Annotated in this window: 61 protein-coding genes (1 of these 61 only partly in view); 31 read left to right on the plus strand and 30 right to left on the minus strand. The window is 69.5% G+C overall.

All coding sequences use genetic code 11. The features are described 5' to 3' along the window. Positions 1–5 precede the first annotated feature (5 nt). From AB0I94_RS29660 to AB0I94_RS29670, 3 genes are all read right to left on the minus strand, one after another. Entirely contained in the window at positions 6–248 is a 243-nt protein-coding gene (locus AB0I94_RS29660) for a DUF397 domain-containing protein (RefSeq protein WP_363312766.1), read from the minus strand. Between the two features lie 74 nt (positions 249–322). Further along, positions 323–517, minus strand: coding sequence for a DUF397 domain-containing protein (locus tag AB0I94_RS29665; protein ID WP_363312767.1), 195 nt, complete (start codon positions 515–517; stop codon positions 323–325). A gap of 11 nt (positions 518–528) precedes the next feature. Beyond that, on the minus strand, positions 529–1,380 hold the full coding sequence (locus tag AB0I94_RS29670; protein WP_363312768.1) for a helix-turn-helix transcriptional regulator: 852 nt from the start codon (positions 1,378–1,380) through the stop codon (positions 529–531). Between the two features lie 197 nt (positions 1,381–1,577). Here AB0I94_RS29670 and AB0I94_RS29675 point away from each other — a divergent pair, with 197 nt between their 5' ends. The 3 genes from AB0I94_RS29675 to AB0I94_RS29685 all read left to right on the plus strand — a co-directional run bounded on the left by AB0I94_RS29675 (position 1,578) and on the right by AB0I94_RS29685 (position 4,035). Further along, entirely contained in the window at positions 1,578–2,036 is a 459-nt protein-coding gene (locus AB0I94_RS29675) for an ATP-binding protein (protein ID WP_363312769.1), read from the plus strand. 38 nt (positions 2,037–2,074) lie between these two features. Continuing rightward, the gene (locus tag AB0I94_RS29680; protein WP_363312770.1) at positions 2,075–3,085 is read left to right on the plus strand and encodes a bifunctional lytic transglycosylase/C40 family peptidase; all 1,011 of its coding nucleotides are present in this window, start codon (positions 2,075–2,077) and stop codon (positions 3,083–3,085) included. A 245-nt stretch (positions 3,086–3,330) separates the two neighbouring features. Continuing rightward, positions 3,331–4,035, plus strand: a complete 705-nt coding sequence (locus tag AB0I94_RS29685) for a phosphatase PAP2 family protein (protein ID WP_363312771.1) — start codon at positions 3,331–3,333, stop codon at positions 4,033–4,035. 323 nt (positions 4,036–4,358) lie between these two features. On the opposite strand, the gene AB0I94_RS29690 is transcribed toward AB0I94_RS29685, so the two are convergent. Both AB0I94_RS29690 and AB0I94_RS29695 read right to left on the minus strand, forming a co-directional pair. Beyond that, positions 4,359–5,948 (minus strand): FAD-binding oxidoreductase, encoded by a 1,590-nt coding sequence (locus AB0I94_RS29690; RefSeq protein ID WP_363312772.1) that lies wholly within the window; start codon positions 5,946–5,948, stop codon positions 4,359–4,361. Positions 5,949–6,044: 96 nt separating this feature from the next. Further along, the gene (locus tag AB0I94_RS29695; protein WP_363312773.1) at positions 6,045–6,200 is read right to left on the minus strand and encodes a hypothetical protein; all 156 of its coding nucleotides are present in this window, start codon (positions 6,198–6,200) and stop codon (positions 6,045–6,047) included. A gap of 121 nt (positions 6,201–6,321) precedes the next feature. Between AB0I94_RS29695 and AB0I94_RS29700 the strand changes: the two genes are divergently transcribed. After that, on the plus strand, positions 6,322–7,143 hold the full coding sequence (locus AB0I94_RS29700; protein ID WP_363312774.1) for a hypothetical protein: 822 nt from the start codon (positions 6,322–6,324) through the stop codon (positions 7,141–7,143). 120 nt (positions 7,144–7,263) lie between these two features. Further along, a complete protein-coding gene (locus AB0I94_RS29705) occupies positions 7,264–7,446 on the plus strand; it encodes a hypothetical protein (RefSeq protein ID WP_363312775.1) in 183 nt (60 codons plus the stop codon). A 112-nt stretch (positions 7,447–7,558) separates the two neighbouring features. Here the strand turns inward: AB0I94_RS29705 and AB0I94_RS29710 are convergent, their stop codons facing one another. Then, on the minus strand, positions 7,559–7,915 hold the full coding sequence (locus tag AB0I94_RS29710) for a metal-sensitive transcriptional regulator (protein WP_363312776.1): 357 nt from the start codon (positions 7,913–7,915) through the stop codon (positions 7,559–7,561). 222 nt (positions 7,916–8,137) lie between these two features. Here AB0I94_RS29710 and AB0I94_RS29715 point away from each other — a divergent pair, with 222 nt between their 5' ends. After that, positions 8,138–8,758, plus strand: a complete 621-nt coding sequence (locus AB0I94_RS29715; RefSeq protein ID WP_363312777.1) for a DUF47 family protein — start codon at positions 8,138–8,140, stop codon at positions 8,756–8,758. A gap of 9 nt (positions 8,759–8,767) precedes the next feature. Continuing rightward, on the plus strand, positions 8,768–9,766 hold the full coding sequence (locus tag AB0I94_RS29720) for an inorganic phosphate transporter (RefSeq protein WP_363312778.1): 999 nt from the start codon (positions 8,768–8,770) through the stop codon (positions 9,764–9,766). A 122-nt stretch (positions 9,767–9,888) separates the two neighbouring features. On the opposite strand, the gene pstB is transcribed toward AB0I94_RS29720, so the two are convergent. The 10 genes from pstB to AB0I94_RS29770 all read right to left on the minus strand — a co-directional run bounded on the left by pstB (position 9,889) and on the right by AB0I94_RS29770 (position 20,546). Continuing rightward, positions 9,889–10,665 (minus strand): phosphate ABC transporter ATP-binding protein PstB, encoded by a 777-nt coding sequence (gene pstB / locus AB0I94_RS29725; RefSeq protein WP_363312779.1) that lies wholly within the window; start codon positions 10,663–10,665, stop codon positions 9,889–9,891. 53 nt (positions 10,666–10,718) lie between these two features. Continuing rightward, positions 10,719–11,768: a phosphate ABC transporter permease PstA gene (gene pstA, locus AB0I94_RS29730; RefSeq protein WP_363312780.1), complete on the minus strand. Its 1,050-nt coding sequence runs from the start codon at positions 11,766–11,768 to the stop codon at positions 10,719–10,721. Beyond that, the gene (gene pstC, locus AB0I94_RS29735; RefSeq protein ID WP_363312781.1) at positions 11,765–12,787 is read right to left on the minus strand and encodes a phosphate ABC transporter permease subunit PstC; all 1,023 of its coding nucleotides are present in this window, start codon (positions 12,785–12,787) and stop codon (positions 11,765–11,767) included. The genes pstA and pstC overlap by 4 nt, the downstream gene beginning before the upstream one ends. A 118-nt stretch (positions 12,788–12,905) precedes the next feature. After that, a complete protein-coding gene (gene pstS, locus AB0I94_RS29740; RefSeq protein WP_363312782.1) occupies positions 12,906–14,036 on the minus strand; it encodes a phosphate ABC transporter substrate-binding protein PstS in 1,131 nt (376 codons plus the stop codon). A 233-nt stretch (positions 14,037–14,269) separates the two neighbouring features. Then, positions 14,270–14,692, minus strand: a complete 423-nt coding sequence (locus tag AB0I94_RS29745) for an NUDIX hydrolase (RefSeq protein ID WP_363312783.1) — start codon at positions 14,690–14,692, stop codon at positions 14,270–14,272. Continuing rightward, positions 14,689–15,816, minus strand: coding sequence for a CHAD domain-containing protein (locus tag AB0I94_RS29750; RefSeq protein ID WP_363312784.1), 1,128 nt, complete (start codon positions 15,814–15,816; stop codon positions 14,689–14,691). Before AB0I94_RS29750 ends, AB0I94_RS29745 begins: the two co-directional genes overlap by 4 nt. After that, entirely contained in the window at positions 15,797–18,043 is a 2,247-nt protein-coding gene (locus AB0I94_RS29755; RefSeq protein ID WP_363312785.1) for an RNA degradosome polyphosphate kinase, read from the minus strand. Before AB0I94_RS29755 ends, AB0I94_RS29750 begins: the two co-directional genes overlap by 20 nt. Before the next feature lie 213 nt (positions 18,044–18,256). Beyond that, positions 18,257–19,228, minus strand: coding sequence for an ABC transporter permease (locus AB0I94_RS29760; protein WP_363312786.1), 972 nt, complete (start codon positions 19,226–19,228; stop codon positions 18,257–18,259). Continuing rightward, positions 19,225–20,127, minus strand: coding sequence for an ABC transporter ATP-binding protein (locus AB0I94_RS29765; protein ID WP_363312787.1), 903 nt, complete (start codon positions 20,125–20,127; stop codon positions 19,225–19,227). The genes AB0I94_RS29760 and AB0I94_RS29765 overlap by 4 nt, the downstream gene beginning before the upstream one ends. Beyond that, positions 20,124–20,546: a GntR family transcriptional regulator gene (locus AB0I94_RS29770; RefSeq protein WP_363312788.1), complete on the minus strand. Its 423-nt coding sequence runs from the start codon at positions 20,544–20,546 to the stop codon at positions 20,124–20,126. Before AB0I94_RS29770 ends, AB0I94_RS29765 begins: the two co-directional genes overlap by 4 nt. Positions 20,547–20,688: 142 nt before the next feature. Between AB0I94_RS29770 and AB0I94_RS29775 the strand changes: the two genes are divergently transcribed. Then, a complete protein-coding gene (locus tag AB0I94_RS29775; protein ID WP_363312789.1) occupies positions 20,689–21,057 on the plus strand; it encodes a hypothetical protein in 369 nt (122 codons plus the stop codon). A gap of 64 nt (positions 21,058–21,121) precedes the next feature. Here the strand turns inward: AB0I94_RS29775 and mshD are convergent, their stop codons facing one another. Then, the gene (mshD, locus tag AB0I94_RS29780; RefSeq protein ID WP_363312790.1) at positions 21,122–22,045 is read right to left on the minus strand and encodes a mycothiol synthase; all 924 of its coding nucleotides are present in this window, start codon (positions 22,043–22,045) and stop codon (positions 21,122–21,124) included. 285 nt (positions 22,046–22,330) lie between these two features. On the opposite strand from mshD, the gene AB0I94_RS29785 reads away from it, so the two are divergent. Continuing rightward, complete coding sequence (locus AB0I94_RS29785; RefSeq protein ID WP_363312791.1) at positions 22,331–24,151, plus strand: bifunctional metallophosphatase/5'-nucleotidase; 1,821 nt, start codon at positions 22,331–22,333, stop codon at positions 24,149–24,151. 109 nt (positions 24,152–24,260) lie between these two features. Continuing rightward, positions 24,261–25,592 carry a DUF2993 domain-containing protein gene (locus AB0I94_RS29790; protein ID WP_363312792.1) on the plus strand — a complete coding sequence of 444 codons (1,332 nt, stop codon included), beginning with the start codon at positions 24,261–24,263 and terminating at the stop codon, positions 25,590–25,592. Positions 25,593–25,599: 7 nt separating this feature from the next. Here AB0I94_RS29790 and AB0I94_RS29795 read toward each other — a convergent pair whose 3' ends face one another. From AB0I94_RS29795 to AB0I94_RS29820, 6 genes are all read right to left on the minus strand, one after another. Further along, entirely contained in the window at positions 25,600–27,015 is a 1,416-nt protein-coding gene (locus tag AB0I94_RS29795; protein WP_363312793.1) for a HAMP domain-containing sensor histidine kinase, read from the minus strand. Further along, positions 27,012–27,752 carry a response regulator transcription factor gene (locus AB0I94_RS29800; protein WP_363312794.1) on the minus strand — a complete coding sequence of 247 codons (741 nt, stop codon included), beginning with the start codon at positions 27,750–27,752 and terminating at the stop codon, positions 27,012–27,014. Before AB0I94_RS29800 ends, AB0I94_RS29795 begins: the two co-directional genes overlap by 4 nt. 45 nt (positions 27,753–27,797) lie before the next feature. Beyond that, entirely contained in the window at positions 27,798–28,019 is a 222-nt protein-coding gene (locus AB0I94_RS29805) for a hypothetical protein (RefSeq protein WP_363312795.1), read from the minus strand. A gap of 37 nt (positions 28,020–28,056) precedes the next feature. After that, positions 28,057–29,079, minus strand: coding sequence for a trypsin-like peptidase domain-containing protein (locus tag AB0I94_RS29810; RefSeq protein ID WP_363312796.1), 1,023 nt, complete (start codon positions 29,077–29,079; stop codon positions 28,057–28,059). Between the two features lie 240 nt (positions 29,080–29,319). Further along, positions 29,320–30,342, minus strand: a complete 1,023-nt coding sequence (locus AB0I94_RS29815; RefSeq protein ID WP_363312797.1) for a LacI family DNA-binding transcriptional regulator — start codon at positions 30,340–30,342, stop codon at positions 29,320–29,322. Between the two features lie 23 nt (positions 30,343–30,365). Then, entirely contained in the window at positions 30,366–31,178 is an 813-nt protein-coding gene (locus AB0I94_RS29820) for a response regulator transcription factor (RefSeq protein WP_363312798.1), read from the minus strand. A gap of 272 nt (positions 31,179–31,450) precedes the next feature. On the opposite strand from AB0I94_RS29820, the gene AB0I94_RS29825 reads away from it, so the two are divergent. The 8 genes from AB0I94_RS29825 (at position 31,451) to AB0I94_RS29860 (ending at position 36,702) form a co-directional block, all read left to right on the plus strand. Further along, the gene (locus tag AB0I94_RS29825; RefSeq protein ID WP_363312799.1) at positions 31,451–32,332 is read left to right on the plus strand and encodes an alpha/beta fold hydrolase; all 882 of its coding nucleotides are present in this window, start codon (positions 31,451–31,453) and stop codon (positions 32,330–32,332) included. Further along, complete coding sequence (locus AB0I94_RS29830; RefSeq protein WP_160505846.1) at positions 32,326–32,580, plus strand: MoaD/ThiS family protein; 255 nt, start codon at positions 32,326–32,328, stop codon at positions 32,578–32,580. Before AB0I94_RS29825 ends, AB0I94_RS29830 begins: the two co-directional genes overlap by 7 nt. An 8-nt stretch (positions 32,581–32,588) precedes the next feature. Further along, positions 32,589–33,806 (plus strand): hypothetical protein, encoded by a 1,218-nt coding sequence (locus AB0I94_RS29835; protein ID WP_363312800.1) that lies wholly within the window; start codon positions 32,589–32,591, stop codon positions 33,804–33,806. Between the two features lie 140 nt (positions 33,807–33,946). Beyond that, positions 33,947–34,696 carry a DUF2993 domain-containing protein gene (locus AB0I94_RS29840; RefSeq protein ID WP_363312801.1) on the plus strand — a complete coding sequence of 250 codons (750 nt, stop codon included), beginning with the start codon at positions 33,947–33,949 and terminating at the stop codon, positions 34,694–34,696. Between the two features lie 222 nt (positions 34,697–34,918). Next, entirely contained in the window at positions 34,919–34,999 is an 81-nt protein-coding gene (locus tag AB0I94_RS29845) for a putative leader peptide (protein ID WP_351007875.1), read from the plus strand. 164 nt (positions 35,000–35,163) lie between these two features. Further along, positions 35,164–36,009 carry a sulfurtransferase gene (locus AB0I94_RS29850; RefSeq protein WP_363312802.1) on the plus strand — a complete coding sequence of 282 codons (846 nt, stop codon included), beginning with the start codon at positions 35,164–35,166 and terminating at the stop codon, positions 36,007–36,009. 43 nt (positions 36,010–36,052) lie between these two features. Beyond that, positions 36,053–36,340, plus strand: a complete 288-nt coding sequence (locus tag AB0I94_RS29855) for a DUF1416 domain-containing protein (RefSeq protein WP_160505842.1) — start codon at positions 36,053–36,055, stop codon at positions 36,338–36,340. Between the two features lie 98 nt (positions 36,341–36,438). Further along, positions 36,439–36,702, plus strand: a complete 264-nt coding sequence (locus AB0I94_RS29860) for a DUF3099 domain-containing protein (RefSeq protein ID WP_363312803.1) — start codon at positions 36,439–36,441, stop codon at positions 36,700–36,702. Positions 36,703–36,733: 31 nt separating this feature from the next. Here AB0I94_RS29860 and AB0I94_RS29865 read toward each other — a convergent pair whose 3' ends face one another. Then, positions 36,734–37,096, minus strand: coding sequence for a DsrE family protein (locus tag AB0I94_RS29865; RefSeq protein WP_363312804.1), 363 nt, complete (start codon positions 37,094–37,096; stop codon positions 36,734–36,736). 283 nt (positions 37,097–37,379) lie between these two features. Here AB0I94_RS29865 and AB0I94_RS29870 point away from each other — a divergent pair, with 283 nt between their 5' ends. The 3 genes from AB0I94_RS29870 to AB0I94_RS29880 all read left to right on the plus strand — a co-directional run bounded on the left by AB0I94_RS29870 (position 37,380) and on the right by AB0I94_RS29880 (position 39,496). Then, positions 37,380–37,952, plus strand: a complete 573-nt coding sequence (locus AB0I94_RS29870; RefSeq protein ID WP_363213162.1) for an FABP family protein — start codon at positions 37,380–37,382, stop codon at positions 37,950–37,952. Between the two features lie 73 nt (positions 37,953–38,025). Further along, complete coding sequence (locus AB0I94_RS29875) at positions 38,026–38,496, plus strand: transcriptional repressor (RefSeq protein ID WP_363312805.1); 471 nt, start codon at positions 38,026–38,028, stop codon at positions 38,494–38,496. A 34-nt stretch (positions 38,497–38,530) separates the two neighbouring features. Next, complete coding sequence (locus AB0I94_RS29880) at positions 38,531–39,496, plus strand: folate-binding protein (protein WP_363312806.1); 966 nt, start codon at positions 38,531–38,533, stop codon at positions 39,494–39,496. 66 nt (positions 39,497–39,562) lie between these two features. Here AB0I94_RS29880 and dtd read toward each other — a convergent pair whose 3' ends face one another. Beyond that, positions 39,563–40,000: a D-aminoacyl-tRNA deacylase gene (gene dtd / locus AB0I94_RS29885; RefSeq protein ID WP_363312807.1), complete on the minus strand. Its 438-nt coding sequence runs from the start codon at positions 39,998–40,000 to the stop codon at positions 39,563–39,565. 191 nt (positions 40,001–40,191) lie between these two features. On the opposite strand from dtd, the gene AB0I94_RS29890 reads away from it, so the two are divergent. The 3 genes from AB0I94_RS29890 to AB0I94_RS29900 all read left to right on the plus strand — a co-directional run bounded on the left by AB0I94_RS29890 (position 40,192) and on the right by AB0I94_RS29900 (position 43,182). Continuing rightward, entirely contained in the window at positions 40,192–40,812 is a 621-nt protein-coding gene (locus AB0I94_RS29890; RefSeq protein ID WP_363312808.1) for an ABC transporter substrate-binding protein, read from the plus strand. Positions 40,813–40,872: 60 nt separating this feature from the next. Further along, complete coding sequence (locus AB0I94_RS29895) at positions 40,873–41,850, plus strand: asparaginase (RefSeq protein WP_363312809.1); 978 nt, start codon at positions 40,873–40,875, stop codon at positions 41,848–41,850. An 81-nt stretch (positions 41,851–41,931) separates the two neighbouring features. Then, positions 41,932–43,182, plus strand: coding sequence for a GNAT family N-acetyltransferase (locus tag AB0I94_RS29900; RefSeq protein ID WP_363312810.1), 1,251 nt, complete (start codon positions 41,932–41,934; stop codon positions 43,180–43,182). 114 nt (positions 43,183–43,296) lie between these two features. Here the strand turns inward: AB0I94_RS29900 and AB0I94_RS29905 are convergent, their stop codons facing one another. After that, positions 43,297–43,482 (minus strand): hypothetical protein, encoded by a 186-nt coding sequence (locus AB0I94_RS29905; protein WP_363312811.1) that lies wholly within the window; start codon positions 43,480–43,482, stop codon positions 43,297–43,299. 243 nt (positions 43,483–43,725) lie between these two features. On the opposite strand from AB0I94_RS29905, the gene AB0I94_RS29910 reads away from it, so the two are divergent. Beyond that, positions 43,726–44,601: a GntR family transcriptional regulator gene (locus AB0I94_RS29910; protein WP_363312812.1), complete on the plus strand. Its 876-nt coding sequence runs from the start codon at positions 43,726–43,728 to the stop codon at positions 44,599–44,601. A 9-nt stretch (positions 44,602–44,610) separates the two neighbouring features. On the opposite strand, the gene AB0I94_RS29915 is transcribed toward AB0I94_RS29910, so the two are convergent. After that, positions 44,611–44,799, minus strand: a complete 189-nt coding sequence (locus tag AB0I94_RS29915; RefSeq protein WP_363312813.1) for a hypothetical protein — start codon at positions 44,797–44,799, stop codon at positions 44,611–44,613. Between the two features lie 125 nt (positions 44,800–44,924). On the opposite strand from AB0I94_RS29915, the gene AB0I94_RS29920 reads away from it, so the two are divergent. The 5 genes from AB0I94_RS29920 (at position 44,925) to AB0I94_RS29940 (ending at position 50,781) form a co-directional block, all read left to right on the plus strand. Beyond that, complete coding sequence (locus AB0I94_RS29920) at positions 44,925–45,818, plus strand: winged helix-turn-helix domain-containing protein (RefSeq protein ID WP_363312918.1); 894 nt, start codon at positions 44,925–44,927, stop codon at positions 45,816–45,818. Beyond that, positions 45,767–46,555: an HAD-IA family hydrolase gene (locus AB0I94_RS29925; protein ID WP_363312814.1), complete on the plus strand. Its 789-nt coding sequence runs from the start codon at positions 45,767–45,769 to the stop codon at positions 46,553–46,555. The genes AB0I94_RS29920 and AB0I94_RS29925 overlap by 52 nt, the downstream gene beginning before the upstream one ends. A 127-nt stretch (positions 46,556–46,682) precedes the next feature. Next, entirely contained in the window at positions 46,683–47,495 is an 813-nt protein-coding gene (locus tag AB0I94_RS29930) for a winged helix-turn-helix domain-containing protein (RefSeq protein WP_363312815.1), read from the plus strand. Positions 47,496–47,757: 262 nt separating this feature from the next. Then, on the plus strand, positions 47,758–49,878 hold the full coding sequence (locus AB0I94_RS29935; protein WP_363312919.1) for an aminoglycoside phosphotransferase family protein: 2,121 nt from the start codon (positions 47,758–47,760) through the stop codon (positions 49,876–49,878). A 135-nt stretch (positions 49,879–50,013) separates the two neighbouring features. Beyond that, positions 50,014–50,781 carry a hypothetical protein gene (locus AB0I94_RS29940; protein ID WP_363312816.1) on the plus strand — a complete coding sequence of 256 codons (768 nt, stop codon included), beginning with the start codon at positions 50,014–50,016 and terminating at the stop codon, positions 50,779–50,781. Between the two features lie 21 nt (positions 50,782–50,802). Here AB0I94_RS29940 and AB0I94_RS29945 read toward each other — a convergent pair whose 3' ends face one another. After that, on the minus strand, positions 50,803–51,549 hold the full coding sequence (locus tag AB0I94_RS29945) for an ABC transporter permease (protein ID WP_363312817.1): 747 nt from the start codon (positions 51,547–51,549) through the stop codon (positions 50,803–50,805). Further along, on the minus strand, positions 51,542–52,537 hold the full coding sequence (locus AB0I94_RS29950) for an ATP-binding cassette domain-containing protein (protein ID WP_363312818.1): 996 nt from the start codon (positions 52,535–52,537) through the stop codon (positions 51,542–51,544). Before AB0I94_RS29950 ends, AB0I94_RS29945 begins: the two co-directional genes overlap by 8 nt. Before the next feature lie 164 nt (positions 52,538–52,701). On the opposite strand from AB0I94_RS29950, the gene AB0I94_RS29955 reads away from it, so the two are divergent. Further along, positions 52,702–53,472, plus strand: coding sequence for a TetR/AcrR family transcriptional regulator C-terminal domain-containing protein (locus AB0I94_RS29955; protein WP_363312920.1), 771 nt, complete (start codon positions 52,702–52,704; stop codon positions 53,470–53,472). Positions 53,473–53,572: 100 nt separating this feature from the next. Here AB0I94_RS29955 and AB0I94_RS29960 read toward each other — a convergent pair whose 3' ends face one another. Continuing rightward, positions 53,573–53,673, minus strand: partial view of a helix-turn-helix domain-containing protein gene (locus AB0I94_RS29960; protein WP_363312921.1) — the end only. Its footprint extends 541 nt past the window's final position; 101 of the gene's 642 nt are visible here — the last part of the coding sequence; the start codon falls outside the window, past its right edge; the stop codon is at positions 53,573–53,575.

The following is a 53,673-nucleotide window of genomic DNA, read 5'->3' on the forward strand; positions in this document are numbered from 1 at the left end:
GCTCCTCAGACGCCGGAGGGGCTGAGGGTGCGCAGCAGGGCTGCGAAGGCTGCGGGTGGTGCGGTGAGTATCGCTCCGGTGGGGTCGGCGCTTTCGGTTAGTTGGATCGCCGGTCCGGTGGGGTTTGTGGTTGCGGCGACGTGTACGCAGGAGTCGCCCTGGCCGCAGTACGAGGACTTCTGCCAGGCGGGGGCGGCGCGGATCCAGTCGAGGTTCGGGGGGATCTTGGGGGGCGGGGTTTTGGTCATGGTGGAGGTCCTTCGTGGGATTTCTGTGCGGTGGGGTGGGGGACTGGGGGCTCCGCCCCCCAGGCCCCCGCTCCTCAGACGCCGGAGGGGCTGAGGGTGCGCAGCAGGGCTGCGAAGGCTGCGGGTGGTGCGGTGAGTATCGCTCCGGTGGGGTCGGCGCTTTCTGTTAGTTGGATCGCCGGTCCGGTGGGGCTTGCGGTTGCGGCGAGGTGTACGCAGGCGTCACCTTCCTGGCAGTAGGACGACTTCTGCCAGCTGGGCGTGGGCATGTGAGTTCCTTTCACAGGTCATGCGTCAGGTTGCTGATGAGGTCTCGTGATTTCGCGGGGGCGAGGGTCAGGGCCTCGACTCGGTCCAGGAGTACGCGGTACATCTCCAACTGGGCCTCGGCGTCCAGGAACGCCGGGCCGTGCGACTGGTCGAGGTGCACGGTGTCCAGTTGGGGGACGGGGCCGCTGGAGTAGAAGAGCGACTGGCCGGACCCCGGGAAGGACCCGGCGGCGAACGGGAGGACCCTGAGCGTGATGTGATCCCGCTCGCTCATGTCCAGGAGGTGCCGCAACTGCCCCTTGGTGACGTCCGGGCCGCCGAACTGCATCCGCAGAGCGGCCTCGTGGATGAGTGCCAGGTAGGGGGTCGGGGAGTCGCCGTAGAGGACGGCTTGCCTCTTGAGGCGGAACGACACCCGGTGCTCCACGTCGGGCGGCGGGAACTCGGGGACGACCTGCCGGATCAGTTCTCGTGCGTGGTCGGCGGTCTGGAGCAACCCGGGGATGTGCACGGTGATGGCGGTGCGCAGACGCGTGGCGTGGTGCTCGACCTCGGCGAGGTTCAGCAGTCCGGCAGGCAGGATCTCGCGGTACTCCTCCCACCAACCGCGCTTGCGCTCACCGGTCATGTCGGCGATGGCCTCGATGAGGGCCTTGTCCGAGCATTGGTAGTGGCAGGCCAGGGTCCGTACCCGTTCGGCGCTCACTCCGACTCGGCCGGTTTCCATGTTGCTGACCTGGGCCTGTCTCATCCCCATCAGCTGAGCCGCTGCCGTTGACGTCAGACCCGCGCGCTCACGCAGCTTGCGCAGCTCGGCGCCGAGCCGGAGTTGACGACCCGTCGGGTTGTTTCTCACGGCCATGCCTGCTGCTCCTGTGCTGTCACGTCACCCACACGGGTGGTTGCATTTAGCCTCACCCGGAATCGGGTGAAGAATATATCCGGCAGCGCTACTTTTGGTTGGGCGCCCCACCCCGGAAGCACCCCGCTCGACGGAGCGACAACGTCACCGGGCACACGCACGGTCCCGACAACTCCCCACCGCGAACGGAGACTTCCATGCCGCCCACAACCGTATCCCCGCCCTGGAGCTACACCCTCCAACTCCCGCACGACCCCCGCGCCCCCGGCATCGCCCGCGTCACCCTCCGCGCCGTCCTCGCCACGTACGGCCTCGCCGAACTCGTACCCACCGCGGAGCTCCTCGCCGCCGAGATGCTCAACAACGCCCACTGTCATACCGACGGCCCTTACGCCCTCCGCCTGCGCCACACCTCCCCGAAGGGCATCCGCGTCGCCGTGTGGGATTCCGACCCGCAGATCCCGCCCGGATTCGGGCGACCCGGCATCCCGCCCGCCCCGCCGGCGGACGCCGAGAGTGGACGCGGGCTGCATCTCGTCCAGGCGTGCGCCGACTCCTGGGGTGCTTATCCCCTCCGCGCCGCGCGGGACGGCAAACTGCTCTGGGCGGAGCTTGGCGGTGGTCCCCCGAAGGTACGGGTGCCGCATCTAGACTGACGAGCGGCGGACTCCCGGGCGGTGAGGGGTGGTTGACGGTGCGTAAGGCGTGGCTGGTCGCGGCCGTCGGCATCGGTGGGGCGATGAGCTTCATCGCCCTGCTCGTCGTGGGGACGTACATGGCGGCGGGAAGCATCGCGGGTGGTGCCGGGCAGGGGAACGTGGGCCTCGCGAAGGGCGCCGTGCCCGCCACCTATCAGCCCCTCGTGCAGAAGTGGGGCAACCTCTGCAAGGCGATCAACCCCGCCCTGCTCGCCGCTCAGCTGTATCAGGAGAGCGGGTTCAACCCGAAGGCGCAGAGCCCGGCCGCCGCCCAGGGGATAGCGCAATTCATCCCGGGAACCTGGGCCACGCACGGGCTCGACGGTGACGGTGACGGCGATCGTGATGTGTGGGACCCGCAGGACGCCATCCCGTCCGCCGCTTCGTACGACTGCAAACTCGCCGGCTATGTGAAAGACGCCCCAGGAGACCCGACGAAGAACATGCTCGCCGCGTACAACGCGGGCGCGTACGCCGTCATCAAGTACGGCGGCGTACCCCCGTACCGCGAGACCCAGAATTACGTGAAGACCATCACGGACCTGGAGAAGAGCTTCGCCCGGCCCACCGGCAGGGTGCAGCCGTCGCAGCAGGCGGCCGGAGCCATCTACTACGCGCAGAAGAAGCTCGGCACGCTGTATCTGTGGGGCGGAAACGGAACTGCCGAACAGAACGGCAGGTTCGACTGTTCCGGCCTTACGCTCGCCGCCTATCGCAGCGTGGACATCGATCTGCCACGTGTGGCGAACGACCAGTACAACGCGGGGCCACATCCGAAACGTGACGAACTGCTCCCGGGCGACCTGGTGTTCTTCTCGGACGACCTCACCAATTCCCGGGCCATCCGGCATGTCGGGATCTATGTGGGCGGGGGCTACATGATCAACGCCCCGCGGCCCGGCGCGGTGATCCGCTTCGATCCGATCGATACGCCGGATTATTTTGGCGCGACTCGCGTCACCGAGGACGGCGCGAACGCCGTGCCGGACAAGCTGTCCAAGGCCTGAGGGGTTTCGAGAAGGGCCCCTTTTCGGAGGGGTGCGCGGCGCGTGATGTGGCTTGAACTCTCCGTCAGTACACTTCTCTGAGCTGCGGTGATGAGTCTCTCTTCGGTAACGTCTGCGTGATCATTCGGTGGAGAGTGGAACGTAGTGGAGGGGGCCACGCGTTCCCTGGACTGTAGCCACGGGGGTTGACGGAAGGACGCACGGCAAGGTGCGTCCGAGGCGAGGAGACAAGGGGCCGCAGCACCATGGCTGGACTCGACACCACAGGGTCGAACCCCGACGTCAGCCTGCTCTACGACATCAATGGCCTTGCCGAGGATTCACCGGCCTGGCTGGCGAAGTCGATCGCATTCGTCGGTGAGTACGGACTGCTGCTCGCGCTTGTTCTGCTGGTCGTCTGGTGCTGGTGGGGGCAGCGAAAGCGCGGGACGCTGGATGACGCCGCTTCCTCTGTCGCCGCTGTTGTCTGGGCGCCCTTGGCGGCCGGGATCGCCGTCCTGGTGAATGTGCCGATCCGGGGATTCGTCGAACGGCGCCGGCCTTTCAAGGACCACGACGGCCTTGAGCTCCTCGTGCACGGAAAGACCGACTTCTCCTTCGTGAGTGATCACGCGACACTCGCGATGGCTCTCGGCGTCGGGCTTTTCGTGGCCAACCGGAAGTTCGGACTTGTCGGCATCGCCCTCGCTTTGACCGAAGGCTTCTGCCGGGTCTTCATGGGCGTGCACTATCCGACGGACGTCGTCGGCGGATTCGCGCTCGGAACGGCTGTCGCGCTGCTGCTCTCACCGCCGGCGATGGCCCTGCTCACGCCTGTGATCAAGGCCGTCGGGCGGACGGGGCGGGGTGCTCGGCTGGTGTGGGCGATGCCCCGGGACGAGGCTGTGGCCGAGCTCCCTCGGCGGACGGCCTCCGAGCCCGAGCCGGATGAGCGGGGTCTCGCGGCGTAGCCGTCGGCTCTTCGCCCTCGCGGCGGCGCTTCAGGAGCCACCAGCCGGTGCCGGCCGCCGCCACGGTCACTCCCGCGGAGATGGCGGTGAGCGGGCCGGCGGTCGAGTGCTGGGCTTCCGCCGTGGCGGCGTGGGCCGCCGGGGCCGTCAGGGCGAGCAGGGCGGCCGTGGACGCTGCGGCTGTGGCTATTCGCGGGTTCATATCCCCAGAGCAGCCCCGTCCCGGGAAGTGGGCCACCTGAGGGCGTGTCGGATGGGCCGTTCGGGTTATGGGAACGGCCGTGCCGGGGGGACTTCGCTCCTTCGCCGGACGCCGGACGGCGTCACAACGCCTGCGGGAAGTCGAAGAACCGCTTCGGGTCGTACTGCTTCTTCAGCGTCTTCAGACGCGGTGCCGCCGAACCGTAGTAAGCCTCGCGCCAGTTGGTCAGCGTAGGGTCCGCGTAGTTCTGGTACGCCGCCCCGGACGCGTACCGGGCCATCGCCCCATGAGCCGTTTTCAGCCATGCCCGGGCCGGTTTGCCGGACGTGGCCGGGCGCCATGCCGCGATGTACTGCGCCAGCATCCGGGAGCGGCGGTGCACGAAGGCCGTGGCCGTCGGGTCGACCCGGTTGATCGCGCCGCCGAGGGCGGTCAGCGCGATGCTGCCCGCGCTCGCGCCCGTCACGTTCTCCACCTGGCTGAGGAGTGTGCGGATTCCCGCCGCCGACAGCGAACGGTCGAAGAAGTCCGAACTCGCCGCGTACGTCTCGCGGTTCAGGGCGCCCTGCGGACTCCGTCCCGGTGTCGCGCCGGGCAGGTGGCACTGGGCGTCCGCCGGAAACGACGAGCAGCCCGCGTACACCTCCATCGCCTCCTCGTACGAGCGCCGCTTCAGCGAGACACTCCGGGCCGGGGCGCCGATCTTGTCGGCCAGGCGGTCCACCGCGTTCTGGAGTTCGCCGTACGTGCCCAGGGAGAAGCACGCGACCGACACCGTGGGCGTGCCGCCCGGCGTGTTCGCCAGGTGCGCCGACGACCAGATCTCGTCCGGCTGGCCGGGCCCCCACTCCTGCCACGCCTTGATGACCGCGGCCGCCTTCGACCAGGGCCAGCTCATGTACGCCGAGACGCCCTGCGGAGCCGCGTGCGTGCGGAACCGGAGCTCCGTCACCACGCCGAAGTTGCCGTTCCCCGCGCCCCGCAGCGCCCAGAACAGGTCCTTGTTCTCGCTCCCGCTCGCCGTCAGCTGCTTGCCGTCCGCCGTGATCAGCGTCGCCGACGTCAGGCTGTCGCAGGTCAGGCCGTACGCCCGCGACACCACCCCGTGGCCGCCGCCGAGCGTCAGGCCGGAGACACCGACGGTCGGGCAGGAACCCGCCGGGATCGTCACGCCCTTCGCGGCCAGCGTGCGGTAGACGTCGATGAGCTTCGCGCCCGCGCCGACCGTCGCCGTCGAACCACTGGCCCGCACCGTGTTCAGCTTCGACACGTCGACGATCAGGCGTCCCGTGCCGGACGACCAACCGCCGTAGGAGTGGCCGCCGTTGCGGATGGAGACCGGGACGTCGTGCGCGCGGGCGTAGGCCAGGGTCGTGCGTATGTCGTCCTGGTTCGCCACGTACGCGACCGCCGTCGGCCGCAGGCTGTCGTAGCGCGTGTTGTAGAGCTGCCGGGCCGCCGCCCACTTCGCCTCGCCGGGCTTGACCAGGGTGCCGTCCAGGTCCTTGGCGAGGGCGGTGAGGTTCGCCGCCGCCGTCGCCGCGGCGCTCGACGTGCGAATGGGGGTGCTGGAACGGGGGCCGCTCGCACCGCGCGACGTCGCGCCCCCGCTGCCGCTGCCGCCGGCGCCTCCGCCGGAACCGGTGCAGCCCGCCGCCGCGAAGGCCACCGTCGCCGCCGCCGTCGCGCTGATGAACGTACGCCGTTCCATGTCGCCCCTCCCGTTGCTTCCCGGAGTACGAGACGGAGTACGGGACCCACGGGTTCCGCCGAGCGGAAGGGCGAGTCGGGCGCGGCGCGCGGGGGCCTACCGGTCCGACATGTGGGACTCCGCGTCCGTCCGGGCCTTGCTGCGCGCTCTGCGGGCCGGGCCGCGCCAGCCGCAACTGCACCTGGCAGTGCAGAAGCGGCCCTGCTCGACCGTTGTCGTGCGGTGGGGTTCGTCCTGTTGCTCCTCGGCCACGGCCCCACCGTACCCACGCCGGGTTGACTCCCTTACGCGTGACCGGGTCAACGTGCCTGTCGTTACACGGAACGACAGGGGGCTACAGCACCTCGCGGGAAGGCTTGGGGGTAGTCGGGCCATGGGTCAGCAGCACAGGCGCACAGGCGGAGCGGCCGTCGCGGCCGCGGCGGTGGGTCTCATGGCCGTCGCCACGGGCTGTTCGGGCGGCGGAGCCGCCGCCGACGACGGGCGCGCCGCCTCCCGGAACGCCGTCGACGCGGTGCGGGACTCCGCCGACGCCCTTGTCCGCGCGCGGAGTTCCAAGGCGCGTACGTCCATGGAGATGGCCAGCGGCGGGACCCGTGTGACCATCCGCGGGCAGGGCTCGTACGACTTCAGGCGGCAGGTGGGGCGGTTCGTGGTGGTGCTGCCGAAGGACCCCGCGGGGGCCGAGGAGCACCGGCCCATCACCGAGCTGATGGCGAGCGGCGCGCTCTACATGAAGAACCGGGGGGCCGGCGTGCCCGCCGACAAGTGGGTGCGGATCGACACGGCGTCGCTCTCGGACGGCAACCTGGTCACGGGCGGTGCCACCGATCCGCTCGCCGCGGCCGAGCTGCTGCGGGGCGTGCGCAAGGTGTCGTACGTCGGCGAGACGGCGGTGGCGGGCGTGAAGGTGCGGCACTACCGCGGGACGGCGAACCTGCCGGACGCCGCGAAGGCCGCGTCCGAGGGGCAGCGCCGGGCCCTTGGCGCGGCGGCGAAAGGGTTCAGCAAGGACGGGGTGCCGTTCGAGGCGTACCTCGACGAGCAGGGGCGGCTGCGGAAGCTGCGGCAGCACTTCAGTGTCGCGAACGCGGAGGTGGCTTCGACCACCCTGCTGTTCGACTTCGGGGTGCCGGTGGACGTGCGGCTTCCGGCGAGCGAGGACATCTTCGCGGGGAAGATCGCCGAGAAGTAGGGTGCACGGCTAGTCGCGCCCGGGGGTGTGGAAATGGTCCGTCCGTGCCATGCGCGGTGTGTAGGCCGATCCCTACTCTAGGAAGTCGGTACCGGCAGGAAGCAAGGTCAGGAAGAGGTGATGAACGTGGCTCTGGTGCGCGGTACGACTGTTCAGGACCACGTTGCCCTCGCCGAGATCGAGCTGTGCGGCGAACTCATCATCGCGGCGTCCGCCGCCGAGGATCGGTTGAGTGCCGACCGCATTGACGAGGTCCTGAACGTCTCCATCGAAGTGGAGCACTTGGGCAACAGCCGGGATTAGTCCCGGACCCCGGTTTCCCGGGGTGTGGAGCGCGGCCCAGCCCCTGCCGCGTCCCCTCGGCCAAAAAACGCGGGGCCTCGCCGCCGCAGGTGCCACGCCGGGCCTCGCAGCCTCAGGTGCGCATCATGCGGGCGATGGCCTTGGTGGCCTCCTCGACCTTCGCGTCGATCTCGTCCCCGCCCTTGACCGCCGCGTCCGCCACGCAGTGCCGCAGGTGCTCCTCCAGGAGCTGGAGGGCGAAGGACTGCAGGGCCTTCGTGCCGGCCGAGACCTGGGTGAGTATGTCGATGCAGTAGGTGTCTTCCTCGACCATCCGCTGCAGGCCCCGGACCTGGCCCTCGATGCGTCGCAGCCGCTTGAGGTGCTCGTCCTTCTGCTTGTGGTAGCCGTGGACACCCTGGTCGTGGCCGCCGGGCTCGGAGGGCGCTTCGGTGTTCATGGCCACACCGGCCGGCTCGGTGGTCGTCATCGCGTCCTCCTGCTTGGACAGTCACTCTGCTGGGCAGACATACAAGAGCCGCTGGCTCTACTGGCTCCAGATACCCCTGGCGGGTATAGGATACTCGATTGCTCGGGGGGTGTGCTGATCACTGTGCCTGATGGGCGACACTGGGGTCTGGCCGGTTAGCCGTGGCCGGATGATGCGCCTAGCATCAGCCTGACCGAATCCAGAGCACCCCGAGGACCCCACGTGCGCTTTCGTCTGACCCCCAGGGAGACGAGCTTCTACGACATGTTCGCCGCGTCCGCGGACAACATTGTCACGGGCTCGAAGCTCCTGATGGAACTGCTCGGGGCTGACGCCTCCGCCCGAGCCGAGATCGCAGAGCGTATGCGGGCCGCGGAGCACGCTGGAGATGACGCCACCCATGCGATCTTCCACCAGCTGAACTCCTCCTTCATCACGCCGTTCGACCGCGAGGACATCTACAAGCTGGCCTCGTCCCTCGACGACATCATGGACTTCATGGAGGAGGCCGTCGACCTGGTCGTCCTTTACCAGGTCGAGGAACTCCCCAAGGGAGTCGAGCAGCAGATCGAGGTCCTTTCGCGGGCCGCCGAGCTCACGGCCGAGGCGATGCCGAATCTGCGGACGATGTCGAACCTCACCGAGTACTGGATCGAGGTCAACCGTCTGGAGAACCAGGCCGACCAGATCCACCGGAAGCTGCTCGCCCAGCTCTTCAACGGCAAGTACGACGCCATAGAGGTGCTGAAGCTGAAGCAGATCGTCGACGTGCTCGAAGAGGCGGCCGACGCGTTCGAGCACGTCGCGAACACGGTGGAGACCATTGCGGTCAAGGAGTCCTGAGGCCTCTCCATGGACACCTTTGCTTTGGTCGTGACCATTGGCGTCGCGCTCGGATTTACGTATACGAATGGCTTTCACGACTCTGCGAATGCCATCGCCACTTCCGTCTCCACGCGTGCGCTGACGCCTCGCGCGGCGCTCGCGATGGCCGCCGTCATGAACCTCGCCGGTGCCTTCATGGGCAGCGGGGTCGCCAAGACGGTCAGCAAGGGCCTGATCGAGACGCCCGAGGGCAACAAGGGCATGTGGATCCTCTTTGCCGCCCTGGTGGGCGCCATCGTATGGAACCTCATCACCTGGTACTTCGGGCTGCCTTCCTCCTCGTCCCACGCCCTTTTCGGTGGAATGGTCGGAGCCGCGCTCGCCGGTGGTATCGGGGTGATCTGGTCCGGAGTGCTCGACAAGGTCGTCATTCCGATGTTCATCTCGCCCTTTGTCGGTCTCGTCGCCGGTTATCTGGTGATGTGCGCGATCATGTGGATGTTCCGGAATTCCAATCCGCACAAGGTCAAGCGGGGATTCCGCATCGCGCAGACGGTGTCGGCGGCCGGAATGGCGCTCGGACACGGTCTGCAGGACGCGCAGAAGACCATGGGCATCGTGGTGATGGCCCTGGTCATCTCCGATGTGCAGAGCGCCGACGCGCCCATTCCGATCTGGGTGAAGGTCGCCTGTGCGCTGATGCTCTCGGCCGGTACGTACGCGGGTGGCTGGCGCATCATGCGGACCCTCGGGCGCAAGATCATCGAATTGGACCCGCCGCAGGGATTCGCCGCCGAGACCACCGGCGCGGGCATCATGTTCACCACCGCGTTCATGTTCCACGCGCCGATCTCCACCACGCACGTCATCACTTCCGCGATCATGGGTGTGGGCGCGACCAAGCGCGTCAAGGCTGTGCGCTGGGGTGTCGCCAAGAACATCATCCTGGGCTGGTTCATCACGATGCCCGCGGCAGCGCTCGTCGCCGCCGTCAGTTTCTGGATCGTGAATCTCGCGTTCTTGTAGCAACGCGGTAGAGCGAGACGAGGAAAGGCCCGCCCCCCGGGAGCCAGGGGGCGGGCCTTTCTTGTTGCCCCTGCGGTGGCACCGCCATGCAGCACCGCGGGGAGTAAAGGTCGGGCCGGGATTTATCCGAAGCGGCCCGAGATGTAGTCCTCGGTCGCCTGCACGGACGGGTTGGAGAAGATCCGCGCCGTCTCGTCGATCTCGACGAGCTTGCCGGGCTGGCCGACCGCCGCGAGGTTGAAGAAGGCCGTACGGTCCGAGACGCGGGCCGCCTGCTGCATGTTGTGCGTCACGATGACGATCGTGAAGCGCTCCTTCAGCTCGCCGATCAGGTCCTCGATCGCGAGCGTCGAGATCGGGTCCAGGGCCGAGCAGGGCTCGTCCATCAGCAGAACCTGGGGCTCCACCGCGATCGCCCGCGCGATGCACAGACGCTGCTGCTGACCGCCGGAGAGGCCGGAGCCGGGCTTGTTCAGGCGGTCCTTGACCTCGTTCCAGAGGTTGGCGCCCTTGAGGGACTTCTCGACGATGGCGTTCAGCTCGCTCTTCTTGTACGAGCCGTTGAGCCGCAGGCCCGCCGCCACGTTGTCGAAGATCGACATGGTGGGGAACGGGTTGGGGCGCTGGAACACCATGCCGATGGTGCGGCGCACGGCGACCGGGTCGACACCGGGACCGTAGAGGTCCTCGTCGTCCAGGAGCACCTTGCCCTCGACGCGGCCACCGGTGGTGACCTCGTGCATGCGGTTGAGGGTGCGCAGGAAGGTGGACTTGCCGCAGCCGGAGGGGCCGATGAAGGCCGTCACGGAGCGGGGCTCCACGGTCATCGAGATGTCTTCGATGGCCTTGTGGGAGCTGTAGTAAGCGGTCAGGCCCGATACGTCGATTCGCTTGGCCATGGGGATCACTGCCTTAAGGGGGGTACGTACGAGAGGGTCGCTGAGTGGCCGCCTCAGCGGCCCGTCTTGGGGGCCTTCCAGCGGGCTACGCCGCGGGCCGCCAGGTTGAGGATCATGATGAAGCCGATGAGGGCGAGCGCAGCGGCCCAGGCGCGGTCGTAACCTGCCTGGTTGCCGGCCCCGTACTGCTGGTAGATGTACAGCGGCAAGGAGGCCTGCGAGCCCTCGAACGGATTCGTGTTGATCATGGGGTTGACCCAGACCAGGAGAAGCACCGGCGCGGTCTCGCCCGCGATACGGGCGACCGCGAGCATGACGCCCGTGGTGATGCCGCCGATCGCGGTGGGCAGGACCACCTTCAGGATGGTCCGCCACTTCGGGATGCCGAGGGCGAGCGACGCCTCCCGCAGCTCGTTCGGGACGAGCTTGAGCATCTCCTCGGTGGAGCGCACGATCACCGGCATCATCAGGATGGCGAGCGCCATGGCGCCGGCCCAGCCGGAGAAGTCGAAGCCCAGGATCAGGATCCAGAAGCTGAGGACGAACAGGCCCGCGACGATCGACGGGATGCCGGTCATGACGTCCACGAAGAACGTGACGACCTTGGAGAGCTTCCCGCGTCCGTACTCGACGAGGTAGATCGCGGTGAGCAGGCCGATCGGCACGGCGATCGCGGAGGCCAGGAGCACCTGCTCCAGGGTGCCGATGATCGCGTGGTAGATGCCGCCGCCGGGCTCGTCGTCCGCGACCACGCCCATGGAGTGGGTCAGGAAGTAGCCGTTGAAGACGGTCGAGCCGCGCTCGACGGTCTCGTAGACCAGCGAGGCCAGCGGGACGACGGCCAGCAGGAACATGACCCACACCAGCGAGGTGGCGAGGCGGTCCTTGGCCTGACGGCCGCCCTCGACCGCGACCGCGGCCGCGTACGAGACGACGATGAAGAGGACGGCGGCGATCAGACCCCACTGGATGCGGCTGTCGAGACCGGCCCCCACGCCGATGCCGATGCCGACGGCGGCGGAGCCGAGCGCGACGACCAGCGGTGTCCAGCGCGGGAGGCGGGCGCCCCGCAGACTCGTGGGCTTGATGGCGGTGGTGCTCATGCGTTGGCCCCCGAGTACTCCTTGCGGCGCGCGATGATCATGCGGGCCGCGCCGTTGACCAGCAGGGTGATGACGAAGAGGACGAGGCCGGAGGCGATGAGCGCGTCACGGCCGTACTCGCTGGCTTCGTTGAACTTGCTGGCGATGTTCTGCGCGAAGGTGCCGCCGCCGGGGTCGAGCACGGACGCGCTGATGAGGAAGGTCGGGGAGAGGACGGTGGCGACGGCGATCGTCTCGCCGAGCGCGCGGCCCAGGCCCAGCATCGAGGCGGAGATGACGCCCGAGCGTGCGAAGGGGAGCACCGAGATGCGGATGGTCTCCCAGCGCGTGGCGCCGAGCGCGAGCGCGGCCTCCTCGTGCATCTTCGGGACCTGGAGGAAGACCTCACGGCTGACGTTCGTGATGATCGGCAGGATCATGATGGCGAGCAGGATGCCGACCGTCATCAGGGAGCGCGGGGCGCCGCCCTGGTACTCGAAGATCCCGGTCCAGCCGAAGTAGTCGTCGAGCCAGCTGTAGAGGCCCGTCAGGTTGGGTGCGACCACGAGGGCGCCCCAGAGGCCGTAGACGATCGACGGCACGGCGGCGAGGAGGTCGATCACAAAGGCGATCGGGGTCGCCAGCTTGCGCGGCGCGTAGTGCGAGATGAACAGCGCGATGCCGATGGCCACGGGGACGGCGACCACCAGGGCGATCACCGAGCTCACCACGGTGCCGAAGACCAGGACCGCGATGCCGAAGAACGGCTTGCCGCCGGTGGTGGCGCCGGCCGGGTCCCACTCGAAGGTGGTGAGGAAGTTGCCCGTGTTGTCCGCGAGGGCCAGTGTCGCGCGGTAGGTCAGGAAGGCCGCGATGGCGGCCATGATCACCAGCAGCGTGATGCCGGAGCCGCGCGAGAGACCGAGGAAGATCCGGTCACCGGGGCGGGTCGCGCTGCGGCGGGGGCGCTTGGGCGTGATGCCCGAGGGCTGTACGTCGTTGAGGGGTGGAGGTGCTGTCGTACTGCTTGGTATATCCATGGGATTCTCCGGTCTGCGGAGCGTGACCACCGCTTCCTCAGCGGGAGTTGCTCCTGGCGGCGGTGCACCGGACGGTGCGGCCGGCCCTGAAAAGCGGGGCCGGCCGCACTCGGTTCAGCTAGCTCAGGCCCGCGACGGTCTTGCGGACCTTGGTGATGATCTCGGCCGGGATCGGCGCGTAGTCGTTCTCCTTGAGGACGTTCTGGCCGTCCTCGCTGGCGATGTAGGTCAGGAAGGACTTGGTCGCGGCGAGGGTCTCGGGCTTGTTGCCCTTCTCGCACAGGACCTCGTACGTCACCAGGGTGATCGGGTACGCGCCCTCGGCCTCGGGCTTGTAGTTCAGCTCCAGGGCGAGGTCGTTGCCCTTGCCGACGACCTTGGCCTCGGAGATGGCCTCGGAGGCGTTGTCGACGGTGGCCTTCACCGGCTCCTTGGCGTCGGTCTTCAGGTCGACCGTGTTGATGCCGTCGGAGGCGTAGGAGAGCTCGAAGTACGAGATGGCGCCGACGGTCTGCTTGACCTGGCCCGCGACACCGGAGGAGCCGTTGGCGGACTGGCCGCCCTTGGCCTCCCAGGACTTGCCGGGCTCGTACGACCAGGCGTCGGGAGCGGCGCCCTTGAGGTACTTGGTGAAGTTGTCCGTGGTGCCGGACTCGTCCGAGCGGTGGAACGCCTGGATCTTGGTGCCGGGGAGCTTGGCGTCCGGGTTCAGCTTCTGGATGGCCTTGTCGTCCCAGGTCTTGATCTTGTCGTCGAAGATCTTGGCGAGGGTCTCGGCGTCCAGGACGAGGTTGTCCACGCCGGGCACGTTGTAGCCGACGGCGATCGGGCCGCCGACCATCGGCAGGTCGATGGCCTGGCTGTTCTTGCAGACCTTCTTCGACGCCGCGATCTCCTCGGGCTTCAGCGCCGAGTCGGAGCCCGCGAAGGCGGTCTGGCCCTGCATGAACGCGGTGATGCCGGCGCCGGAACCCGTGGGGTTGTAGTTCAGCTGAACGTCCTTGCAGGCGGTCGAGTAGACCTTGCGCCAGGCGTCGATCGCGTTCTTCTGTGCGGACGAGCCGGAGGCCGCGAGCTGGCCCTTGGCGTCATCGCACTTGATGTTGGCGTTGGCGGCGGTCTCCTTGCCGCTGCCACCACTGCCGCCGCTCGTGTCGTCGGAGCCGCACGCCGTGAGGGCCAGGGCGCCGGAGACGGCGATGGCGCCGAGCGAGAGGGCGCGGAGCCGGTTCTTGCGCTGAAGCTTCACTTTCGGGTCTTCCTTCCGGGAGCCGCCGGCCCATTGGTGGCGGCGTGCGAGGTCTTCGTCGTGCGGTGCTGCGGTTCTGCGGTGATGCGGTTCTTGGTTCTGCGGTCTTACGTTGTGTTGTAAGGCTGAAATTAGGCAGGCCAGATGAAGCGGCCGATGGGCATGAGTGAACGGCGGGTGAACCTCGGCGGTCGGCCTGGTTAGGCAGGGTGCCACGGAACGTAGCGAAGTGGCTACGCAGCGTGGAGGAGGTTGAGCAGCGCGTCGACGAGTTGCTGGTCGCGGGGGTGTGTGAGGCGGTTGTGAGCCGCGGTCGGCGAGAGCCAGAGGATGCGGTCGACCTCGCTGTTGGGCGCGAAGTGGCCGCCCGTCGCCTCGGCCGCCCAGTAGTCGACCTCTTTGCGGCGGCCCTGGGCCAGATAGCGGACCGTGGGGAGCCGGGCGCCGGGGGAGCAGCGGTGGCCGGTCTCCTCCTCGACCTCCCGCAGGGCGCCGGCCAGGGGGGTCTCGGCTCGCTTCAGCTTGCCCTTGGGATGCGACCAATCGTCGTACTTCGGCCGGTGGACCAGGCATATCTCCAGGCGGCCGTCATGAGGGGAGTGGCGCCACAGGACGCAGCCCGCGGCGCGGACGACCTCGCCCTCGGGGCGCGTCACCGGGTACTCGCCGCCTCTGTCTCCCGGAGCCAGGCCTGGTGGAACGCGAAGCGGGCCGCTTCCACCTCGTGGCGCTGGTCGGCGTGCAGGACGCCGAGGGCGTACGCCGTCGCCGGGGCGATGCGAGGGGTGCGGGCGGCGGTCGCCGCTGCCGAAGCGGCGTCGGCGGCCTCGCGGTGGCGGTCAAGGGCGTCGCCCGCGTCCGCCAGGCGCAGGTCCTCGCCGGGGCCGCCGCTGAGCACTTCCTGGGCGTACCTGTGCAGGCGCAGGAGGGCGCGGGCCCTCAGCCAGGGGGCGTCCTGGGCCTCAGGGGCGGGGTCGGCGGAGAGGCCGTGCGTCAGCGCTTCCGCGTTGTACGGGTGGCCGGCCTGGCCCAGCGGGAGGGCGGCGACGGCGTCGGCGAGGTCTTCCCCGGCTTTCGCGGCCAGCGGCTTCAGGTCGTCGATGCCGCTGTTCCGGAGCGGGACCTCGCTTGCCAGTACGGCGACGTTGTCCGCCACCGCGTGGAAGCGGGAGGAGCCGAACGCCTGGAGGGCGGTGGAGTGGGCCCGCGTGCGGGCGAGGGTGAGCTGGCGCTCCAGGAGCGCCGCGGCCTTGGCCGCGCCCACCGTCAGGCCCCTGGGCGCACCGCCCTGTTCGTTCGCACCCGGCGGCGCACCCGGCGTCGCGGGCTGCGCCCACCCTCCGCCGCTCTCGGCCGCGCTCGACCGGGGGGACCCCCAGCGCCGTGCGGAACGCCTGCCCGCGGCCGGGACGGTGGCCACATCGGCGGGCGCCGGCACCCCCGGCGCCCCCGACAAGCGGTGCAAGGCGTCCAGCAGGCGCTCCAGGCGGGTCCCGTACGCGTGCTCCCGCGCCAACGTGCCCGAAAGCCACGCCAGTTCGGGACGCAGCCCCGCCGCCCACTCCTGGTCCAGGAGCGGGCGGAAGGTGTGCAGGGTGCCGCCGATGCGGCGCGCCGCGCGGCGCAGGGCGCGGGCCGCCTCCAGCGACTCCTCCGCCCCCTGCGCGTCCGTCGAGGACTCGCGGTGCAGCCGCAGCGAGCGCAGGAACTCCGTGGCCTGGTTCTGCAGATAGGCCGACAGGACATCGCCTGTCGTCGTCTCATGGTTTAGCTGTGCCACGCCGGCGCCTCCGGGCGTCTATGAGCATCTCCTGTACGTTCCGCAGGGGCTGGCCCTCCGAATCCAGCGCGTGCCGGGTCCAGTTGCCGTCCGCGCCCAGGTGCCAGGAGGCGGTGGTGTCCGACATGCCGGTCTCCAGGAGCCGGCTGAGCGCTGCCCGGTGTGCCGGGTCGGTGACCCTGACCAGCGCCTCGATACGTCGGTCGAGGTTGCGGTGCATCATGTCGGCGCTGCCGATCCACACCTCGGGCTCGCCCGCGTTGCCGAAGGCGAAGACGCGGGAGTGCTCCAGGAAGCGGCCGAGCACCGAACGCACCCGGATCGTCTCCGAGAGCCCCGTGACCCCCGGCCGCACCGCACAGATCCCGCGCACCCACACGTCCACCGGCACGCCTGCCTGCGACGCGCGGTAGAGGGAGTCCACGATCGCCTCGTCGACCATCGAGTTGACCTTGATGCGTACGTACGCGGGGCGGCCCGCGCGGTGGTGCTGGATCTCCTTGTCGATGCGCGCGATGAGCCCGTCGCGCAGGGACTTGGGGGCGACCAGGAGACGGCGGTAGGTCTCGCGGCGCGAGTACCCCGAGAGCCGGTTGAAGAGGTCGGACAGGTCCGCGCCGACCTCCTGCTTGGCGGTGAGCAGCCCCAGGTCCTCGTAGAGCCGGGCCGTCTTGGGGTGGTAGTTGCCCGTGCCCACGTGGGAGTAGCGGACCAGGGTCTCGCCCTCCTGGCGTACGACGAGCGACAGCTTGCAGTGCGTCTTCAGGCCGACCAGGCCGTAGACGACGTGGCAGCCCGCCTCCTCCAGCTTCCGCGCCCACTTGATGTTCGCCTGCTCGTCGAAGCGCGCCTTGATCTCGACCAGGACGAGCACCTGCTTGCCCGACTCGGCGGCGTCGATCAGGGCGTCGACTATGGGGGAGTCGCCCGAGGTCCGGTACAGCGTCTGCTTGATCGCCAGCACGTCCGGGTCGGCGGCCGCCTGCTCCAGGAAGGCCTGCACGGAGGTGGAGAACGAGTCGTACGGGTGGTGCAGGAGTACGTCGCGTTCGCGAAGGGCGGCGAAGATGTCCGGCGCGGACGCGGACTCCACCTCGGCGAGGTCACGGTGCGTGCCCGCGATGAACTTCGGGTACTTCAGCTCGGGCCGGTCCAGGGCCGCGATGCCGAAGAGCCCGGTCAGGTCGAGCGGACCCGGCAGCGGGTAGACCTCGGCCTCGCTGATCTTCAGCTCGCGCACGAGGAGGTCCAGGACGTTCCGGTCGATGGACTCCTCGACCTCCAGGCGTACCGGCGGCCCGAAGCGGCGCCGCATGAGCTCCTTCTCCAGGGCCTGGAGGAGATTCTCGGCGTCGTCCTCCTCCACCTCCAGGTCTTCGTTCCGGGTGAGCCGGAACATGTGGTGCTCCTGGATCTCCATGCCCGGGAACAGCTCCGCGAGGTGCGCGGGAGCCGCGATGACGTCCTCGATGGGGACGTACCGCTGGGGGGAGGCCTCGAGGAAGCGGGAGAGCAGCGGAGGCACCTTCACGCGGGCGAAGTGCGTGTGTCCCGACACCGGGTTGCGCACGACCACGGCGAGGTTGAGCGAGAGCCCCGAGATGTACGGGAAGGGGTGTGCCGGGTCGACCGCGAGGGGGGTCAGGACGGGGAAGATCTGCTGCCGGAAGAGGGTGAAGAGGCGGGACTGCTCCTTCTCGGTCAGCTCGTTCCAGCGGACCAGGTGGATGCCCTCGTCGGCGAGGCCGGAGGCGACGTCCTCCTGGTAGCAGGCGGCGTGCCGGGCCATGAGCTCGCGGGAGCGGTTCCAGATGAGCTCGAGGACCTCGCGGGGCTGCAGGCCTGAGGCCGAACGGGTGGCGACGCCGGTCGCGATGCGGCGCTTCAGTCCTGCCACCCGGACCATGAAGAACTCGTCCAGGTTCGAGGCGAAGATCGCCAGGAAGTTGGCCCGTTCGAGGAGCGGGGTGTTCGGGTCCTCGGCAAGCTCCAGGACGCGCTCGTTGAACGCGAGCCAGCTGCGCTCCCGGTCCAGGAAGCGGCCTTGCGGCAGCTCCTGGCCGTCGTGTCCCACCTGGCCGTCCTCGTCGTACGCGTCGAGATCCGCGTCGATGTCGGGGTCGAGGTCGGAGACCGCGGCCGACAGCGTGTGCGGGCGGTGCGCGGCGATGGAGCCTACGGAGGGCTGGGCGTGCTGGACCTGTCCTTGCGTGCTGGGCTGGCTCATGGCCCCATTCTTCCGCGCGGGGACCCCGATGGGCGCGTCGGAGAGTGCCGGGGCGATGACGAGCTTCCCGTTCATGGGGGGAGGGTCGGGCACGGCGGGCTGCATTGAGCGAGGGTCGCAAGCCAGTCTGAATCACTGGTTACGGCGACATGACGTGCGGGACATGTGCGGGAGTCCCCCGGACGTCTACACGTCCGGAGGGCCGTGCGCAACTCAGGCGGAGCGGCGGCGCAGCACGCGGAAGGCGGCGTACGCGGCCACGGCGGTGAGGGCGAGGACGATGCCGGTTTCGATGAACTGGACGTACCAGAAGTGGGAATGGGGGTGGACGTCGGCGTACCAGCCGGTGATCTTGGTGTCCGAGGGGCAGGGGAAGTGGTCCATCTGCCCCTGCGAACACTGCCCGGCGACGAAGCGTTCGCCGGCGGCGTTGTGGACCCCCGTGTCCATGATGAGGGAGTCCACGGGGACGTCGCGCATCGTGTAGCCCGTGATCGTGCCCGAGGCGGGCCCTGAGACCGTCTTCACCGGGAAGAGCTGCCACCGCACATTGCCCATGACCAGCAGTACGAGACCGGTGACGAGCCCCCCGGCGACCAGCGCCACCAGGGTGCGGCGTACGAGGAGACCGACGAGGGCGCCGACCATGATGCCGAGAAGGCAGTACGCGATGAGGGCCGGGCCGACGGACTCGTAGACCCCGCGGTCGGCCCAGCCCAGGTTCCACACGGCCCCGGTACCGGACCGGCCGAGCCAGAAGGCCGCCATCAGTGCGAGCCCGCCGGACACGCTCACCACGGCGAACACCGTCAGCTTCGACAGCAGCCAGCGCGCGGGTGAAACCGACTGGGTCCAGGCGAGCTTGTGGGTGCCCGACTCCATCTCGCGGGCGATGACCGGGCCCGCCACGAAGGCGCCGATCAGGACGGGGATCAGGAGCATCCCCTGGGAGTAGTGCTTCATGAACGTGTACAGCAGATCCCGGGCGCTGGTGAAGCCCAGGAACGTGTCGCAGGAGCCGTCGGAGGTGCAGGCGCCGGTGGGCTCGGGGAAGGCGTGGGTCGCCCACCGCAGATAGCCCGTCACCACGGCCGCGAGGACGACGATGCCGAGCCCCGTCCACAGCGCGCCACGGTGCAGCCGGACGTCCGCCCAGCGCTGACCGCGAAGGAGAGGGGAGCTCATACCGTCACCTCGCGCTCGGCGGGCGCCGTGCTCGGCGTCAGCAGCGCCGGAGCCTCCGGTGAGCGCAGATGGGCCAGCAACAGTTCCTCCAGGGAAGGTTCTTCGACGTCCCAGCCGTCGCCGACCGGGCGGCCCTCCGGGCGGATCAGCGCGGTCAGGCCGCGCCCCGTGGCGCGGGACTCGACGACGGTGTGCGGGGCGAGGTCCTCGACGGGGTGGCGCCCGGTGACCAGGGCGTGGGCGGAGACGAGGTCGTCGATGCCACCGCCGAGCCGGACCCGGCCGCCGGAGACCAGCAGCAAGTGGTCGCAGGACTCGGCGAGTTCGCCGACGATGTGCGAGGACATCACCACGGTGGTGCCGTGCTCGGCGGCCTCGGCCATCAGCGTCCCCATCAGCTGATGCCGGGCGAGCGGGTCGAGGTCGGCCATCGGCTCGTCCAGGAGCAGCAGTTCGGCCCGCTTGCCGAGCGCGAGGGCGAGCGCGACGCGGGTGCGCTGACCGCCGGAGAGCGTGCGCACGCGCGCCCCCGGGTCCAACCCCCCTTCCTGCACGACGCGTTCGGCGAGGTCCGCGTCCCAGCGCCCCGGGTTCAGCTCGGCGCCGAGCCGCAGGGTGTCGGCGATGCTGAGCTGCGGATAGAGGGGCTTGTCCTGGGCGACGTACGCGACCTTCGAGCGCGCGGCGGCAGGGTCGGTGCCGAGCACGGTGAGCGCGCCCTCGGAAGGCCGCATCAGCCCTGCCGCGAGGGCGAGCAGCGTCGACTTGCCCGCGCCGTTGGGCCCGACCACCGCGCAGATCCTGCCGGTGGGCAGCCGGAAGGAACAGTCACGCAGGGCGTGGCCCCGTCGCCCGTAACGCTTGGCGAGCGAGGCCGCCTCTATGGCGGTGTCGGTCATGCGGGGTCCCCCTTGGACGCGGTGGATGCGGATGCCTGCTCCGGCTCGGTGAACTGCTCGTCCAGCACGGCGCTGAACAGCGCCGCGACGTCGTCCCTCTCCAGACCCGAGGCGCGGGCCCGGGCCGCCCACCGGCTCAGCTCGCCCCGCAGCGGGGAGTCGGCGGGCGTCGAGCCCAGCGACTTCCGTACGAAGGTGCCGAGTCCGCGGCGGGCCTCGACCAGGCCCTCGCGTTCGAGTTCGCGGTAGGCCTTCAGGACCGTGTTCGGGTTGATGGCCGTGGCCTCGACGACCTCACGGGCCGTGGGCAGCTTGTCGCCCGGTTCCAGCAGGCCCAGGCGCAGGGCCTGTCGGGTCTGCTGGACGATCTGGAGATAGGTGGCGACGCCGCTGCGCCGGTCGATACGGAACTCGACCATGCCCTCGCACCACCCTTTCACTAATTGAGTAGTGAAAGGGTGGTGCAGGGAGCGGGTTTCGTCAAGGGGTGAGTGATCTTGTAGCGTCTGCCGCTCAGCATGTGATTTGACGTGAACACGCACGGAAGTCGGGGGACTTACCTTGTCCAATTCCCAGCGCCCCAGCGGCGCCTTCAGTCGCCAGTCACCCGTGATGAAGGTGGTGACGCTGCTCATCGCCGCGGTCATCGCCGGAGTCTGGTGGTACACGAGCCGGGGCAACTCCACCGGGCCCGACAGCGAGGCCGCCAAGGCGCCCGCGGTCGCCGAGGTCGGTGACTGCGTACAGAACAAGGGGTCCGACGGCAGTCCTGACATGGAGGTCATCGGCTGCTCCAGCTCCGAGGCCGACTACAAGGTCGCGAGCAAGTTCGAGAGCGAGTGCGAGCCGGGCCAGTCCCAGTATCAGGAGACCCGGCGCGGGCGGGTGCAGTTCGAGATGTGCCTGACGCCGGTGGAGCCGGCGAAGTAGCCGGGCACGCATGACGAAGGGCGCGGCGTCCCCAGGGGGACACCGCGCCCTTCGTACGTCTCGCTCAGGTCTCCGTCCGGTACATCAGATCCGTCTCGTGCGTGACGAACCCGAGCCGTTCGTAGACGCTCACCGCCGCCTTGTTGTCCGCGTCCACGTACAGCATCGCGGTCGGCAGGCCCGCTGCCGCCAGGTGGTTGAGGCCGATGGTCGTCAGCGCCTTGCCGAGGCCGCCGCCCTGTGCGCCGGGCCGCACACCGAGGACGTACACCTCGCCGAGGCCTTCGTCCGCGTGCACCTTGGTCCAGTGGAAACCGACGAGCTCGCCGTCCTTGACCGCCAGGAAGAAGCCCGCCGGGTCGAACCACGGTGCGGCCTTGCGATCGTCCAGGTCGCGCTGGGTGAGGGAGCCCTGCTCGGGGTGGTGCGCGAAGGCGTCGGCGTTCACCGCGAGCCAGGCCGCGTCGTCCTCGCCGGGAACGAAGGTGCGTACGGAGATGCCGTCGGGCAGCACCGGCTCCGGCAGGGCCAGGTCCGCCAACGAGCGCCGCATCTGCCGCAGTTCGCGGAAGAGGGTGAGCCCGAGGACCTGCGCGAGGTGCCGCGCGGCCGAGTGACCGCCGTGCGCCCAGATCCGCAGCCGGCGGCCGGACTCGGCGAGCAGCGCGGTGCCCAGCGCCCGGCCGTGCCCGCGCCCGCGGTGCGCGGGGTGCACGACGAGTTCGGCGGCCGGCGCCTCGATGGGGTCGGTGTCCTCCAGCTGCGCGTACCCGACGAGTTCGTCGCCGAGGGTGAGCAACAGATGCCGCACCCCGTCCCGCGCGCCTGCCCGCAGCTGCAGCCGCCCCTGCTCGGACACGGCCTGCTGGCCGTCCGTGCGGGCCGCTTCCGCGATGAGCGCGAGCACGGCGTCGGCCTGGTCGGAGGTGAGGGCGGCGACCGTGTCGATCTGCCGCAGGGTGGCGGGAGGCTGCTGCTCGTCAGTCATGGAGTCGAGGGTACGGCGGCGGCCGGTCGAGCAGCAGATCACGGACGTACTCACACCCCGCGGGGGAGTGCACCACGGCGCACGCGCCGCTCGCGCCGCGCCCGGTCACCTTCGCCCCCGTACGCCGTCTCGCTTGCCCGAAGTGTCCGCAACGCCCCCGCCGTGCCCCCGACGGCAACCACCTCGTAACCCGTGACCCCCTGTCGCGCTACGCGCGTTGACTCTAGGCTGCGCGGTGTTTCACCACCCTCAGCCGTTCAGATCAGACCTCTCCCAGGGGGAAACGTGCCAGCCACTCCTCAGCCACGTCGGCCAAGACGCCGCGCCACCCGTGTGCTCGCCGCCGCGGCCGGTCTCGCCACGCTCGGTGCGTTGGCCGCCGCGCTGCCCGCGAGCGCGGGGCAAGGCCAGACGGGCGCGGCGGACGCGTCGGGCAAGAAGCGCACCGTCGACGTGCAGTTGCTGTCCTTCAACGACTTCCACGGCAATCTCCAGCCGCCGGCCGGATCGTCGGGCCAGGTGACGGAGAAGCAGCCCGACGGGTCCGAGAAGAAGATCGACGCGGGCGGCGCCGAGTACCTCGCCACGTCTCTTCGTACGGCCCGCAAGGGCAACCCTTACAGCGTCACGGCGGCGGCCGGTGACCTCATAGGCGCGAGCCCGCTGCTGTCCGGCCTCTTCCACGACGAGCCGACGATCGAGGCGATGAACAAGCTCGACCTCGACGTCACCAGCGTCGGGAACCACGAGTTCGACGAGGGGGCCAAGGAACTGGCCCGCATCCAGAACGGCGGCTGCCACCCCAAGGACGGCTGCTTCGAGAAGGGCAAGAAGTTCCAGGGGGCCGACTACCCCTACCTCGCGGCCAACGTGACCGACGAGAAGACGGAACGGCCCGTCCTCAAGCCGTACTGGGTGTGGAAGCACAAGGGCGTCAAGGTCGGCTTCATCGGCGTGACCCTGGAGGGCACGCCCGACATCGTCTCGGCCGACGGCGTCAAGGGGCTGAAGTTCCACGACGAGATCGAGACGGTCAACAAGTACGCCAAGGTCCTCGACAAGCAGGGCGTGAAGTCGATCGTCACGCTCATCCACGAGGGCGGCGCCCCCGCGAGCCAGGCGTACAACTACAACTGTGACTCGCCGGGCGCGGGCGACGGCATCTCGGGTCCGATCACCACCATCGCCAAGGGCATCACGCCCAAGGTCGACGCCCTGGTCACCGGCCACACGCACTCCGCGTACGTCTGCACCGTCCCGGACCCGTCGGGCAAGCCCCGCATGGTCACGTCCGCCTCGTCCTACGGGAAGCTCTACACGGACACGACGCTCACGTACGACCGCAGGACCAAGGACATCGTCCGTACGTCGGTGAAGTCCGCGAACCACGTCGTCAGCCGTGAGCAGGCCAAGGCCAAGGACATGACCTCGCTCATCGAGCGCTGGAACACGCTGGCCGAGCCCGTCGCCAACAAGCCGGTCGGCTTCATCTCCGGAGACATCCCGGGCCGTGGCGCCGGAGTCCCCGAGTCGCCGCTCGGCGACCTGATCGCGGACGCGCAGCTCGCGCACGGCAAGTCGATCGACCCGGAGACCGATCTGGCGCTGATGAACCCCGGCGGCATCCGCTCCGACCTCGTCTTCAAGGCGAGCGGAAGCGAGGGCGACGGGGTGGTGACGTACGGCGAGGGCTTCACCGTCCAGCCGTTCAGCAACACGGTCAACCTCGTCGATCTGACCGGCGCGCAGCTGATCACCGGGCTCAAGCAGCAGGTGAGCGGGTCGAACGAGGCATCCCCGAAGATTCTGCAGGTCTCGGACGGCCTGACGTACACGCTCGACATGACGAAGTCCGGCGCGGACCGTGTCGTGACGGACTCGATCAAGCTGGGTGGGGCGGCGATCGATCCGGCCGCCACGTACCGTGTGGCGATGAACTCCTTCCTCGCGGGCGGCGGCGACGGCTTCGCCGAGCTCGGCAAGGGCACGAAGCCGCTGGTCGGCAGCGATGACCTGAAGGCGTTCAACGACTACCTGACCGCCAACTCCTCGGCGGACAAGCCGATCGCGCCGCCCAAGGCGGACAGGATCACCGTCGTGAAGTGAATCGTGAAGTGAATGACGCGTTAACAGACGCGCTCAGTAAGCGGCCCATATCGGCGGTTACTGGGCGTAAGGCTTGGGGTGGGGTGTGAACGTATGGTGAAATCAGCTGATGCGTTCCCCCCACCGCATAGCCACGCTTCCGCCCGATCACAACCAGGCCTCTCCGTCTGATGGTTGGCACGCCGAATCGGTTCCCCCAGAAGCATCAGCGGCACCTGAGACGCCCGCGGAGACCACCGCTCCGCTCAATCCGTACGACGAGCTCGGCGCCCTGGCAGGACCGAACCCGCTGGAGGGCTTCCTCCGCGAGACGGACGACGACAACGCTGCCGCGGCCGACAAGGCCGACACTCCCTGGCAGCCGCCGAACCACCGCCGCGGCAGCCGCGGCCGAGGCCGCAGCCGCCGGCGCAACCGGTTCGCCGGGCTCCCGCTCGCGGGCAAGGCCGTCGTCGCCCTCGTGGTCCTCGCCGCCTTCCTCGCGCTCGGTGACCGCTGGGCCCTGCTCTACGCCGAGCACGAGGCCGCGGAGAAGCTCAAGGACACCATGCACCTGAGCGCCGCGCCCGAGGTCGACATCGAGGGCTTCCCCTTCCTGACCCAGGTTCTCGACAAGCGCGTGGACAAGGTCAAGGTCACCGTCCCGGACGTCGCGGCCGACCGGATCTCGCTCGCCCAGGTCACCGCCACCGCCACGGACGTGACGATCACCGGCGACGGCCCCACCGACATCAAGGGCGCCCTCATCGGGGAGATGAAGGGCGAGGTGCTGCTCTCCTTCGACGACCTGAACCGTGAACTGGGCGCGTCGCAGGTCACGTTCACCGGCCGCGGCAGCGACGAGGTCCTCGCGCGCGGCACGCTGCCCGTCGCGGGCCATGACCTGAAGCTGCGCGCCGACGCCCGCATCCAGCGCAACGGCGACCGCGGCATCTCCACCGACATCGGCAGGATGAGCCTGCAGATCGGCGACCTGGCGACCTACCGTCCCGGCACCCGCGAGTCGGAGGGCCTGCACCTCAGCAAGAAGTCCGCGGACCGCCTCGCCCAGGAGACCGCCAAGGCGAAGGCGCTGCTCTCCGTCCCCTCGATCGTCAAGCGGCTCGGCGTCCCGGACTCCGTGGTCGGCGGCGCCCTGAAGAGCGACACCAAGCTCCACGACCTCGTCGGATCGCCGCGCTTCATCAACGACGTGATGGGCCTGAACCTCATCGACGTCGCGATGGGCCACCCCGAGCTCCTGAAGAAGCTGGGCCTGGACCCGGCGCTCCTCAAGGGCCTCTCCCAGCTCACCCGCCCCGTCCTCACCGACCGGCTGACGCTCGCCTTCCAGCTGCCGAAGCTGCCGGGCAAGGGAAACGTCTGGCTGCGGGACGTGAGCGTGCGGCAGGACGGCATCCGGGTGCGGCTGAGCGGTACGGGGCTGGGGATCGGCAAATAGCAGGGGCTCAGGTGGCGGGGGGCGGCGTCGGCGCGCCGGGCAGGCGGACCGTCGCCACCGTGCCGCCGCCCTCCGCGTGCTGGAGCGCGACCTGGCCGCCCGACTGGTGCACGGTGCGGGCCACGATGGACAGGCCGAGGCCCGATCCAGGAAGACCGCGGGCCGACGGGGAACGCCAGAACCGGTCGAAGACGTGCGGGAGTTCGTCGGCGGGGATGCCGGGGCCGTGATCGCGGACGGTCAGCGCGCCGTCCTTCAGGGCCACCTCGACGGCGGAGCCCGGGGGCCCGAACTTCACCGCGTTGTCCAGGATGTTCACGATGGCCCGCTCCAGGGCCGCGGGCTCCGCGCGTACGTACCAGGGGGCCAGGTCCGCGGCGAACGTCAGCTCCGGCCCGCGCAGGCGAGCCCGCTCCAGGGCGGAATCCACGACCTCGTGCAAGGCGATGACCTGCACCTTTCCGCTCTGCCCGGCGTCCGTGCGCGACAACTCCTGCAAGTCCCCGATCAGCGAGGCCAGTTCGGTCATCTGCGCCGTCACCGAGGCGAGCAGCGCCTTGCGGTCGTCGGGCGGGATGGCCCGGCCGGTGTCCTCGCTGCGGGCGAGCAGCTCGATGTTCGTACGGAGCGAGGTGAGGGGGGTGCGCAGCTCGTGACCGGCGTCGGCGATGAGCTGCTGCTGGAGGTCGCGGGACGAGGCGAGCGATGCGGTCATGGAGTTGAAGGAGCGCGAGAGCCGGGCGATCTCGTCGTCGCCGTCGACGGGGATGCGGAGGTCGAGGTCCTCGGTGCGGGCGACGTGCTCGACGGCCGCGGTCAGTTCGTCGACCGGACGGAGCCCGGTACGGGCCACCCAGAGTCCGGCTGCGCCTGCGCCGATGACGCCGATGCCGGCGACGAGGACGAGGACGAGGACGAGGTTGCCCAGGGTGTCGTCGACCTCGCTGAGGGGCCGGGCCACGGAGACCGCGAGGGGCTGCCCGTCCAGGGGGTAGGTGAGGACGCGGTACTTGGCACCGTTCGACGCCGTGGCGGTGTGGATGGCCTGGGTGGACTCGCGGTCGGCGACATCGACGTCCGCGGGGGAGACCTCGATGGACTGCTTGCCGGAGATGACGCAGCTGTTGCCCTTGCGGTCGACGACCTGGACCGTCGACTTGAACGGGTTCGGGTCGTTCTCCTGGTTGCTGATGACCGATGCGTGACGACACTGCCCGGACCCGTCGATCAGGCTGAGTACGAGCTGATCCGGCACGCGGTTGGAACTCAGCGCCTCGTCCAGCGAGCTGATCAGCGCGGTTCGCACCACGAACCAGCACACGACCGCGGCCGCCGCGACCGCCAGCGCCACCGCCGTGGCCACCAGCATGGCGAGGCGTGAACGGAGCGGCAGCGCACGGAAGCGGCGGATCAGCCCCCTCACTCGGCCCCCCCGCCGGAACCCGGCCGCAGCACATACCCCACACCCCGCACCGTATGCACGAGGCGAGGCTCGCCTCCCGCCTCCGTCTTGCGGCGCAGGTACATGACGTACACGTCCAGGGAGTTGGAGGACGGCTCGAAGTCGAAGCCCCAGACCGCCTTCAGGATCTGCTCCCGCGTGAGCACCTGACGCGGATGCGCGAGGAACATCTCCAGCAAGGTGAACTCCGTGCGGGTCAGCTCCACCGTGCGCGCCCCGCGCGTCACCTCACGCGTCGCGAGGTCCATCCGCAAATCCGCGAAGGCGAGCGTGTCGCCCTCCTCGGCCTGCCCCGCGCCCGCGGCGTACGAACTGCGGCGCAGGAGCGCCCGGATGCGGGCGAAGAGCTCGTCGAGCTCGAACGGCTTGACCAGGTAGTCGTCGGCGCCCGCGTCGAGCCCCGTGACGCGATCGCCGACCGTGTCGCGCGCGGTGAGCATCAGGATGGGCGTGAGGGAGCCGGTCGCGCGCAGGCGGCGCGCGGCGGTGAGGCCGTCCATGCGGGGCATCTGGATGTCGAGGACGACGAGGTCGGGGCGGTAGGCCGCCGCCTTCTCCAGCGCGTCGGCGCCGTCGACGGCGACCTCCGTGCCGTACCCCTCGAAGGCGAGACTGCGCTGCAGCGCCTCCCGCACGGCGGGCTCGTCGTCGACGATCAGGATGCGCAACTGTTCGCGGTCGCCTTCGGCGGGGCTCATCGGCTTGGTACTTCCTCGGGTACGGAGTGGTGGACGGGGCCGGTATCAGCCTCGCACGCGCGCGCGGGACGTGCGCCGTGCGGCGGGCCGGGACGGTGTCCTGGCCGTGGCCACCTCGGGGGCGCGGGCGGCGGTGGCGCCGTGCAGTTCCCCGGCCACGGCGAGGGGGAGGCCGAGCCCGGCCGGGTCGGTGTCCGGGCGGCCCCAGCCGATGGTGACGGCGAGGGCGTGCCGGGCGCGGTTGACGGTGATGGCTGGACCGGGCATGAGGGCCTCCAGGGGCCGGCGAAGCGAGTGGACGGGGTCAGTCGGTCGAGCCGGACCGCAGGGTGTCGAGGTCGGCCTTGACCGTGTTGACCGGGATGGCGAAACCGAGTCCGACACTGCCCGAGCCCGACTGGGCGCCGCTCTGGGACGAGGAACTGGGCGAGTACATCGCGGAGTTGATGCCGATGATGTTGCCGTTCATGTCGATGAGGGCGCCGCCGGAGTTCCCCGGGTTGAGCGAGGCGTCGGTCTGCAGGGCCTTGTACGTGGTCTTCGACGAGCCGGTGTCGCCGTTGAACTGCTCGCCGCCGTACTCGAACGGCCAGCCGCCACCGCCCTGCTGCTGTCCCTGGTCCTCGTCCGTCGACACGGTGACGTCCCGGTCGAGGGCGGAGATGATGCCGCTGGTGACGGTGCCGGTCAGGCCCTCGGGGGAGCCGATCGCCACGACGTCGTCGCCGATCTTGACGTTGTCGGAGTCGCCGAGGCTCGCGGGCTTCAGCCCGGAGGCGCCCTCGGCCTTGATGAGCGCCAGGTCCTTCTTGCTGTCGGTGCCGACGACCTCGGCGTCGTACGTCTTCCCGTCGTCCGTCGTCACCTTGACCGACGAAGCGCCGGAGATCACGTGGTTGTTGGTGATGATCTCGCCGCCCTCCGTGATGATCACGCCGGAGCCGGTGGCCTCTCCCGAGCTGGACTTGGCGCTGATCTCCACGATGCTGGGGCTGACCGCCTCGGCGACGCCGGAGACGGTGCCCTTCTTGCTGGTGGGCACGACGGTCGTGTTGGTGGCGCTGCTCGACGTGGTGTCCTTGCCGGTCAGCTCCTGGAAGGCGTAGGCGGTGCCGCCGCCGACGGCTGCCGCCGCGATGGCGACCGCGGCGAGCAGGGCCAGAGGGCCCCTGGCTCGCCGCCGCGGGGGCTTCGGCGGCTGCGGCTCCTCCGGTGCGAAAGCGGGCGGGGGCGGGTACGCGCCGCCCTGCGTACCGCCCTGATGAACAGGCGCTGACGACTGCTGCTGCTGGGGGTACTCGCCGCTGTGGCGGAAGGTGTCGGTCATGGAATCCAGGCTGCGGGGCGTTCATGAGAGGCGGCTGAGTACGCCCTGAGAACACCGGTAGAACCGTGTATGCCCCTTATAAAGCCGCCGCGTTCCAGGGACTCATGCCTCCGGGCGCGGGCGTGGCCGCAGCAAGCCCGCCCCCTGCGGGTTAATCGGGTAGCTGGGCGGGAGAGGGTGTTCGTCCAGGAGGGACCGCCGGAGCACGTGTCATGTCCCGGCGGCAGCGCCAAGAGCGCGCTAGTGGCAGCCGCAGGACTGCCGGACCACGAGCCGGGACGGGAACAGCTTCAGCCGCTCCCGGCGCGAACCGGCGACCCGAAGCCCGTCGTCCAGGACGAGGTCCACCGCGGCCCGCGCCATCGCGGGGCGGTCCGAAGCCACCGTCGTCAGCGGCGGATCCGTGAGCCCCGCCTCCTTGACGTCGTCGAAGCCGGCAACCGCCAACTGTTCCGGAACGTCGATCCGAAGCTCCCGCGCGGCCCGCAGGATGCCGATCGCCTGGTCATCGGTGGAGCAGAAGATGGCCGTCGGCCGGTCCGGCCGGGCCAGGAGCTCCAGCGCCATCTGATACGCGTCGTACCGGTTGTACGGGGCCTCGAAGAGCCGCCCCTCCACCGAGCGCCCGGCCTCCCCCATCGCCCGCCGCCAGCCCTCGACGTGGTCGGAGACGGGGTCGCCGACGGTCGGGGTCTCGGCGGTGCCGCCGACGCACGCGACGTACTCATGGCCGTGTTCGAGGAGATGCCGGGTGGCGAGCTGCGCGCCGCCCAGGTCGTCCGTGACGACGGCCACGTCGTCGATCCCCTCGGGCCGCTCGTGAAGGAGCACGACCCGCGCGTCCCACGCGTCGATCTCGGCGGCAGCCGAGTCTGTCAGGGCGTGGCTGACGAGGATGAGCCCGGAGACCCGCATGCCGAGGAACGCCCGCAGATAGTGGGTCTCGCGTTCGGCGACATAGTCCGTGTTGCCGACGAGCACCATTTTTCCGCGCTCGGAGGCCGCCTGCTCCACGGCGTGCGTCATCTCCCCGAAGAACGGCTGCCGCGCGTCCGGCACGATCATGCCTATGAGGTCGGTCCGCCGCGACGCCATGGCCTGGGCGACCCGGTCGGGCCGGTACCCCAGCTCTTTGATCGCGGCGAGTACACGCTCGCGCGTGGCCGGGGCAACCGGCCTAGGTCCGTTGTTGATGACATAGCTGACGACGGCGGTGGAAGTACCCGCAAGTCGCGCCACGTCATCCCGAGTCACCTTGGCCACGCGCGGAGTCTACGCGGATGGAACTACCGCTGGGCAGGTCGTACGGCAGCTTCCTTCGGCTCGGACGCGGCCGGTGCCTCGTCCCGCTTCGGGATCTCCCGGTGCTCACCCTCGGCCGGCGGCGTCGCGGCCTTCGCCTTGGCTTCGTCGGTGGCCCGTTCGACCTTCTCCGGAGTGACGAAGCGGTAGCCGACATTGCGGACGGTGCCGATGAGCGACTCGTGCTCGACACCGAGCTTCGCGCGAAGCCGCCGTACGTGTACGTCGACCGTGCGCGTCCCGCCGAAGTAGTCGTAGCCCCAGACCTCCTGGAGCAGCTGGGCCCGCGTGAAGACCCGCCCGGGGTGCTGCGCGAGGTACTTGAGCAGCTCGAACTCCTTGAAGGTCAGGTCGAGGACCCGGCCCTTCAGCTTCGCGCTGTACGTCGCCTCGTCCACGGAGAGATCGCCGTTGCGGATCTCCATGGGGGAGTCGTCGGCGGTGATCGACTGGCGGCCCATCGCGAGCCGCAGCCGCGCCTCGACCTCGGCCGGTCCCGCGGTGTCCAGGAGTACGTCGTCGATGCCCCAGTCGGCGGTGACGGCCGCGAGGCCGCCCTCCGTGACGACGAGGACCAGCGGACAGCCGGGTCCCGTGGAGCGGAGGAGCTGGCAGAGGCTGCGGACCTGCGGCAGGTCACGCCTGCCGTCGATCAGGATGACGTCGGCACCAGGGGTGTCGACGAGGGCCGGGCCTTCGGCGGGGGCCACCCGCACGTTGTGCAGCAGCAGGCCGAGGGCGGGAAGCACCTCCGTCGACGGCTGAAGGGCATTGGTGAGGAGCAGCAGAGAACTCATCGCCGCCCGCCCCCAAGCTCTCGGCTTCGCTCGACCAGGGGGGACCCCCGGCCTGGCTCCGTCCTACGGTTGTGCACGTTTCGCTCGCCCATAACGTCGGTTCCTCCTCGGTCCCTGCGAGGACGTTTACGGCACTACTTCGTACTGGTACTGCCGTGATTCCGGGGCCCGCGCCCTGGGCCTGAACGCGCTGTCGTGTACAACGCGTCTGAAAGCACGAAAGGACCCGGGGGCTTCGCTGCCCGGATCCTCTGCCAAGGAGAATAGCCCACATGAGTTCCGGTCCGGCAGGTCAAGTCGCACGATCTTCTGTGCGGCCGATCACTCGCGTTCAGCGGAGCGCAACGCTCCGTACACGGGACGGCGTCGCCATCGACGCTCTGTACGAGCCCGGTCCCGCCCCGGACACGGACCTCGCGATCGTGATCGCGCACGGCTTCACCGGAGACCGGGACCGGCCGCACGTGCGGCGGGCGGCGGGCGTCTTCGCCGAGGCCGCGGCCGTGATCACGTTCTCCTTCCGGGGCCACGGTGCGTCCGGCGGGCTCTCCACGGTCGGCGACCGCGAGGTGCTCGATCTGGCGGCCGCGGTGGAGTGGGCGCGGTCCATCGGCCATGCACGGGTGGTGACCGTGGGCTTCTCGATGGGCGGTTCCGTGGTGCTCCGGCACGCGGCGATGGCAGGTGCGATGCACGGGGGGCGCACGGAAGCGCGGGTTGACGCGGTGGTCGCGGTGAGTGCTCCGGCCCGTTGGTTCTACCGGGGGACCGCGCCGATGCGGCGGCTGCACTGGGTGGTGACGCGGCCCGTGGGACGCGTGGTGGGCCGGGTGGGCCTGCGCACGCGAATCCACCCGCACGAGTGGGACCCCGTCCCGCTGTCGCCGGTGGAATCGGTCCCGCTGATCGCGCCCACGCCGCTGCTCATCGTGCACGGCGACCGTGACCCGTACTTCCCCGTGGACCACCCCCGGATGCTGGCCGCCGCCGCCCGGGGCGGAGCGGAGCTCTGGCTGGAGAAGGGCATGGGCCACGCGGAGAACGCGGCGGACGACGCGCTGCACGGTCGGATCGCCGAGTGGGCCACGGCATCATGGACGTCGGCAACCGCCGAAGGGTCGGCAACCGCCGAAGGAGAGGAGCTGCCATGGTGAACGGCACCATTCGTTACTGGGCCGCGGCCAAAGCAGCCGCAGGTGTCGCGGAAGAGCCGTACGCCGCGACGACGCTGGCCGAGGCGTTGGACGCGGCGCGCGAGCGACACCCCGGTGAGCTGGTCCGTGTACTGCGGCGATGCTCGTTCCTCATCGACGGCGACCCCGTGGGTACCCGTGGGCATGAGACGGTACGGCTGGCCGAGGGCGGCACGGTCGAGGTGCTCCCGCCGTTCGCAGGAGGGTGAGCAGCGATATGAGCGATCAGCGGTATGAGGGGTACGGGGAGCAGCAGCCGTACGGGGACTACGACCCGTACCGGCAGGAGTATCCCCCTGAGCAGGTGCAGCAGCCTTACCCGCCTGAGCAGCAGTATCAGTACCCGCAGCAGTCGGCCTACCCGCAGCAGCCGTACTCCCAGGACGCTTACACCCAGCAGTGGGAAGGGCAGACCTGGGACACCCAGATCCAGCCCTCACCCGCGGTGGGCGTGACGGAGACGGCCTATCTGCCTCCGCAGGCTTACGGGCAGCCGCAGCCGCAGCCGTCACCGCAGCCGCAGCCGCAGCCGCAGCCGTCGCCCGGTCACCCGGAACCCGGCAGCTTCGGTGGCCACACCCACCCGGCGACACGCCTGCCCGTCGCGGAAGACGCGGGGCCCGAGCCCACAGCAGACCCCGCCACCTACGGCCCCTCCACCACCACCGGCAACCCCCGTGTCACCGACGCCCAGCGCGCCCGGGCCGAAGGGCGGTCGCCGGTCATAGAGCCGGGGATCCAGCCCGCCGCGCTGACCGCCGTGCTCGGGCTGCTGCTCGCCGGTACGGCCGCCATCGGGCAGTACGCACTCCTCGTACCCCTCGTCCTGCTGCAGGCCGTCACCGCCGCCGGGTGGTTCCGGCTCAACGGGATGTGGCCCGCCCGGCAGGGCATCGCGCTCGCCTTCCTGGGCGGTCTTGTCGCCGACATCGCGCTGCTCGTCACCGGCAAGGCGAACGCGCCCGCCGCGATCCTGGGCACCCTGGGCGTCTGGGTCCTGCTCGTTCTCGTCCTCCAGCTGCGCAGCCGCGCCTCCGCCGACGAGCGGATGTCCGGCCTGATGGCGACCGTCGCCTCCGCCGCGCTCGCGATCACCGCGACCGGGCACCTCGCGGCGTCGGACGACGCCGTGACGGTGGGCGGCATCGCCGTCGCGGTCGCCGTGATCGCCCGCGCGCTGCCCCTGCCGACGCCCGCTTCCGTCGTCGTCGCGCTGCTCGCGGCGGCCGGCGCCGGTATCGCCGTCGGGGGCGCGACGGACTTCGGCGGCAAGGGCGCGCTGCTCGGCCTCGGGGCCGGTGTCTGCGCGCTGATCGGCCACCGGGTCGCCAGCTACGACTACCCGTCCCGCTTCGTACACATGACGGCGGGTGTGGCCCTGCCGCTCGCCGCCGCGGCTCCCGCCGTCTATGTGCTCGGCCGTGCCATCGGCTGACACACAGGCTGAACGGCGGCGCAGGCCGATCGTCACAGCTGATCGACAGGTCCCCGGCCGGGCACTCCGGCCGGGGACCTGTCCTTTAGGCTCGCGGCAACGACAGCCAAGCGGGGGTACAAGGTGGGGGAACACCGGACATGAAGCGCTCCGTACGAATACTTCTGATCGTCCTCGTGATCCTGGGGGGTCTCTTCGTGGGCGCCGACCGCCTCGCGGTGGGCTTCGCCGAGGACGAGGTGGCGGAGAAGCTGCGTACCAGTGAAGGGCTCAGCGAGACGCCCGACGTCTCCATCAAGGGCTTTCCCTTCCTGACCCAGGTCGCGGGCGGCACGCTCGACGACGTCGAGATCGGCATCGAGAACTACGACGCGGCCTCCGGCTCCGACAAGATCCGCATCGCCGATCTGACCGCCCGGATGCAGGGCGTCGAGTTCTCCGGCGACTACAGCTCGGCCACCGCCGACAAGGCCACCGGCACCGCCCGGATCTCGTACGACGAGCTGCTCAAGCAGGCGCAGGGCGAGCCGGTCGAGCTGCCGCTCGGCGCCACCGGCAAGGTGGTCGGGCTCTCGGACGGCGGCGGCGACAAGATCAAGGTCGAGGTCGAGGTGAGCAAGGGCGGCGCGAAGCTGCCCAAGCCGGTGCACGTGCTGAGCTCGGTGCGGGTCGAGGGCGACACGATCAAGGTGAACGCCGACGAGATCCCGAAGAAGTTCGAGGTCATGGGCGTCTCGATCCCCCTCCCCGAGGGCATGGTCCGTGATGTGACCGACTTCGAGGAGAAGGTCAGCGGCCTGCCGGGCGGCATCAAGATCGATGGGGTGGAGCCGGCGCAGGACGGCGTGGACATCTCGGTCGAGGGTGCGAACGTGAGGCTCGCGGGCTGAGGCCCTGATCCGGAGCCCTGAACGGCGAACGGCCGCGTGGAGCGGCCGTTCCGCAGTACGAGACGAAGCCGTCCGCGCGGTGGATGTGACAGAGGCGCAGGCAGCCCTCCGTCCCCGCGCGGACGGCTTTTCCGTTCACCGAATCCCACCATGCGGATGATCCCGTCTCATCATCCGACATGCCGGTGACACGGCCACCCTTGCGTCCTTACGATCGGACGCATGCAGCGACAGGCGGACCTCACGAAGCGGCGGGCAGTAGACCTGTGCCGCGTCGCCGCCATGCTCTGTCGCACCTTCTGAGCGGGAGCTCCGACTCCCGTATCCCCCCGGCCCGTTGACACCGTCAGGGCCACCCCGTGCCGCGTACGCAGCGCCACCGCGCAGTCACAGTCGTACGTGGGCATCCCCTCGCACAGCACCGCAGCACCGCAGCCCCGCCGCAACTGCCCCGGAGGAGAAGAAGTATGAGCCGCAGCGACGTCCTGGTAGACGCTGACTGGGTCGAGGCCCACATCGACGACCCGAAGGTTGCCATCGTCGAGGTCGACGAAGACACCTCCGCGTACGACAAGAACCACATCAAGAACGCGATCCGCATCGACTGGACCGACGACCTCCAGGACCCGGTCCGCCGCGACTTCATCGACCAGGAGGGCTTCGAGAAGCTCCTCTCGGCCAAGGGCATCGCGAACGACACGACCGTCGTCCTCTACGGCGGCAACAACAACTGGTTCGCGTCCTACGCCTTCTGGTACTTCAAGCTCTACGGCCACCAGGACGTGAAGCTCCTCGACGGCGGCCGCAAGAAGTGGGAGCTCGACTCCCGCGACCTGGTCGACGGCTCCGAGGTTCCCAGCCGTCCGGCCACCTCGTACAAGGCCAAGCCCCAGGACACCTCGATCCGCGCCTTCCGCGACGACGTCGTCTCCGCGATCGGCTCGCAGAACCTGGTCGACGTGCGCTCGCCCGACGAGTTCAGCGGCAAGCTGCTCGCCCCGGCCCACCTCCCGCAGGAGCAGTCGCAGCGTCCGGGCCACGTCCCGTCCGCGCGCAACATCCCGTGGTCGAAGAACGCCAACGACGACGGCACCTTCAAGTCGGACGACGAGCTCAAGGCCCTCTACGAGGACGAGCAGGTGGACCTGGAGAAGGACACGATCGCCTACTGCCGCATCGGTGAGCGCTCCGCCCTGACCTGGTTCGTCCTGCACGAGCTGCTCGGCCAGACCAACGTCAAGAACTACGACGGCTCGTGGACCGAGTACGGCTCCCTCGTCGGCGTGCCGATCGAGCTCGGCGCCAACAAGTAATCCTCCCCGCCCCCTCGGCAGTGACCAGTTAGGACGAACGCATATGTGTGGAGCGAAGGCCGGCGGCCCTGACGCCTCGACGATCAAGCCCGGCGAGACCACCATCCAGGGCCAGGTGACCCGCGACGGTGAGCCCGTCAGCGGCTACGTACGCCTGCTCGACTCGACCGGCGAGTTCACCGCCGAGGTCCCGACCTCGGCCACCGGCCAGTTCCGCTTCTACGCGGCCGAGGGCACGTGGACCCTGCGCGCCCTCATCCCGGGCGGCACGGCCGACCGCACCGTCGTGGCCCAGACGGGCGGCTTGGCGGAGGTCGCGATCGCGGTCTGACGACAGCGATCAGCGATCGCTGAACGGCCGGAGGGCCGCACCCCAGGGGGTTGGACGCCACTGGATCGGGGTGCGGTCCTCCGGCTTACGCTGGACGTATGTACGCGCGAAGGCGGCACGCCTACTTCGCCATGATGGGGACGTGCATCGCGCTCTTCGTCCTGGCGTGGGGCGTGGTGCGGCTCTGGTCCGTCCCCGTCGCGGTCGGGATGTGCGTCGTGGCGATGGTGATCCCGCCGGTCGCCGCCATGGTCGCCAACCGGCGCGGTCCGGACGACCGCTGGTGGGACGACCCCTCCGGTGACTCGAAGTCCGACGAGTGGTGGGACGAGCTGGACGGCAAGCGGCGGCCCCGTCAGTAGCGGCCGGACACGCCGGCGGCGACCTGCCCCGTCAGTACACGAGCGCCTGCGTGCCGTCTGCCAGGGCCTCCTGCACGAACACCTGCGCGCCCGCGATCCGCACCCCCTTGATGACGTCCTTCTCGGTGATCTCCCGCCGCGCCGCGCACTGCGTGCAGAGCGTGATCTGTCCCGCGGCCACGATCGAGTCGATCAGACCGGGCAGCGGTGCCGCGTGCGGCAGTTCGAACTCCGCCGCGCGCCCCGGCAGCGCGAACCACGACGACTCACCGGTCAGCCAGAGCGAGACCTCCACCCCGCTGGCCACGGCCACGGCCGCCACCGTGAAGGCCTGCGAGCAGCGCTCGGGAGCGTCGGCCCCGGCGGTCACCTTGATCACGAGCTTCTTCGCCATGGCCGCATCGTATGGCCATGGGCGCGGTCACCCGTAAGGCCACCTCGCAGCGAACGGCGGGGTCCGCACGACTACAGTGGGATCGGCTCTGATACCTGCCCCCCAGCTCACCCCATAGTTCACCGAGGAGCACCCCGTGCTTGAGGCCTTCTTCTCCGCCCTGCTGGTTCTGGTCTGCATCGGCGTTCTCGCGTTCGCCGGCCTGACCGTGAAGAAGCTGTACCAGGGTCAGCGCTGAGCCCCGTACGCCCCGTACGCCACCTAGAGATCGTCTGAGCTTCCCATGATCGAGATTCCGTCCGACCTGCACCCCGACCTCGTGCCCCTCGTTTGGCTCCTCGGCAACTGGGCCGGCGCGGGCGTCACCGACTTCCCCGGCGCCGAGAAGGCGAATTTCGGCCAGGAAGTGTCCTTCTCCCATGACGGGCGGGACTTCATCGAGTACCACTCGCACACGTGGGTGCTCGACGCCGAGGGCAACAAGGTCAAGCCGCTGGAGTCCGAGTCGGGCTTCTGGCGCATCGACAAGGACCGCAAGGTCGAGACCGTGATGGTCCGTGACGACGGCGTCGTCGAGGTCTGGTACGGCGAGCTCGCCGACCAGAAGCCGCAGATCGACCTGGTCACGGACGCGGTCGCCCGCACGGCGGCCTCCGGCCCGTACACCGGCGGCAAGCGTCTGTACGGGTATGTGAAGGGCGACCTGATGTGGGTCGGCGAGAAGCAGACCCCCGAGGTGCCGCTGCGTCCGTACATGTCGGCGCAGCTGAAGAAGGTCGTCACGCCCGAGGACGTCGCCGAGATGGCCAGGGGCCTGGGCGATCTGCCGGACGACGGCATCGCCTTCTTCAAGTAGGTCCCGGGCCTTCTTCCAGCAGGTCCCGGGCTCTTCCCGGGGCCGCTTCCCCGGTGGGCCTAGACTGGCCGGTGTGGCGAGCACCGATTCCGACTGGAAGAGCGACCTGCGACAGCGCGGCTACCGTCTGACGCCGCAGCGCCAGCTGGTCCTCGAAGCCGTCGACACCCTTGAGCACGCGACCCCCGACGACATCCTCTCCGAAGTGCGGAAGACGGCGTCGGGGGTCAACATTTCCACGGTCTACCGCACCCTGGAGCTCCTGGAGGAGCTGGCTCTGGTCAGCCACGCGCATCTGGGGCACGGCGCGCCGACGTATCACCTCGCGGACCGCCATCACCACCTGCACCTGGTGTGCCGGGACTGCACGAACGTCATCGAGGCGGACGTCTCGGTGGCCGCGGAGTTCACCGCGAAACTGCGGGAGACCTTCGGGTTCGACACGGATCTGAAGCACTTCGCGATCTTCGGGCGCTGCGAGAACTGCTCCGGAACGGAGCCCCAGCGCTCCGACAAGGAACCCGAGCGCTCCGACAAGGAATAAGAGCGCCCGCCACCGGGTCGTAGTGTGGGTGAACATGAAGAGCCCCCTCCTGTCCCTGCCCGGCGCCGTCCCCGCCGAGGGCGTGGACGAAGGCGTCGCCGCCCACTACGGCGATCTGTTCCCTGAGCAGCGCGCCCTCGCCGACGGCAACGGTTTCGTCGACCTCTCGCACCGCGGCGTCGTCACCGTCTCCGGCCCCGACCGGCTGAGCTGGCTGCACCTGCTGCTCACGCAGCACGTGGCCGAGCTGCCCGTCGGCCAGGCCACCGAGGCGCTGATCCTCTCCGCGAACGGCCACATCGAGCACGCCCTCTATCTCGTCGACGACGGCGAGACCGTCTGGGCGCACGTCGAGCCCGGCACGCAGGACGCGCTTGTCGCGTACCTGGAGAGCATGAAGTTCTTCAACCGGGTGGAAGTCGCCGACCGTACGGACGAGTTCGCGGTCGTTCATCTGCCGGCCGGTTCGATCGCCGCGGTCCCGGAAGGCGTCGCCGTACGTGAGACGGCGCACGGCCGAGATCTTTTCCTGCCGCGTGCGTCCCTGGAGTCGTACGCCGCGGAGAACGGCCCCGCGGTCGGCATCCTCGCCTACGAGGCGCTGCGTGTGGAGACGCACCGGCCGCGGCTCGGCTTCGAGACGGACCACCGCACGATCCCGCACGAGCTGGGCTGGATCGGCACGGCGGTGCATCTGCAGAAGGGCTGCTACCGCGGCCAGGAGACGGTCGCCCGCGTGCAGAACCTGGGCAAGCCCCCGCGCCGCCTGGTCTTCCTGCACCTGGACGGCAGCGAGGTCCACCTGCCGGTGGCAGGCACGGAGCTGCGGCTTGCTTCGGAGGGCGAGGAGGGCCGGAAGCTGGGCTTCATCACGACGGCGGTACGCCACCACGAGCTGGGCCCGATCGCGCTGGCCCTGGTGAAGCGGAACGTGCCGCTGGACGCGGGGCTGCTCGCGGGGGCGGTGGCGGCTTCCCAGGAGGTCGTGGTGGAGCCGTAGAGCTCTGGGGTAATCGGGTGGCTGGGCGGGTGAAAATCCGCCGGGAAGCGGCGGTTCAGTTCGCGGTCACATCTCCAGCAGCACCGTGAACGGCCCGTCGTTCGTCAGCGAGACCCGCATCTGGGCGCCGAAGCGCCCCGTCGCCACCGTCGCGCCCAGGGAGCGCAGTTGGGCCACGACCTCGTCGACCAGGGGCTCGGCGACATCGCCGGGCGCGGCGGCGTTCCAGGTGGGCCTGCGGCCCTTCCTGGCGTCGCCGTACAGCGTGAACTGGCTGATGACCAGCAGCGGCGCGTCGATGTCCGAGCAGGACCTCTCGTCGGTCAGCATCCGAACGGACCAGAGTTTGCGGGCCAGTTGCGCCGCCTTCTCCTTGGTGTCCTGGTGGGTCACGCCCACCAGGACGCACAGTCCCTCGCCGTTGATCTCGCCGACCGTCTCGGGGCCGTTGTCGCCCTCGACGACGACGCTCGCCCCGTCCACTCTCTGCACCACAGCACGCATACGGCCCATCATGCCTGCTCGGCCGCCTGCTCCGAACGGCCGTGACGCGCCGCCGAACGCGCCGCCCATGGGGTGTCCTGAACCCCCCATCTGGGGCCGATTAGGGGCACTCGCTCACATAGCGGCCACCGGGGGTGGCACCATGCTCACACGCGGTGTACCGCGCCGGTCGAGGGGACGGTAGGGCCACAATGAGCACACCAAGTACGGGACAGCCGCCCGGATCTGTGTCGCTGACGCGCATGAGCGCTGCGCGACGTACGAACGTGCCGCGCCCGCCCACTCAGCGCACGGGCAGTGCGGTGCTGTCCGAGCAGCCAGCGCCCGACCTCGCCGCGCTGCTCCTGCGCGAGCTGCGTGAGCTGCGCAGGGCCGCGCAGCAGAACGAGGCGGACCTGAGCTATGTCCGGCGCCTGCTCCAGGGCCGGATCGACATTCTGCGGGCGGAGGTGGCGCGCCGTAAGGACCCGGCGGCGCCGAAGCCGGAGGGGCCGCTCGTGCACCGGCTCTCCGAGATCCTCATGGACGGGCCGGCCCGGCACCGCTCGTCGGCCCGGCATGTGACGCTGGGCACTCCGCACAGCGCGGAGGTCGGCCTCCTGGCGACGGAGATGCTCGCCGAGGTGGAGCTCTCCGACCTGGACGCCCGCACGGACGACGAGCTGCACACGGCCATGGGACGTCTCGTCCGGTACGAGCAGCAGGTGTCCCGGCGGCGCCAGCAGCTTCAGCGCACGGCGGACGATTGCAGCGCTGAGATCGCCCGCAGGTACCGTGAAGGCGAAGCACAAGTAGACGACCTGCTCGCGTGACCCGGTGATCCCGGCTTCCGCGGGCGGCCGCCACGCCACCCTCGCCCCGGAAGGCCGAAGATGACCTCGACGTCCGCCGAGTCCGTCGCCACCCCTGTCATATCCCCGGTCCTCGCCGAGGTCGTACGTTCCGGCTTCGTCGAGGGCCGTCACAGGGGAAGCCTGGTGCTGCTCGCGGCGGACGGCAGCGTGGAGCTCGCGATGGGGGACGTGGCGGCGCCGGTCTTCCCGAGGTCCGCCAACAAGCCGATGCAGGCGGCAGCGGTGCTGCGGGCGGGGCTCGACCTGTCGGGCGAGCGCCTCGCGCTGACCGCGGCGAGCCACTCCGGGGAGGGGTTCCACCGGGACCTCGTCCACAAGATGCTGGCCGAGCACGGTCTGGCGCCGACGGATCTGCAGTGCCCGCCCGACCTCCCGCTCGACGCGGTCGAGGCCGAGACGTATCTGGCGACGGGTGCCGTTCGTGACCGGGTGACGATGAACTGCTCCGGCAAGCACGCCTCGATGCTGGCCGTGTGCGAGCTCAACGGCTGGCCCACGGATTCCTACCTGGACCCGGGGCACCCCCTCCAGCAGCTGATCCTTCAGGTGGTCGAGGAAGCGGCGGGGGAGCGGGTGGCGGCCGTCGGCACGGACGGCTGCGGCGCCCCCCTGATGGCGATCTCCCTGACCGGCCTGGCCCGCGCCTTCCGCCACTTCGTCCTCGCTCCCGAGGGCACGGCGGAGCGCCGCGTCGCGGACGCGATGCGGGCCCACCCGGAGTACGTGGCCGGCACGCGCCGCCCCGACACCTGGCTCATGCGGGAGATCCCGGGCGTCCTCTCCAAGATGGGCGCCGAGGCGGTCCAGGCGTTCGCGCTGCCGGACGGCCGTGCTCTCGCCTTCAAGGTGGACGACGGAGGCCTACGGGCCCTTGGCCCGATCCTGGCCCGCGCGCTGCGCCTGGCGGGCGTGGAGGAGGACGTACTGACGCGAGTCGGCCGTGCGCCCCTGCTGGGCGGCGCGGTCGAGGTGGGGGAGATCCGGGCGGCGTTCTAGGCCGCAGGCCCCTTCTCTTCCCCTTCTCTTCCCCGAAAAATCTGGATGCGGCGCCGGGCGGGGCGGCCCTAGCGTGGGGGGATGCATGATCTTGAGATCAGGGCCATCGCCGACGGTGAGCTGAGGGAGTGGATCCGGGCGGTCAACGCCGGGTTCCTGCGGCCGTTGGCGAAGGTCTCGGACGAGGTGGTCGCCAACCGCACTGCCGCCTTCGACTTCGGCCGCACGCAGGCCGCCTTCGACGGTGACCGCGTGGTCGCCACCTTCAGGTCGTTCGCCCAGCGGCTCACCGCGGTGGGCGGCGCCTCCGTGCCCGCCGACGCCATCGCGAACGTCACCGTCTCCCCGACCCATCGCCGCCGGGGGCTCCTCAGTCGCATGATGTCCGCCGATCTCACCGCGGCCAAGGAGCGCGGTGACGTGGTCGCCACGTTGATCGCCGCCGAGTATCCGATCTACGGGCGGTACGGCTTCGGGCCCGCCACCAGCGCCGCCGAGTGGACCATCGACGTACCGCGGGCCGGGCTCGATCCCCGCTGGGCGGGTCCGGACGGCGGCGCCCGTGTCGACCTCGTGGACGGCGACACCGTACGCAAGGAAGGCCCGCCCCTGCACGAGCGGCTGCGCGCCCGCCGGCACGGCGTCATCGACCGCGACGAACGCTGGTGGCTGGAGAACACCGGGCAGCTCGTGACCCCGGAGAACCCGTGGACCGAGCCCTTCCACGCGCTCTACCGCTCCCCGTCCGGCGAGACCGAAGGCCTGGTCACGTACGTCACGGAGGACAGCTGGAGCGACGGCGGCCAGCCGCGGAACACCGCGACCGTGCAGCGGCTGATCGCCACCACTCCCGCGGCCGAACGCGCCCTGTGGCACTACGTCTGCTCGATCGACTGGGTCAGTGTCGTCAAGTCGGGCAGCCGCGCCCCCGACGACCTGCTCCCGCTCTTCCTGCCCGATTCGCGCGCGGCGCACCTCAGCAGGCAGTCGGACTGGCTCTGGGTACGGATCCTGGATGTCGTACGGGCCCTTCAAGCGCGTACGTACGAGGCTTCGGCGTCCCTCGTCCTGGAGATCGGCGACCGTGCGGGTCTCGCCGGTGGGCGCTTCCGGGTCGATGCCTCCCCGGGCGGTGCACTGTGCGCGCCGACCGCGGACCCGGCGGAACTCTCCCTTGATGTGGGGGAGTTGGGGACGCTATGGCTCGGTGACGAGTCGGCGGTGCGGCTTGCGGAGGCCGGACGGGTGACGGAGGAGCGAGAGGGCGCCGCCGCTGTGGCCGACGCCCTCTTCCGTACGTCCCGGCGCCCGTGGTGCCCGGACGGATTCTGAACTGTTCGTGCGGTGGGCTTCTGTCCGCGCGATGCGCTTCTGCCCACGCGACGCGCTGATGGCTGACCGGACTCCCGGCTCCCCTCCGGATGGGAACCCGGTCAGCCGGCTCTGTCAGCCCGACTGGGCGAGCAGCAGGACGAGGAGCGCAGCCCCGACGCCGCTGATTTTGGTGTTCTTGGCCTTGATGCCCACGGTCAGCAGGACGAAGGCGACGATGCCCAACGGTCCGTACTTCCACTGGATGAGCTGCTCGAATCCGATGGCGAGGGCGGCGATGACGATGGCGATGAGCGGCATGACGTTCCCCCTTTCGGAACGGGGCATGCGGACCCCGTCCCATCCGGTCGGCGGCCATCCGATGGCGGACTACTGGCAGCCAACCCCTTGGGGTTCCTGCCAGGTTGCCTAAGTTGGCCACCAACTTCACCTGAGTTATCTCCGCGCTGGCTCGATTCATAACCACCTTCCGAGCAACTCCCCAAAGATGGCGCGAAGTTGTACTGTTTGGTTGTGAGCCCGGAACCTGCGCCTGTCAACGGGATGAAGAGGCCACCTAGGACGCACCACGAGGTGGCCGACGAACTGCGCGACCGGATCAGGTCCGGAGCGCTGCGGCCGGGCCAGCGCATGCCGACCCAGGCCGAGCTCGCCGACGAGTTCGGCGTCGAGCGCGGCACGATACGCGAGGCGCTGCGCACCCTGCGGGCCGAGAGCCTGCTGGCGAACGTGTCCAAGGGGAGCCCGGCCACGGTCGCCATCACCTCGAAGCAGGTGCTTGCCGGTCCCGGTGGCGTGAAGCCGCAGCCCACCATGGTCGGCCTCGCCCCGCGCATCGCGGCGGCGTTCGAGGCCCCTCATGTCGAGATCGACGCGCTCTGTCTGACCTCCATCTCGCTCACGATGGCGATCGGGGAACCGCTCCGTCAGATTCACGCCGGACAGCGGAAACCGGCCAAGGTCGACGTCCGGGTGCTGTTGCCGAGCCGCAACATCGACCTCGCCTTTCCGGCGCCGGTGGACAGCGGGGGCGACGAGAGCGGGCAGGTGCACAGGCACTGGCTCGACCAGCGGAACGCGCAGGGGCAGGTGCTCCGCCACAACCTGCTGGCGCTGCGGGCCTCGCACGGCATGGACGTACAGGTCTCGTTCCGCGCGCTGCCGTTCACGCCGCCGGTGAAGCTGTATCTCCTCAACGGCTCAGAGGCGCTGTTCGCGTACTACACGCTGACCAAGCAGAGTGAAGAGATCGACCACGAGTACTTGGAGATGTACGACGCCCAAGGCGCGCAGTCGATGCTCTTCCCCTTCCATCAGGGTGATGGCCTGCGGGACACGACGTTCGTGGAACAGTCCCATCTGTGGTTCAACGCGCTCTGGGGCACGATCAGCCAGGATCTGGAACTGGCGCGCGGTTAGGGCTCTGGCTCAGAGGGCGGGTCCGGTCACCGTCAGCGCGAGGACGACGGCTCCGATGGAGCTGCAGGTGGGGCTCTTCGCCTTGATTCCGACGGTCAGGAGCAGCAGCCCGGCGATGCCGACGGACCCGTACTTCCACTGCACGAACTGCTCGAAGGTGACGGCGAACGCTGCTGCGAGGAGGGCGAGGACGGCCATGATGGTTCCCCCTTCTGCCATCTCGGGTGAGTTGGCAACCAACTTTACTTGAGTTGTCCCCACTTGGTCCCACTACATAAACAACTTCAAGACAACTGCCCCGAGATGGCGCGGAGTTGTATCGTCTGGTCGTGACCCAGGAGAACGTTGCAGTGAACGGCAGCAGAAAACTCACTCCCCAGGACATCGCAGACACACTCCGCGACCGCATCCGCTCCGGCGACCTCAAACCGGGTGACCGCCTCCCCACCCAAGCGGTGCTCGCGGAGGAGTTCGGTGTGGAACGCGGAACGGTGCGCCAGGCGCTGAGGACACTGCAGGACGACGGACTACTGGCCAACGTGAGCAAGGGCAGCCCCCCACGCATCGCGGCGGAGCCGCCGGGTCCGACATCGGCCGGAGTGGAGCCCCAGGCCTCGATGGTGGGTCTGGCGCCACGGCTGGCCGACGCGTTCTCGGAGTCTCAGGTGCGGATCGATGTGGTGTCGTACACGGCGGAGACGCTGATCCTGGCGCTCGGTGATCCCCTGCGGCGCATCCACGAGGGCCTCATCCGCCCCGACTCGATCAACGTTCGCATCCTGCTGCCCAGCAGCGACATCAACCTCGCTTTCCCCAGGCCGGTCAACGGCCAGGGCGACGCGGACGGCAGGGTCCACCAGCGCTGGCTGGCACTGCGCAACACCCAGGGGCAGGTGCTGCGCCACAACCTGCGCGCGCTGCGGGCGTCGCACGGCATCGACGTGGACGTCTCGTTCCGTGCGCTGCCGTTCACGCCACCGGTGAAGCTGTACCTCCTGAACCAGCGGGAGGCGCTCCTCGCCTACTACACGATCGAGCGCAGCATGCTGGACTTCGGCAGCGCGGAGATGGAGGCGTTCGATGTCTCCGGACTGAGGTCGCCCCTGTTCTCCTTCGCGAAGAGCGCGGCCCCGCGGGACGCCGCGTTCGTGGACGAGTCCCAGAAATGGTTCGACGCGCTCTGGGCAACCATCGCGACGGAGCTGACACTCTCTTAGTGACTCCTGATACGACACAGACCGAGCGGATGGCAGAAGAGACCGAAAAGCTGCGGGAACTGATCGAACGCGCCCGCTCCGTACTCTTCGACTTCGACGGGCCCATCTGCCGGCTGTTCGCCGGGTACTCGGCCGAGCGGATCGCGAGCGATCAGGTCCGCTGGCTGGAGAGGAGAGGGCTGCGCGGGCTGCTGACCGACGAGGAGCGTGAGCAGCCCGATCCGCATGCCGTCCTGCGTGCGGTCGACCGCAGGCGCCCCGGCAGCGATCTGGTGGCCGAGCTGGAGGAACGGCTCACGCATCAGGAGCTGACGGCGGTCGCCTCGGCACTGCCCACCCAGTACGCGGACCCCCTGATCATGACGTGGCACGCCATGGGCTCGCGCCTGGCAATCACCACGAACAACTCCCCGCGCGCGGTGACCAGTTACCTCGAAGGCCGCCACCTGATCCAGTGCTTCACCCCGTACGTCTACGGCCGCACGCAGGACCTCCACCTCCTCAAGCCGAATCCCCACTGCCTCAACCGCGCCCTCAGCGCGATGGGGGCACAACCCTCGACCACGCTGATGATCGGCGACGCCCCCACGGACTACCAGGCGGCGGAGGAGGCAGGGGTGGACTTCCTGGGCTACGCCCGTAACGAGCGGAAGGAAAAGCTCCTGAAGGACGCGGGTGCGGCTCTTGTGGTGAGCTCGCTGGAGCCGGTGCTGAAGGTGTTGCGAAGTCAGGCCTGAGCCATGAGCAGCAAGAAGATCACCGCCGAGAACGACAGACACGTCTTGTCCTGCGCCTTTCAGCCCGAGGCCGAGCAGGACCAGGGCGAGAAGCCCCAGCCGGCGAAGCGGTGAACTTTCCCTTCAATTGGACTGGTACCCGCTCAACAGCCTGCTCCCCACGCAGCGTGAACTGGCGCGCGAGTTCGACGTCTCCAGGGACACCATTCAGCGTGTGCTGAGGGAACTCATCAGCGAGGGCCTCGTGCGTTCCAGGCAGGGGAGCGGGACGCGGGTGGCGAAGGCTCAGCCGGCTCACGTGAGTTCCGGCGGACAGCCAGGGAGCGGCACGGGCCGGGTCTCGCTCGGGCCGATCATCGGAGCGGCGTTCGCGGCCCCACACGTCACCCTGGACGTCTACACCCTGACCTCGGAATCGCTGGACGCCCACATTCGCGTGCAGGCGGAACGTATACGTGTCCGAGACATCGCACCGGAGCGCATAACGGTCCGCATACTGCTGCCCTCCGAGGACCTCGACCTCCCGTATCCCCGAGCCAAGGACGACCCGGCTGACCCGCGTCCGCAGCAGCGCCTGCGGGACATCACGCGCCGGCACACGGTGTCCCTGCGCAACGCGCTGCGGGACCTGCACACCGAGGGGCTGGTGGCGGAGGTGAGCGTGGAGGTACGCCACGTACCGCTGACACCTACGTTCAAGCTCTACCTCCTCAACGGCGCCGAGGCCCTGCACGGCCCGTACGAGGTGATCGAGCGCCGCATCCAACTGGACGACGGCGAGGAGTTCGACGCCTTGGACGTGCTCGGCCTCGGAGCGGCCCTCACGCACTTCGTGCGGGACGTGGAACCGGAATCGCAGGGGACCCGCTTCCTGAACAACATGCAGGACTGGTTCGAGTCCTGCTGGAGGCTCCTCGCGAACGTGAACGACGGGACGTGAACGAGGCGCTTCTCGAACGCTGTGGCTCCGGTAGTAGCACTTACCTGGCACGTACCTCATTAGGAGTCCCATACGTCGCCGGCGCTCCCGAGCGCCACTATGCTCGCATCACTTTCGCCATCCTCGCGTGACTATTCAGGAGCGGCCCGGCATGTCACCTCCGCCCAGGTCCCCGTTGCTGGAGCACGCGGAGGAGGCAGGCGCGGACGACGCCGACGATCCGTATGGTCGGTTCGTCGACCACGCCCTGCGGCACGGGGATATGAGCGGGGGCCACCACAACCAGAACTACGTGCTTCCGCTGACGGCTTCCATGGCCGGGCTGGTCGGGCGGGAGCCCGGGGAGCCCGTCACCGTACGGATGCGAAGGCAGGACGCGCTGCCGGTCGTCATCCGGACCTGGCAGGACGAGTCGCAGATCCTGCGCGCTATCAAGGGGGTGCTGCCCCACGTACCCGAGTGCCTGGCCAAACGCGATGACTCCGCGGTGCACAGCTATGTGGAGGGTGTGCCCTTCTCCACCATCTGCCAGAACGGCAAGCCGGTCGACTCGCTACTGATCAAGGCGCTGGCGACACTGCTCGCGCAGATGACCCAGGTCCGCCGTGAAGCACTGCCCCCGCTGCCGGAGAGCTGGCCCCGCACCGACAGAGGCAGCAGGTTCTTCCTGCAGATGCTTGCGCGTCTCGCGGAGCGTCAGATCCGGCAGCCCAATTGGGCTGAGTTCGGTGGGCTGTTCGCGGCCCTGGGTATCCCCGAGGACGCCTTGCTCAGGCTGGCGGAACGCGTGCCCAACATGACCCGCCGCCCCTACAGTCTGCTCCACACGGATCTGCACCGCGACAACGTGATCTTCTCCTATGCCGGTGCTCCACCGCTGACCTGCGTGGACTGGGAACTCGCCACCTATGGCGACCCGCTGCACGACCTGGCCACCCATCTGATCCGCATGAAGTACCCGGACGATCAGTGGGAAGAGGTGATCGGTGCCTGGGAGGAGGAGATGCATCGCCTCAGACCCGCGGCGGTCAACGGACTGTCCCGGGACCTGGACCACTACGTTGCCTTTGAGTACGCCCAATCCGTCTACCCGGACGTCATGCGCGCCGCCAAGTCGTTGGGCGGCTCGCCTGACCAGAAGAGCCTCGACACAGCGACCCAGGCTGTGCGCAAGGCATTGAGAGCCGCTGCTGTTCCGCTACAGCTGCCGGGAGTACCGGACGAGGAAGAGATTCAGCGGGTCCTGTTCCGCTGGTGGGCATCCCGGATCGGTGGACGGGCCGAGGGGATCCGGCGGCTGACGCCGATCGCCTGGGAGCCGAGCCGGCGAGTGCCGGAGCACCCTGCGTTCCCCCGGTCCGCTGTGCTCGAAGCGCTGATCGCCGAGGGCGCCGCCCCGGCCTCGCGGGTCTTCAAGGGCACGGCTCACCTCAACACCGTGGTCAGGGTTGACGGGATCGAATTCCCGGTCGTGGTGCGGCGCAAGCTGAGTTCGGCCGAGCGCCGCGAACGCAGCATTCTGAGTGAGCACGCGGTGCTGAGGGCCATTGAGGAATCGGGCGAGCCGGTGCGGGCACCCCGCGTGCTGGCTCTGGGAGCGAGCCACCTGAGGGATGAATTCGCCATCCATTCCTACGAAGGGCCAGGTGTCGGAGACCTGCCCCCGGAACATCCCGTGGACGGCCTGCGCCCCGCCGAGGCAGATCACCTGGTCGACCAGCTCGGTGCGCTGGCCCGCATCGACACCCAGCAGCTGGATCCCACGGTCAGCGAGATGGACTTCTACCCATGGCTTTGCGATGAACTGACCCGGCTGGTCGGGGATCTGCCCAGAGAATCCCAGAAGCTGGCCAGAGAGCTCGGCCTGCCGGACAGCTTCCGATTGCGGGAGCTCTTGAGCCGTCACCGGCTGACGAAGCGCCGACCGTCTCTGCTGCACGGCGACCTCAACCCCTGGAATCTCGTACGCGACGTAAGCAGCGGTGGACTCACCGTCATCGACTGGGAGATGGCGATGATCGGCGACCCGCTGTACGACCTGGTCCGCCACATGCATCTCACGCCGGTCCGCCCCGAGATCAGGCACCGCATGTTCCGACGCTGGTTGCGCCTCCTTCCGGCGGAGTGCACGCGTGGATGGGAGGGCGAGTGGTCGGTCTACCGCTGGATCGAGGGGGTTCGGTCCGCCTACGTGGACCTTGACCGTCTGGTCACCGGCACAGGCCTGGACGCCCCCAACGTGCAGCGCGCCGTGGACTCGTACGCGATGACTCTGGCCGCGGCGACGGCATCTCTGGGGCTCCGGCCCAGCAAGACGGCGAATCCCTACCTTGCCCGAGCGCTCCCGCACGGTCAGCATGGAGCGATGAGGGCGATGCCGTAGAGGCATGCTCGGGGGAGGGCTCTCGTGCCAGGGACAGTGAACGGGGCTGCGCGCAGAGGCGTGGGCGGATTCCTGCGACGATACCGAGCCCGGTATGAAGCGGCGGCCACGCGTGTCCTGTTGCTCGGCATCTTCGTGACCGGTTTGATCGCGCAATTCGTGAAGCCGGTCGGAGACGCTCTGGAGGGCCAGGCGTTCCTGGGGGGAGCGCTGCTCAGCCTGGTCGGGTATGTGCTCTACGACGCTGTCCAGGAGCTCGCCGGCTCGGCCCGGCCGCCCGACCGCAGCCTGGTCAACTCCCGTGACCTGGCGGGCCTGGTGGGCGAGGCCTTCCACGCCAAAAAGGTGGAGATCTGTTTCCTCGGCTATACGGGCGAGACGCTCTACAACGAGCTCTATCACCGGCTCGAGAGCCTCCAGGACGACCCGGGGCCGACAAAACGAGTGTCGATCAGGATGTTGATACCGGACTTCGGCCGGAAGATGACGGTGCCCTCGCTTGTCGGCCCGGACGGGAGGCCCGTCGACTATCCCGAGTTTCGGGCGCGGCTCGAGGCCAAGTGCCGGGAGTACGACCAGATCCTCTCCCGGCTCGCTGACCTGCTGACCGCTGACGGCAGGGTGACGGTGCAGTGCGAGTACCGGCTGTACAACGGGGACCCTCGGGACAAGGTCTGCATCTTCAACAAGGAACTGGTGCTGTGCGGCCTCTATGACGTGGTCGCCACCATGTCCCTGCTGGATCCGGACTGCGAGGTCTACGACCCCAAGGGCTACAACACGGACCTCGCCGTACGCTCCCGCAAGGAGGGGACAGCAGCTGCTGAGACGGCTGTGGCGACGCAGATCAGTCACTTCGAGGGAGTGTGGCGTCTGGCGGCCACGCCGTCGTGGCGTCCGTGAGCCGACCGGGCACCTTGCGGTTCACGCCGTCCGCCTCCCGAAAAGCACCCCCGAAGCCCCCACCGAAGCCGCCAGGATTCCTGTGCACCAGGCCAGTGCCACCCATGGCGTGGAGCCCACCGGCTGGTTGAGGAGCAGGCCCCGCAGGGAATCGATCACGTGGGTCATCGGCTGGTTGTCGGCGAAGGGCTGGAGCCAGTCGGGCATCGAGGACGTGAGGACGAAGGCGCTGCTCGGGTAGGGGAGGAAGCTCACGAAGAACGTGAAGCCGCCTGCCGCCTCGGGGGACTTGGCCAGCAGGCCCACCGTTGCCGAGAGCCAGGACAGGGCCAGGATGAAGACCAGGAGGATCGCGGTGGCCGCCAGCCAGCCGGCCAGGGTCGCCCTCGGGCGGAAACCGATCGTGAAGGCCAGGGCCAGGACCAGGGACGTCGCCATCAGGTTGCGGGCCACCGACGCGAAGACGTGACCCGTCAGGATCTGGGTGCCGCCGATGTCCAGCGAGCGGAAGCGGTCGATGATGCCGCCCTTCAGGTCCTCCGTCACCGCGATCGCCGTGTTCGACGAGCCGAAGCCCGCGCAGAGGAGCAGGACGCCGGGCACCACGTACGTGACGTACATCCGGGTGTCCGTCTTGATCGAGCCGCCGAAGAAGTAGACGAATATCAGCAGGATCATCACCGGGAGCGCCATGGAGGTGATCAGGGCGTCCACGTTGCGGCGGCTGATGCGGATCGCTCGGCCGGTCATGATCAGGGCTTCAGACATGGGTCAGTCCCAGAGTGTTCGGCGGGCGGGATCGGTCCGCGTGAGCGTCCGACGGGCGGGTGAGGGCCAGGAAGACGTCGTCGAGCGTCGCCGTGCGGAGCGTGAACGTCGCGAAATCCGTGCGGCCCGGGTCCAGTTCGTCCAGCAGGGCGCGTACGTCTACTGCCGTGCCGTCCGTCGGGAAGCCCAGCGTCAGGGTTTCGGGGGCGTGGTGCGTGGCCCGCTCGGTCAGGCGCAGGTAGGCCTCCTGGGTGGTGAGCGTCGCCTCCAGGCGGTGGCCCGAGACCAGGGACTTGAGGGCCGACGGTGAGCCCTCCGCCGCGATCGTCCCCTCGTGCAACACCGCGATGTGGTCCGCCAGCCGGTCCGCCTCCTCCAGGTACTGCGTCGTCAGGAAGACCGTCGTCCCTTGTGCGGTGAGCTCGCGGACCACCTCCCACATCTCCCGGCGGCTGCGCGGGTCCAGGCCCGTCGTCGGCTCGTCCAGGAAGATGATCTCGGGCTCGCCCACCAGGCCCGCCGCCAGGTCCACCCGGCGGCGCATGCCTCCGGAGTACGTGCGGACCAAGCGGTCGGCCGCTTCCGTGAGGTCGAAGCGGGCCAGCAGCTCGGCGGCCCGCGTACGGGACGCGGGGCGGGACAGACCCGTGAGCCGCGCCATCATCCGGAGGTTCTCCGCGCCGGTCTGCGTCTCGTCGACCGCCGCGAACTGGCCGGTGAGGCTGATCGCGCGGCGGACTTCGCGACGCCCCGTACGGATGTCATGGCCGGCGACCCGGGCCGTGCCCGCATCGGGCGTGGTCAGCGTGGTGAGGATCCGCACGGCCGTCGTCTTTCCGGCGCCGTTCGCACCCAGGAGGGCGAAGACGGTGCCGGGCGGCACGTGGAGGTCGATGCCGCGGAGTACGGGGACGGCGCGGCGGGTGCCGATTCCGTAGGTCTTGGTGAGGGATGTCGCCTCGATGGCCGGGGCTCGCGTGGGTGGCATGAGGTGGGTTCTCGGTTCTCTCGGTCGGGTGAGTGGGTGGGGCCCTCTGCTCTGGCCGCGCCTCAATCTATTGCGTATGGTCTACGCATTACTGAGTAAGGGTTACGCAGAACTACGATGTGCGTCAAGAGGGGGCGTTCGAGGAGAGGGAGGCGGTGCGGCTCATGGCGGCGGACGGTGACGGCGCGCAGGACCAGGGAACGGGGCTTTCCGTGAGCCTCGAAACCGCCTGGGGGCTGCGCGAGCGCCCGTCGAAAGGACCCAGGCCCGGCCTGAGTCTCGAACGCATCGTCGACGCGGGCATCGCCATCGCGGCGGCGGAGGGCATCGGCGCTGTCTCCATGGGGCGGGTCGCCAAGGCGCTCGGCGTCTCGACGATGTCCCTCTACCGGTACGTCTCCGCCAGGGACGAGCTGTACGTCCTGATGCAGGACGCGGCGACCGGGGCCCCGCCCGAGATGCCCGCCGGCATCACGGGGTGGCGGGAGCGGCTGGAGTGGTGGGCGCGGGCCCAGCGCGAGGTCTTCCGGCGCAACCTGTGGCTCGTGCGCGTCCCCGTCACCTCACCTCCCGCCTCGCCGCACTCCTTGGAGTGGATGGAGCAGGGGCTCGCGGCACTCGACGGCAGCGGGATCGACGAGGGCTGGAAGCTCTCCGTCCTCATGCTGGTGGGCGGGTTCGTGCGCAACGAGGTCGCTCTCATGGCCGATCTGGACGCGGCCATGCGGGCGGGGGGCCAAGACCCCGACGAGGCGATGCGGAGGTACGCGCGCACGGTCGACGCCCTGACCTCGACCGCCCCCGAGCGGTTCCCGGCGCTCCGGCGGATGCTCGCCGCGGGTGTCCTCGACGTCGCGGACGCCGAGGACACGGAGTTCGAGTTCGGGATCGGGCGGTTGCTCGACGGGGTGGCGGTGCTGGTGGGGGATCGGTGAGAGCGAGGCTGGTGGGGGATCGGTGAGTGCGGGGCGTGCGGTGGGAGCGGCGCGGGCCAGGCGTCTTTCGGGCGCCCTTCCGGCGTCTCTCGGACGCTTTTCAGGCGTACCGCGCCAACCCTGACCGCAGTTGCCCGAAGGCCCGGTTCGCCGCCACCACCGCGTCCGGCCACACCGCTTCCGCGCTCTCGCCCGCGTCGA

This window comes from Streptomyces sp. NPDC050147, assembly GCF_040660195.1.
In the GTDB taxonomy this organism is placed as follows: Bacteria; Actinomycetota; Actinomycetes; order Streptomycetales; family Streptomycetaceae; genus Streptomyces.

Excerpts from the sequence above, each read along its gene's own strand:
- AB0I94_RS29810 (WP_363312796.1), bottom strand. The coding sequence starts at position 29,079 with ATGACCGACACCTTCCGCCACAGCGGCGAGTACCCCCAGCAGCAGCAG.
- AB0I94_RS29840 (WP_363312801.1), top strand. The coding sequence starts at position 33,947 with ATGAAGCGCTCCGTACGAATACTTCTGATCGTCCTCGTGATCCTGGGG.
- AB0I94_RS29915 (WP_363312813.1), bottom strand. The coding sequence starts at position 44,799 with ATGGCCGTCCTCGCCCTCCTCGCAGCAGCGTTCGCCGTCACCTTCGAG.
- AB0I94_RS29845 (WP_351007875.1), top strand. The coding sequence starts at position 34,919 with ATGCAGCGACAGGCGGACCTCACGAAGCGGCGGGCAGTAGACCTGTGC.
- pstC (WP_363312781.1), bottom strand. The coding sequence starts at position 12,787 with ATGGATATACCAAGCAGTACGACAGCACCTCCACCCCTCAACGACGTA.
- AB0I94_RS29765 (WP_363312787.1), bottom strand. The coding sequence starts at position 20,127 with ATGACCGACACCGCCATAGAGGCGGCCTCGCTCGCCAAGCGTTACGGG.
- AB0I94_RS29910 (WP_363312812.1), top strand. The coding sequence starts at position 43,726 with ATGAAGAGGCCACCTAGGACGCACCACGAGGTGGCCGACGAACTGCGC.
- AB0I94_RS29685 (WP_363312771.1), top strand. The coding sequence starts at position 3,331 with ATGGCTGGACTCGACACCACAGGGTCGAACCCCGACGTCAGCCTGCTC.
- AB0I94_RS29870 (WP_363213162.1), top strand. The coding sequence starts at position 37,380 with ATGATCGAGATTCCGTCCGACCTGCACCCCGACCTCGTGCCCCTCGTT.
- AB0I94_RS29675 (WP_363312769.1), top strand. The coding sequence starts at position 1,578 with ATGCCGCCCACAACCGTATCCCCGCCCTGGAGCTACACCCTCCAACTC.
- AB0I94_RS29805 (WP_363312795.1), bottom strand. The coding sequence starts at position 28,019 with ATGCCCGGTCCAGCCATCACCGTCAACCGCGCCCGGCACGCCCTCGCC.
- AB0I94_RS29690 (WP_363312772.1), bottom strand. The coding sequence starts at position 5,948 with ATGGAACGGCGTACGTTCATCAGCGCGACGGCGGCGGCGACGGTGGCC.
- AB0I94_RS29880 (WP_363312806.1), top strand. The coding sequence starts at position 38,531 with ATGAAGAGCCCCCTCCTGTCCCTGCCCGGCGCCGTCCCCGCCGAGGGC.
- AB0I94_RS29890 (WP_363312808.1), top strand. The coding sequence starts at position 40,192 with ATGAGCACACCAAGTACGGGACAGCCGCCCGGATCTGTGTCGCTGACG.
- AB0I94_RS29830 (WP_160505846.1), top strand. The coding sequence starts at position 32,326 with ATGGTGAACGGCACCATTCGTTACTGGGCCGCGGCCAAAGCAGCCGCA.
- AB0I94_RS29790 (WP_363312792.1), top strand. The coding sequence starts at position 24,261 with ATGCGTTCCCCCCACCGCATAGCCACGCTTCCGCCCGATCACAACCAG.
- AB0I94_RS29665 (WP_363312767.1), bottom strand. The coding sequence starts at position 517 with ATGCCCACGCCCAGCTGGCAGAAGTCGTCCTACTGCCAGGAAGGTGAC.
- AB0I94_RS29855 (WP_160505842.1), top strand. The coding sequence starts at position 36,053 with ATGTGTGGAGCGAAGGCCGGCGGCCCTGACGCCTCGACGATCAAGCCC.
- AB0I94_RS29950 (WP_363312818.1), bottom strand. The coding sequence starts at position 52,537 with ATGCCACCCACGCGAGCCCCGGCCATCGAGGCGACATCCCTCACCAAG.
- AB0I94_RS29710 (WP_363312776.1), bottom strand. The coding sequence starts at position 7,915 with ATGACGACCACCGAGCCGGCCGGTGTGGCCATGAACACCGAAGCGCCC.
- AB0I94_RS29850 (WP_363312802.1), top strand. The coding sequence starts at position 35,164 with ATGAGCCGCAGCGACGTCCTGGTAGACGCTGACTGGGTCGAGGCCCAC.
- AB0I94_RS29935 (WP_363312919.1), top strand. The coding sequence starts at position 47,758 with ATGAGCGGGGGCCACCACAACCAGAACTACGTGCTTCCGCTGACGGCT.
- mshD (WP_363312790.1), bottom strand. The coding sequence starts at position 22,045 with ATGACTGACGAGCAGCAGCCTCCCGCCACCCTGCGGCAGATCGACACG.
- AB0I94_RS29955 (WP_363312920.1), top strand. The coding sequence starts at position 52,702 with ATGGCGGCGGACGGTGACGGCGCGCAGGACCAGGGAACGGGGCTTTCC.
- AB0I94_RS29860 (WP_363312803.1), top strand. The coding sequence starts at position 36,439 with ATGTACGCGCGAAGGCGGCACGCCTACTTCGCCATGATGGGGACGTGC.
- AB0I94_RS29760 (WP_363312786.1), bottom strand. The coding sequence starts at position 19,228 with ATGAGCTCCCCTCTCCTTCGCGGTCAGCGCTGGGCGGACGTCCGGCTG.
- pstB (WP_363312779.1), bottom strand. The coding sequence starts at position 10,665 with ATGGCCAAGCGAATCGACGTATCGGGCCTGACCGCTTACTACAGCTCC.
- AB0I94_RS29660 (WP_363312766.1), bottom strand. The coding sequence starts at position 248 with ATGACCAAAACCCCGCCCCCCAAGATCCCCCCGAACCTCGACTGGATC.
- AB0I94_RS29900 (WP_363312810.1), top strand. The coding sequence starts at position 41,932 with ATGCATGATCTTGAGATCAGGGCCATCGCCGACGGTGAGCTGAGGGAG.
- dtd (WP_363312807.1), bottom strand. The coding sequence starts at position 40,000 with ATGCGTGCTGTGGTGCAGAGAGTGGACGGGGCGAGCGTCGTCGTCGAG.
- AB0I94_RS29835 (WP_363312800.1), top strand. The coding sequence starts at position 32,589 with ATGAGCGATCAGCGGTATGAGGGGTACGGGGAGCAGCAGCCGTACGGG.
- AB0I94_RS29700 (WP_363312774.1), top strand. The coding sequence starts at position 6,322 with ATGGGTCAGCAGCACAGGCGCACAGGCGGAGCGGCCGTCGCGGCCGCG.
- AB0I94_RS29670 (WP_363312768.1), bottom strand. The coding sequence starts at position 1,380 with ATGGCCGTGAGAAACAACCCGACGGGTCGTCAACTCCGGCTCGGCGCC.
- AB0I94_RS29825 (WP_363312799.1), top strand. The coding sequence starts at position 31,451 with ATGAGTTCCGGTCCGGCAGGTCAAGTCGCACGATCTTCTGTGCGGCCG.
- AB0I94_RS29755 (WP_363312785.1), bottom strand. The coding sequence starts at position 18,043 with ATGAGCCAGCCCAGCACGCAAGGACAGGTCCAGCACGCCCAGCCCTCC.
- AB0I94_RS29705 (WP_363312775.1), top strand. The coding sequence starts at position 7,264 with ATGAACGTGGCTCTGGTGCGCGGTACGACTGTTCAGGACCACGTTGCC.
- AB0I94_RS29800 (WP_363312794.1), bottom strand. The coding sequence starts at position 27,752 with ATGAGCCCCGCCGAAGGCGACCGCGAACAGTTGCGCATCCTGATCGTC.
- AB0I94_RS29925 (WP_363312814.1), top strand. The coding sequence starts at position 45,767 with ATGGTTCGACGCGCTCTGGGCAACCATCGCGACGGAGCTGACACTCTC.
- AB0I94_RS29945 (WP_363312817.1), bottom strand. The coding sequence starts at position 51,549 with ATGTCTGAAGCCCTGATCATGACCGGCCGAGCGATCCGCATCAGCCGC.
- AB0I94_RS29865 (WP_363312804.1), bottom strand. The coding sequence starts at position 37,096 with ATGGCGAAGAAGCTCGTGATCAAGGTGACCGCCGGGGCCGACGCTCCC.
- AB0I94_RS29895 (WP_363312809.1), top strand. The coding sequence starts at position 40,873 with ATGACCTCGACGTCCGCCGAGTCCGTCGCCACCCCTGTCATATCCCCG.
- AB0I94_RS29770 (WP_363312788.1), bottom strand. The coding sequence starts at position 20,546 with ATGGTCGAGTTCCGTATCGACCGGCGCAGCGGCGTCGCCACCTATCTC.
- pstA (WP_363312780.1), bottom strand. The coding sequence starts at position 11,768 with ATGAGCACCACCGCCATCAAGCCCACGAGTCTGCGGGGCGCCCGCCTC.
- AB0I94_RS29905 (WP_363312811.1), bottom strand. The coding sequence starts at position 43,482 with ATGCCGCTCATCGCCATCGTCATCGCCGCCCTCGCCATCGGATTCGAG.
- AB0I94_RS29820 (WP_363312798.1), bottom strand. The coding sequence starts at position 31,178 with ATGAGTTCTCTGCTGCTCCTCACCAATGCCCTTCAGCCGTCGACGGAG.
- AB0I94_RS29720 (WP_363312778.1), top strand. The coding sequence starts at position 8,768 with ATGGACACCTTTGCTTTGGTCGTGACCATTGGCGTCGCGCTCGGATTT.